This is a genomic window from Tsukamurella hominis, assembly GCF_965137015.1.
GTDB classification, from domain to species: domain Bacteria; phylum Actinomycetota; class Actinomycetes; order Mycobacteriales; family Mycobacteriaceae; genus Tsukamurella; species Tsukamurella hominis.
The window spans coordinates 167,690-223,636 of sequence record NZ_CBCRZG010000001.1 but is presented as its reverse complement, the minus strand read 5'-3'; the positions used below and the strand labels follow the sequence as shown (position 1 = coordinate 223,636).

The window sequence follows — 55,947 nt, the reverse complement described above, 5'->3', positions numbered from 1 at the left end:
GCGGCACCACCGACACGAATGGAGCAGGCCCATGAGCACGACGACCACCACACGCCGCACCCGGATCCTCACCGCCGCGGCGGGCACCGCCGTCGCCGCCGGCGCCGTCCTGGGCGGCCTGGCGATGTCCGGCACCGCCAGCGCCGACCCCGGCGTGAACGTGATCGACCTCAAGAAGTGCACGGAGTTCATCAATCCCGACGGCAGCCCGAAGCCGGACCGCCCGAACGCCTGCCTGCCCGTCGACCCGTTCACCGAGCCCGGGCTGACCCTGGCGCAGCGCAAGGCGCTGGTCAACACCGACCCGGGCACGCGGGCGAGCGGGTCGGCGCAGGCGGATCTCGCGGCGCTCGAGGCGAAGTTCGGCGGGAAGTAGCCCCCGACGACGACCGCCGCCGCGCCCGGTCATCCGGGTGCGGCGGCGGTGACGTACGACGGGCTCAGGCCCGACGGCCCCGTCGGGCGTGGACGGCGGCGCGGGCGGCCTTGAGCCCGAACCGGCGGCCGGTGCGCTCGTCGATGCGCGGCTCGGCGAACTCGGTGCCGGCGAACATCGCCTCCGAGGCCGTCTCCGGGGCGTCGTCCGCGGTGTCGCGGAGGTACTTGTCCGGGAGCGAGAGCTTGGCGATGGTCCGCCAGGACTTGTAGTACTGCACGTGCAGCGGGCCGATCGTGTACGGCAGGTCGTACTTCTCGCACAGCGCCCGGACGCGAACGCCGATCTCCGCCAGCCGGTTCGACGGCAGGTCGGGGAACAGGTGGTGCTCGATCTGGTAGCTCAAGTTGCCGGAGAGGAAGTCGATGACCGGGCCGCCGGAGAGGTTCGCGCTGCCCAGCATCTGGCGCAGGTACCACTCGGCCTGGGTCTCGTTGTCGACGTCCTGCTTGGTGAACTTCTCGGCACCGTCGGGGAAGTGCCCGCAGAAGATGACGGCGTTGGTCCACACGTTCCGGATCACGTTGGCGGTGATCGTCGCAGTGAGTGCTTTGCGCCAGCCGCGCTTGCCGCCGAAGGGCAGACCGACGAGCGGCGCCGCGACGTAGTCCTTGAGCGCCTGGCGGCCGATCTTGCTGCCGACATCCGCGGCGTCGGCCTTGAACTTCTCCTGGTCGTACCAGGGCTTGTTCCACTTCTGCACGGCCCGGCCCAGCTCGAGATGCTGGATCGCGACGCCGTATTCGAACAGCAGCATGAGCAGGGTGTTGTAGACGAGATTGCCCGCATTGAAGGGCGTCCACGGCTGGTCGCGGGTCACGCGCAGGGTCTTGTAGCCCACGTCGTCGTCCATGTCGAGGACGTTGGTGTACTTGTGGTGCACGTAGTTGTGGGTGTGCTTCCACAGTCGTGACGTGCCGGCGTTGTCCCACTCCCACGTCGTGGAGTGCACCTCGGGATCGTTCATCCAATCCCACTGCCCGTGCATGATGTTGTGCCCGAGCTCCATGTTCTCGATGATCTTCGCCAGTCCCAGCGAGACCGCCGAACCCCACCAGAAGCCGCGCTTGTGCGCGCCGAGCAGCATCAGCCGGCCGGCCACCTCGAGTCCGCGCTGGGCGGCGATGGTGCGCCGCAGGTACTGCACGTCCGTCTCGCCGCGGACCGCCTCGATGTCGCGCCGGATCGCGTCCAACTCGGCGCCGAGCGTCTCGACGTCGGCCTCCGTGAGGTGCGCGTACTCGGGGATGTCGGTGATCGCCATGCGCCCGCCCTTCGTGGTCGGTCTCGAATCTCTAACCTACGCAACCGTAAGTTACGGCCTCGTAGGTGTCAATCGGAGACGACCGGACGGGTGAGACGCCGTGGTCAGACGTCGAGGGTGCAGTCCCCCACTGCCACGGAGATACACGTCTGAATGCGCTCGCCCTCGGTGTGCAGGTCGCCGCTGCGCAGGTCGCGGACCTGGCCGTCGGCGAGCTGCACCACGCAGGTCTGACAGATGCCCATCCGGCAGCCGAAGGGCATCTGCACGCCGGCGGCCTCGCCCGCCTCGAGGAGGGTGGTCGCACCGTCGACGTCGGTGGTCTTGCCGGCCTTGAGGAAGGTGACCTCGCCGCCGCTCGCGGAGACGTCGGCGCGCTCGACGGTGAACCGCTCCTGGTGCAGGCGCGACTCGATGCCGCGGTCCTTCCAGGCCTTCCCCATGTCGTTGAGGAAGACGCCCGGCCCGCAGATCCAGGTCTGGCGCTCCTGCCAGTCCGGGACGGCCTCGCCGAGGTTCGCGGGCGTCAGGCGGCCGGCGTCGCGGGTGTAGCGCAGCTGCACGGTGACGTTGTCGTGGTTCGCGTCGAAGGCCTCGAGCTCGTCGCGGAACAGCGCGGAATCGGCGTTCGGGGCGGAATGCACGGCCACGATGTCGGTGGACGCGGGGATGCCGCGCCGCTCGAGCGTGCGGAGCATGGCCATGACGGGCGTGATGCCGCTGCCCGCGGTGAGGAACAGGACCTTGGGCGGCAGGGGGTTCGGGAGCGTGAAGTCGCCCGACGGTGCCTGCAGGCGCACGATGGTGCCCTCCTGCACGCCGGTCACGAGGTGATTCGAGAGGAAGCCCTCGTTCATCGCCTTGACGGTGATCGACACCTCGCGCGGGCCGCGGCCGTGGCCCATGTCCGGGACGGAGGTGAGCGAGTAGGAGCGCCACGTCCACTTGCCGCCGACGAGGACGCCGATGCCCACGTACTGGCCGGCCTCGTACTTGGTGTTGAAGCCCCAGCCGGTCTCGATGGTGAGGGTGACCGACTCGTCGGTCTCCTGCTGCACCTTGACGATCTTGCCGCGCAGCTCGCGCGCCGACCACAGCGGGTTGATCAGGTGGAGGTAGTCGTCGGGCAGCAGCGGCGTGGTGAGCCTCGCGACCGCGCCGCGCACCAGGTTGGTGCGGGGATGCTCGGCGGAGACGTTCTTGGCCGGGGCCTCGAGCCAATCACGGAAAGCGCGGAAGGAGTTGCTCATGGGGGTGAGCCTACGGTGCCGTAGCTTGTTGGGACAATTTCTGTGAGGTTGTCCTATGCGGCGCGGCGCGGCTACCGCTTCACGGGGCCCGCGGCGACGAAGTTCCAGTAGCCCCGCGGACCGTCGGAGATCGTGAGCCGGTTCCCGGTGACCTTCACGGTGCGCGGGCCGTCGAAGGCCTGCCGGAACTGCTCGCCCGCGCCGGCGACGTAGCACATCCGCAGGGTGGAGAAGAGGCCGCTGAACGTGGCGCGGTCGCCCTTCACCTCGGCGGTCATCCCGAAGACGTTGCAGCCGTCGTTCCCGCCGGCCCGCTTGCCGTCGATGCTGAAGTGCGCGGGCGATCCGGTGTACTTCACCGGCGCGGTGCGCGCGAAGCCGCTCGACGCGAAGGCCCACTGCGTGCCCGTCAGGGGCACCGGAGCCGCCGACGCCACGGGCGCGGACGCCGCGACGCCCGCCCCCACGAGGAGGGCCGCCGCCAACCGGGTACCGCGCACCGTCATGGGGCCACCGTAGCCCGGGCCGTCAACGCGGTGCCACCCCCGGCTCGAGCAGCTCGAGCGGGTCGAAATCCATCGCGAACGGCACGTCGGTCCGGAACCGCTGACCGCTGACCGCGCGCTGCCGCGAGACGTACGCGCCGTCGACCAGTTCGTGGAGCTCGACGGCGACGTACGCCCCGTCGATCTCGACGCGCAGGAAGAACGGCACCCCGGCCGCTGCGCAGAGCGCCGGCTTGTCGATCCGGTCGCGGCGGCGACTGCTGCGGGAGACGAGCTCGACCGGCATCAACACCTGTTCCGCCGGCACCCACGTGACCTGCTGGGCGGGAGTCTTCAACACCGCGAGATCGGGCTCGATCCATGTCTGGTCATCGAAACGCATGTTCACGGCGGAATACGCGCCGAATCCGGCGTTCCTCGCCGGCAATCGCAGGATTGCACCCAGCTCGAGCGCCGCCCGGCTGTTGCCGGTTCCCTCCCGTGGACTCATGACCAGTCTCCCCCCGAGACATTCGTACTTCGCAGGCGGCATGTCGTCGAGCGGCAGGAAGCGCTCGGCGAGCTTCGTAGTCCACAGGCCGGCGAGATCGACCAACGGGTCGAACGGTGCATCATCACGCAGCGGCGCTGCCATGGTCCTCACCTCGTCTCGTTACGCGTCAAGTCCAGGCTAGAGCAGTTCCAGGAGGAAGGGCAGTTCCTGCGTGGCGTACCAGGCGAGGTCGTGGTCCTCCGCGTCGCCGACGGCGAGTTCGGCGTCCTCGTCGCCGAGGTCCGCGGCGTCGACCACCTGCGCGGCGCGGGTCACCGCCGCCTCCGCCTCCGAGACGTCGACGTGCACGGCGAGGACGTTCTTCAGCCGGATGGGCTCGGTCACCTTGAGAACGGCGTCGTCGAGGTCGGGGCGTTCCTTCGCGGCCGGGACGTCGGCCGTGATCACCACGCGCCGAACGGGATCCGGCGCGGCGCCGTCTCCCTCGGCCTCGGCACCATCGGCCGGGTCAGGCTCGTCGACGGCGAGCAGCCGCAGCGAGGCGCGCGCCGCCTGGCGCATGGCGGCCTCGGCGAGCTCCTCGTCGTCGCCCGACGTGTACGCCTCGCGCAGCGCCGGCGTCACACCGAAGACGGTGCCGCCCAACGGGAACAGCTCCCCGTCGCGCTGCAGGACCTGCAGCCCCGCCAGAGTGCTGGGCACGTACACGCGGACCGTCATCTACTCCCCCTTCGCGGACGCGGCGAGCTCGTCCAAAGCCTCGTACAGGAACTCCGTCATCGAGATCACGTCCCACATGCCGTCGCGGTCGGCGTTGAGCCCGATGTAGACGGTGCCGTTGTACGACGTGATGCCGATGGACACGACCTGGTTGGCGATGAGCGGCGGTACCGGGAAGACCTCCTGCACCTCGATGCCGGACAGGTACACCGGGGCCTGCGGGCCCGGCGCGTTCGTGACCAGGGTGTTGAAGGAACGGGGCGAGACGCTCATCGCGGTCCGCGCGCCCAGGGCGTGCAGCGTCGGCGGCGTGAAGCCGCCGCTGGCGGCCAGGGCCCGCGCCGCGACCTGCCGGTTCCGGTCCACCTGGGCGGCGGCGCCGTGCGCGATCTGGCGCAGCCGGACCACGGCGTTGCTCTCGGCCACGGGGAGCCGCACGATGTACGCGCGCACCTGCTCGCCGACGCCGAGGCCCACGTCGTCGACGGCGATCGGCTCGAGCACCCGCACCTCGGTGCCGGCGCTGATCGGCTCGCCCCGCGAGATCAGCCAGGTGCGCAGGCCGCCCGCGATCACCGACAGCAGCAGGTCGTTGACGGTGCAGCCGTAGGCCGCGCGCAGCCGGCGGAACTCGTCGAGGTCCATCCGGGCGACGGCGAACCTGCGGCTCCGCGAGATGGGGACGTTCAGCGAGCGCACGGGAGTGACGGCGGTGCGGGCTCGGACCAGGCTGGAGGCGCGCTCGATGACGTTGGCGGCGTCCTCCTGCAGGCCGGTGATCGACTCGGCGACCTCGCCGACCAGGCCCTGGATCATCGACGCCGTCCGCGCGGGGCGCGAGAGCATGTCGATGACGGCGCCCATCACGAGCTCGCCGTCGCTGGGCTCGTGCTGCCCCATCCACAAGTCCTCGGGCGGCTCCGGCGTGTGCGGGGTGTCGGTGAGCAGGAGCTGCATCAGGTCGACGTTGGCGCGGCCGTCGACGAGCGCGAGGTGGGTCTTGGTGAACACCGCGAGCCGGTCGTCGGCCAGGCCCTCGATGAGGTACGCCTCCCACAGCGGCCGCTCGCGGTCCAGCGGCCGGGAGTTGAGGCGCGCGACCAGGTCGTGCAGCTGATCGTCGCTACCCGGTTGCGGCAGCGCGGACACCCGCACGTGGTACGTGATGTCGAAGTCGCGGTCCTCCACCCACACCGGGCGGGCGATGCCGAGCGGCACCGCGCGGACCTTCTGCCGGTATCGGGGCACCTCCGCGAGGCGCTCCTCGATCGTGTCGAGCAGACGCTCGTACTCCAGCCCCTCGTCGGGCCGGCCCAGGATGACGAGCGACCCGACGTGCGTCGGAGTGGTGGAATCCTCCAACGCATAGAACTCCGCGTCGGACTGGCCGAGCCTGCCCTTCACTGCACCTCCCCGGGGACCGATCTTCGGCGCCAGCATACGGGATCGACCGCGGGATGCCGGTTCGAGTAGACGGGATCCGAACGGCCTCCTGATGCGTCTAATCAGTATGGGGGCGATCATTCTCGCGGCCGACGGGGCACGATCCCGCGCGCCGCGCACACCGGAACCGGGCTTCGTCGTGCTGCGCGCGCCGGACGCCGAGCCACCCGCGCGGCCATTGGTGCGCGTCCGGGCCGCGCGGGCCGCGCCGCCGCTGCCGGCGCCGTCGGATCCCGCACCGCCGGAGCCGATCGCGCTGCCCGGCCCCGTGGCGGCGGTGCATCCCGACGCGCACCGCTTCGTGCTCTCGACGCTGCGGCCCGTCTTCGAGGTGCTAGACCGGCGGCGCCCGGCGAAGCACCTGGCGGCGATCGCGACGGGCACCGTGGTCGACGTGCTGCGGACGCTCGCGGAGACGGGTCCGCCGGGCGGCACTATCTCCGGGTGGGGCGACGTGCACGTGGGCACCCCGCGCGCGCTGGCCCAGCGCGCCCGCCGCCCCCGCGGCCCCGAGGTGGGCTCCGAGATCTTCCTGACGTACACCCGCGGGGAGCGGGTGCTCGCCGCGGCGGGCCGGGTCGAGGCCGCGGCCGGACGGTGGCAGTGGGTCGCGTTCACAACAGCCGCGTGACGCGGGTTACTGCTGTGTTTGCGCGAATCACGACCGTCCGACGCGACGGAGCGGTACACAAGGGACATGTCGCTGAGCTCGCTGCGTGCCGCGTTCCGTTACCGGGTGGCCCGCCACCTCCTGATCGGTCCCGCCCTGTGGGCCTGGGGACGCCCCGAATACACGGGGCTGGAGAACATTCCCCGCACCGGCCCCGTGATCCTGGCCGCGAACCACCTCGCGATCTCGGACTCCTTCTACGTGGTGCAGAGCGCGCGCCGGCCCGTCAGCTTCCTCGCGAAGGCGGACTACTTCACCGAGCCCGGGCTCAAGGGCCGGTTCAAGAAGATCTTCTTCTCCGGCATGGGGCAGATCCCGGTGGACCGGCGCGGCGGCTCCGTCTCGGCGCCCGCCCTCGAGGCGGCGACGAAGATCGTCGAGGAGGGCGGCGCCTGGGGCATCCACCCCGAGGGAACCCGCTCCCCCGACGGCCGGCTGTACAAGGGCAAGACCGGCGCGGTACGGGTCGCCCTCGCGACCGGCACCCCGCTGATCCCGATCGCGCTGGGCCGCACCGACAACCGCACCCGGAAGAACTTCTGGAAGAGCCGCGTCACGGTCGACGTGCTGCCGCCGCTGGACCTGAGCGACGCGAGCCTCGACGACCAGGAGTCGATCCGCCGCGCCACCGACCGCCTCATGGACGTCATCGGCGAGCACACCGGCCAGGCCCGCGTGCCCGAGTACGCGAAGAAGGGCGGCAAGTAGCCGCTCGACGACGAACTCGACGACGAACTCGACGACGAAGGAGGGCGGCAGCGCCGCCCTCCTTCGTCGTTCGGTGGCTTACCGGCGGTGCTTGCCCCGCGCGGCGGCGGCCTTCTGGGCCGCCTTGTCGGCCTCGCGCTTGGCGGCGCGACGCTCCGACCGGGAGCCCTGCGGCTCGTCGGCGTTCTGCGAGATCTCGGTGAGCTCGCCCTGCTCGGACGGGCCGGAGAGGGTGATCTTCTCGGGGTCCACATCGGCGACGGGGCTGCTCAACTGGGCCGGCGCGGCGGCCTCCGCGTCGGCGGCCCCGGGCGCGCCCTCCTCGGGCTCCTGCACCTGGACCTTGAACAGCGTGGAGACGGACTCCTCCTTGAGGCCCTCGAGCATGCCGTTGAACATGTCGTAGCCCTCGCGCTGGTACTCGACCACCGGGTCGCGCTGGGCGATCTGGCGCAGGCCGATGCCCTCCTTGAGGTAGTCCATCTCGTAGAGGTGCTCGCGCCACTTCTGGTCGAGGACCGACAGCAGCACGGACCGCTCGACCTGGCGCATCGTGCCCTCGCCCGCGGCCTTCTCGATCGACTCCTGGTGCTTGTCGTACGCCGCGTGGATGTCCTTGAGCAGGACGTCCTTGAGCTCCGCGCTGGTGATCTCGTCGCGGTCGCCGTTCTCGTCCTCGCCGACGACCTGCTTCCAGTCCAGCTCGATCGGGTACAGCGTCTTCAGCGCGGTCCACAGCTCCTCGAGGTCCCAGTCCTCGACGTAGCCGGTGGACGTGGCGGCGTCGACGTACGCGGAGACCACGTCGTCGGTCATGTGGTTGACCTGGTCGAAGAGGTCCTCGCCGCGGAGGATCTTGCGGCGCTCGTCGTAGATGACCTTGCGCTGCTCGTTCTGCACGTCGTCGTACTTCAGGACGTTCTTACGGATCTCGAAGTTCTGCTGCTCGACCTGCGTCTGCGCGCTGCGGATGGCGCGGGAGACGAACTTGTTGTCGATCGGCACGTCGTCGGGCAGGTTGACGCGGTTCATCCACGCCTCGATCTGCGCGCCGTTGAAGCGCCGCATCAGCTCGTCGCCGAGCGAGAGGTAGAAGCGGGACTCGCCCGGGTCGCCCTGACGGCCGGAGCGGCCGCGCAGCTGGTTGTCGATGCGCCGCGACTCGTGCCGCTCGGTGCCGAGCACGTACAGGCCGCCGGCGTCGCGCACGTCGTCGCCCGCCGCCTTCGACTCCTTCTTGACCTGCTCGATGGTCTCGTCCCAGGCCGCCTCGTACTCCTCGGGCGTGGTCACGGGGTCGAGGCCGCGCTCGCGCAGCGCGAGGTCAGCGAGGATGTCGGGGTTGCCGCCGAGCACGACGTCGGTGCCGCGGCCGGCCATGTTGGTGGCGACGGTGACGGCGCCGGGCGTGCCCGCCTTGGCGATGATCGCCGCCTCCTGCTCGTGGAACTTGGCGTTGAGCACCGTGTGCGGGATCTTCTTGCGCTCGAGCTGGCGCGAGAGGTACTCGGACCGCTCGACCGAGGTGGTGCCGATGAGGACCGGCTGGCCGGCCTCGTGGCGCTCGGCGATGTCCTCGACGATGGCGGCGAACTTCGCCTCCTCCGTCTTGTAGATGAGGTCCGTCTGGTCCTTGCGGATCATCGGCTTGTTGGTGGGGATCGGGATGACGCCCAGCTTGTAGATCTGGTGCAGCTCGGCGGCCTCGGTCTCGGCCGTGCCGGTCATGCCGGAGAGCTTGTCGTACAGGCGGAAGTAGTTCTGCAGCGTGATCGTGGCGAGGGTCTGGTTCTCGGCCTGGATCTCGACGTTCTCCTTCGCCTCCAGGGCCTGGTGCATGCCCTCGTTGAAGCGGCGGCCCGCGAGCACGCGGCCGGTGAACTCGTCGACGATGAGGACCTCGCCCGAGCGGACGATGTAGTCCTTGTCGCGCTCGTAGAGCTCCTTGGCCTTGATCGCGTTGTTCAGGTAGCTGACCAGCAGCGAGTTCGTCGCGTCGTAGAGGTTCTCGATGCCCAGCTGGTCCTCGACCAGCTCGACGCCGGCCTCGTTGACGCCGATCGTCTTCTTCCGGATGTCCACCTCGTAGTGGACGTCCTTCTCCATCAGCGGGACGATGCGGGCGAACTCCGTGTACCACTTCGACGAGGCGTCGGCGGGGCCCGAGATGATGAGCGGCGTCCGGGCCTCGTCGATGAGGATCGAGTCCACCTCGTCGACGATGGCGTAGTTGTGGCCGCGCTGCACCAGCTCCTCTTCGCTGTGCGCCATGTTGTCGCGCAGGTAGTCGAAGCCGAACTCGTTGTTGGTGCCGTAGGTGATGTCGGCGCTGTAGGCCTGGCGGCGGCGGTCGGGGTCCTGCCCGGCGAGGATGCAGTCCACCTCGAGCCCGAGGAAGCGGTGCACGCGGCCCATCCAGTCCGCGTCGCGCTTGGCGAGGTAGTCGTTGGTGGTCACCAGGTGCACGCCCTTGCCGGTGAGCGCGTTCGCATAGGCCGCCATCACCGAGGTCAGGGTCTTGCCCTCACCGGTCTTCATCTCGGCGATGTCGCCCTCGTGCAGGGCGCCCGCGCCCATGATCTGCACGTGGTACGGCTTCTGTCCGAGCACGCGCCACGCCGCCTCGCGGGCGGTGGCGAACGCCTCGGGGAGGATCTCGTCGAGGGACTCGCCCTTCTCCAGGCGCTTCTTGAAGAGCTCGGTCTTGGCCTGGAGCTTCTCGTCGGAGAGCGCCTCGTACTCGTCGTTCAGGCTCTCCACGTAGGAGGCCAGGCCGTCGAGCCGCTTGACCATCCGGCCTTCGCCGAACCGCAGCACCTTGGAGAGAACCACTGAGCAACCTCAATCCGTTAACGAGTCAAGTGAGCGCGCGCACACACGAATCCCGGCCGCGTCGTCCGCGACCGGGATCCATGGTAGGCGAAACGTCAGGTCAGGCGGAGAAGGCCGTAGTCGAACGCCTTCCGCCGGTACACGACGGACGGCTTCTCGGTCTCCTTGTCGAAGAACAGGAAGAAGTCGTGGCCGACCAGTTCCATCTGCGACAGTGCGTCGTCCACCGTCATCGGCGTGCCCGGATGGTCCTTGATGCGCACGACCTGACCGGGCAGGTGGTCCTCGACGAGCGCGGCGTACGGATCGTCGTCCGCCTCGCCCGCGGACGGCGCGTCGGGCAGGGCCGACGGTGCCGTCGCCTCCGCCACGGAGACCGGCGTGCGGTTGCCGTAGTGCACCTTCTTCCGGTCCGACGCCTTGCGCAGGCGGCTCTGCAGCCGGGAGAGGGCCGTCTCGAAGGCGGCGTAGAAGTTCTCCGACGCCGCCTCGGCGCGGGCGACGCCGCCCTTGCCGCGGACCGTCAGCTCCAGCCGCTGGCACTGCTTGGACTGCCGCGGGTTGGGTTCGTGGAAGAGGCTGACCTCGAACAGGGTGATGGTGGAGCGGAACTTCTCGAGCCGCGCCAGCTTGTCTCCCAGGTAGACGCGGAAGTGCTCGGGCACCTCCACGTTGCGGCCGTCGATGGCCACGGGGGCGTTGGGAGTGAGGTACTCCTTGTCGCGCTCGTCGGCCACGTGGCCGGGTTCGCGGAAGGGATCGACCTCGACGTTGGGGGTCGCGTGGGCGCGATTCGTGTCGCGCGGGGACAGAAGGGTCATGTGGAACCTTTCATGCAGGCCCGAATCCCTTGCGCTCGTACGGATCACCAGTCCGTCGCTTCGGTCAGCGCGCGTGGGAGCAGGCTCAGATTCGAACGGCGGGCGGACTGCCCGACGCCTGGGAAGGTGTGCCATCACCTCCTCTTTCTCGAACCGGGAAAGGTACCCCCGAAGATAGCCCGGCTTTCCGGATCCCGCCAGGATTTGGCCACCGTGAGTTCACCGACGCGTCACGCCGCAGCGAGGGTGAGCGCGGCGGCGACGGGCACGCCCCGTCGGGCCAGGGCGGCGACGGACTCGGCCAGGGTGGCCCCGGTCGTGACCACGTCGTCCACCAGCACCACGGTGCCGGCCGCGGGCAGTTCCCGCACCCGCACGGTGCCGCGGACGTTGGCGACGCGCGCCGCCGCGCCCAGCCCCACCGACTCCGCGGCGCCCACGGCGCGCAGGACGGGCGAGACCGCCAGGCCGCACACGGGCGACGCGGTGCGGGCGGCGGCGCGACACACCGCGGTCACCACGTCCCCGCCGCGGCGGCGGGCCGCCCACGCCGTGGTGGGCGCGGGCACCAGAACGGGATCGTCACCCAGTTCGCCCCACGCCCGCAGGCGCAACAGCCCGTGCGCGACCGCCCGGCCCAGCGGGACGGCGAGATCGCCCCGCCCGCGCTCCTTGAGCTGCAGCACGGCGCGGCGCCGCGGACCGTCGTAGCGACCCAGCGTCCAGACGGGCACCCCCGGATCGACGGTGGTGCGGATCAGGGCCGGGACGTCGTGCAGGGCCGCCTCGCACCGGGCGCACCAGCGCACGCGCGGGAAACCGCAGCCGCCGCAGGTGCGCGGCACGGCGAGTTCGATCAGGTCGTCGACGCCGCCGGCCACCCCGCGGACGACGCTCCGCACGACGCGCACGGCTCCCCCGCTCCAGGTGCGCTCTACCCCGGCAGCACCGGGTTCGCCCGGCCCCCCGCCAGGCGATCCACCTGGCTCCAGTATTGCTCGTCGGTGTCCGGGCCGATGCCGATCTCCCACACCCCCGACGAGTCCGTCGCGTACACGGCGCTCGTCGACACCGCGACGTTGTAGACGGGCGGCGAGAGGTTGCGGCTCGGCAGCGCGGCGATCTCACCGAAGTCGTACCGCACCGACAGCACCGGCGAGTCCGAGGTGTTGCGCCCGATGAAGATCGTGTCGCCGGTCTGCCAGTCCACCGACGAGGCGCCCAGCTCCCGGTCGGTCACCACGGACGAGAGGTGGGCGAGCTTGGTCTGGCCGTTCGGCTGCGTCTGCACGACGCCGACCAGCACCCGGCCGCCCACGACGAGCGCGACCCGCACGCCGTCGCGCGAGAGCCGCAGCTCCGTGATCGGGCCCGGCGCGGCCGCGGCCACCTCGCTCGCGTCGATGTCGCTGGTCGAGACCTCGCCCGTGGTCTGGTCCTGCCGGACCCGGACCACCCTCGTCCCGTCGAGCACCGTCCAGACCCCGGCGTCGTCGGGCGTCCACGAGGGCCTGGTCATCGAGCCGGCGGTGAGCACCTGCGTGGGCACGCCGCCGTACGGCGCCAGGGCGAGCGCGGTCCCCGGGCCGCCCCGGCCGCCCGCGTCGAGCACCGCCGCCACCTGCCGGCCCGAGCCCGAGAGCCCGACCGAGCGGATCGACGTCGACGCGCCGAGCGGCCCCGCGACGGGGGTGACCTGGCCTCCGCCGCCCTGACCGCCGGTGATCTTGACGAACCTTCCGTCGAGCACGCCGTGCAGCCCGACCGCGAGGTCCGAGGAGGCGTTCGGGCTGATCGACGCGACGTCGTTGGGGTTCCAGCCGGACTGGTGCTTGTCGTCGAGCGGCGATCCGTCGACGGTGATCACGTACGGGTCCTGCACGTCGGCGCCCGCGAGGCTCCACACGATCTGCCCGGCGACCAGCCGCGCCACGTCGGGCTCGACCCGCGGCAGGCCCGTCAGGTCCACCCGCACGCCCGCGAAGCCGACGCCCGGGTCGCGCTGGTTGCCCTGCGCATCCGTGACGGCGCCGCGGATGCCGGCGTTCGTGCCGAACGGGTTGTAGACCGCGCCCTTGAGGGTCTCGCGCGGGCCGCGGACCAGCAGCAACAGCAGGTCCGAGGCGAGCTTGGAGCGCGGCCCGGCGAGCCACCGCGCGTCCGGCACCAGGGTGCGGCCCGTCGGATCCGGGAAGTACAGCAGGTAGCGGCGGTAGACGACGCGGAACTGTTCGGTGTCGATCACCAGCATCGGGGTGTCGCCCACCGAGCTGATCCCCTGCAGCCGCCACTGCCCGTCGACCTGGACCAGCTGGACGTTCTGCGTGATCGACTGCGACGCCGGCTCGAAAGTGCCGTCGGCGCCGAGGAAACCCGTCGCCTGCGCGCGGATCGTCGCCTTCATGAAGTTCGCGCTGCGCTCGGTCGGCAGCACGTCGATGTCCTTGACCACCACGGCCCGCTGCGGCACGTCCCAGTTCGCGTTGGGCATCAGGAACTTGCGGGAGGCCGCGTAGTTCCCGTCCGCGACCGCGTTCGCCTTGAGGAAGTCGCGGACGATGACCTCGGGCTGCGAGTCGCGGCGCGGCGCCGGCCCGCGGTCGGGCGACGCGGTATCGCCGCCCAGGTCGCCGATGACGCGCGGACTCGTCGACTCGGGGATGTTGGCGCACCCGGAGAGCGCGACCAGCGCGGCCAGCAGGACCACGAGGACCTTCCCGGCGGGCGTACGGAGCGTCCTAGGCATCGTCGGCGCCCCCGTCCGTGCCGCGTCGCATCGTCGACTTCAGGGGCAGGGGACTGACGGTGACCCGGCCCCCGCGCGTGCGGGGCAGCGTGAGCCGGAAGCAGGAGCCGCTGCCGGGCTCGCCCCAGGCCTCGAGCCGGCCGCTGTGCAGCCGGGCGTCCTCGATACTGATCGCGAGCCCGAGCCCCGTGCCGCCGGAGCGCCGCACCCGCGACGGGTCGGAGCGCCAGAACCGGTTGAAGACCAGCTTCTCCTCGCCGGGCCGCAGGCCCACGCCGTAGTCGCGGACGGTGATCGCCACCGCGTCGTCGTCGGCGCGCATGGTGAGGATCACGGGCTTGCCCTCGCTGTGGTCGATGGCGTTGGCGAGCAGGTTGCGCAGCACCCGCTCGACCCGCCGGGTGTCGGCCTCGACGATGACCGGGTCGTCCGGCATGTCGAGGATCAGCTCGGTCTCGGACTGCTCCGCGAGGTGCCGGACGGTCGCCATCGCGGAGGCGATCGGCACCTCGATGTCGATCTGCTCGGAGTGCAGCTCCGCGACGCCGGCGTCGTGCCGGGAGATCTCCAGCAGTTCGGCGAGCAGGGTCTCGAAGCGGTCGAGTTCCTTCTGCATCAGCTCGGTGGTGCGGCGCAGGCCGGGGTCCAGCTCGTCGGCGGAGTCGGCGATCATGTCGGCCGCCATCCGCACCGTGGTCAGCGGGGTGCGCAGCTCGTGCGACACATCGGAGGTGAACTGCCGCTGGAGGTTGCCGAACTCCTCCAGCTGCCCGATCTGTTTGGAGAGCGATTCGGCCATGTCGTTGAAGCTCATCGCCAGGCGCGCGATGTCGTCCTCGCCGCGCACCGGCATCCGCTCCTTGAGCCGCCCCTCGGCGAAGCGCACGGCGATCCGCGCCGCCGACCGCACGGGCAGCACCACCTGGCGCGCGACGAGCAGGCTCACCGCCGCGAGCAGGATGAGCAGGACCGCGCCGCCGGTGTACAGCGTGCCCTGCATCAGGTTGAGGGTGTTCTCCTCCTGGGTGAGCGGGAACACCAGGTACAGCTCGAGCCCCGCGATCGCGGACTGCACGGGGGTGCCGATCACCAGCACCTTCCCGTACCGGCCGGTGCTGTCGGTGACCGTCGCGTGCTGGAACGCGGTCTGCCCGCCGCGGACGAAGGTCTGCAGCGACTGCGGGACCTCGCTCTCGCTGCCGATCACGATCGGCGGGCGGCCCGCGCCGTGCGGCACGATCAGCACGGGGTCGTAGTTGCCGGACCGCGCGGCCGTCGGGCCCACGCCGAGGCCCTGACTCACCAGGCTCCCGCGGACGCCGCGCAGCACGGCCTCCACGCCCTCGGTGCGGGTCTCCGCGCGACTGAGCGAGAGCTCCACGCTCTGCTTGACCCGCGCGGTCTCCTCCTTGCCGGCGGTCAGTTTCGCGTCGATGAGCTGGTTCGCGATCTGCGAGGTGAGCACGAACCCCAGGAGCAGCAGCACCGTGAGGCTGAGCACCAGGGTCTGCGTGACCACCCGCAGCTGCAGGGAGCGGCGCCACACCCGGCCCGCGTACGACAGGCCCATCCCGGCCAGTCGCGCACCGTCGCGCAGGGCGATCGTCGGGTCGGCCAGGAAGGTGCGCACGGCCCCGCGCACCCACTCGACCTGCCGGGCCGCCCCGGCCCGGTCGATCACGATCCGATCGGCCCGCTCACGCCGGCCCCGCCTTGTAGCCGACGCCGCGCAGCGTGAGCACGATCTCCGGGTTCTCCGGGTCCTTCTCGATCTTCGCGCGCAGGCGCTGGATGTGGACGTTCACCAGCCGGGTGTCCGCCGGATGCCGGTAGCCCCACACCTGCTCGAGCAGCACGTCGCGGGTGAAGACCTGCCGCGGCTTGCGGGCCATGGTGACGAGCAGGTCGAACTCGGTGGGCGTGAGCGAGACGACCTCGCCGTCGCGGGTCACCTTGTGCGCCGGGACGTCGATGATGACGTTGCCGATCGAGAGCAGCTCGCTCGGCTCCTCGTCGGTGCGGCGCAGCCGCGCCCGCACGCGCGCGACGAGCTCCTTCGGCTTGAAGGGCTTGATCACGTAGTCGTCGGCGCCGGACTCCAGGCCCAGCACCACGTCGACCGTGTCGGCCTTCGCCGTGAGCATCACGATCGGCACCGACGAATCGGCGCGCAGCACGCGGCACACGTCGATGCCGTTCATGCCGGGGAGCATGAGGTCGAGCAGCACGAGGTCGGGGCGGAACTCGCGGGCCGCGCTCAGCGCCTGCGTGCCGTCGCCGACCACCGTCGAGTCGAAGCCCTCGTTGCGCAGGACGATGGTGAGCATCTCCGCCAGGGCGGGATCGTCGTCGATCACCAGGATCCGGGGTTTCATGCTGTCCATATTGTCACTGCTGTCGGCGTTCCTGCTCTTACGACACCTTACGATCCTCTGCATGGGACGACTCGTCGCGATCGAGGGCCTCGACGGGGCCGGCAAGAACACGCTCACCCGGGCCGTCACGGCGCGGCTGCGGGCGTCGGGCCGGACGGTGACCTCGCTCGCCTTCCCCCGCTACGGCACGCAGTTCGCGGACCTCGCCGCCGAGGCGCTGCGCGGCGGCAACGGCGACGTCGCCCAGTCCGTGTACGGCATGGGCCTGCTGTTCGCCTTCGACCGGCAGGCCGCGGCGCCCGACATCCGGGCCGCCCTCGCCGCGCACGACGTGGTGCTGCTGGACCGGTACGCCGCCTCCTCGGCCGCGTACAGCGCGGCCCGCCTGGGCGAGGGCGCCGACGGCGCCGTGGCGACGTGGGTGCGCGAGCTCGAGTTCGGCCGGTTCGGGCTCCCGGTGCCGGACCTGCAGGTGTACCTCGACGTGCCGGTGACCGTCGCCGCCGAGCGCGCGCGCTCCCGCGAGGCGAGCGACGCCGCCCGCGAGCGCGACGCCTACGAGCGGGACGGCGGCCTGCAGACCCGCACCGGCGCGGTCTACACCGGGCTGGCCGCGGCGGACTGGGTCTCGCCGTGGCGCGTGCACGGCGCGGACGACGCCCCGGAGCTGTTGGCCGACGCGATCGCATCCCTTTCCTGAAGAACAGGCCTGTTATTCACTGAAGTCCCACCCGCAACGGTGTTGTGGCGCAGTAACGTGCGCCACGAAACTGACTCGTCAGTAACCGGGAGGGACGACAGTGCGCATCCTCGGGGCCACCGCCGCGGCAGGCGCCGCCGCGCTGCTGCTCGGCGTCGCAGGCGCCGACGCCACCGCGCCCCAGGCCCCCACCGCGCACCGCTCCCCCGGTCCCGAGCTGGTCGCCCAGGCCGCGATCGGCCTCGCCGAGCTGCGCCCGCCGGCACCGTCGGACGCCCCGGCCGCGCCCGCCGCGCGGCACGTGCCGATCCCCCCGCGCCCGGAGGCCGTCAAGGTCGCGCCCGGGCCGCTCGGCATCCCCGGCGCCGCCTACGCCGCCTACCGGGGCGCCGCCGACCGGATGGCCCTCGAGGCGCCCGGGTGCGGGATCGAGTGGAACCTGGTCGCGGCGATCGGCCGGATCGAGTCGGGGCACGCGGACGGCGGCAACGTCGACGCCGCGGGCAACACGCTCACCCCGATCCAGGGGCCCGTGCTCGACGGCTCGCTGGCGGGCAACGCCGTGATCCGCGACGGCGACGGCTTCGCCCGCGCCCTCGGCCCGATGCAGTTCCTCACCACCACGTGGTCGCTGTTCGGCGGCGACAATTCCGGTGACGGGAAGGCCGACGTCAACAACGTCCGCGACGCCGCGTACGGCGCCGCCCGCTACCTCTGCTCGAGCGCGACGGGGCTGCAGGCCGAGGCCGCGCAGCGCGTCGCGGTGTTCGCCTACAACCAGTCAAACTCCTACGTCGACAACGTCGTGGCCTGGTCGAAGGCCTACCGCGACCGGGCGATCCCCGTCGGCGGCATCCCCGACATGACCGCGCCCGTCGCGCCGCCGTCGACGCTGCCCAAGCCGCTGCCGCCCGGCTCGGTGGTCGTCGTCGGGTGCGGGACGCCCGACGGTGNGCCNTCNCGCCCGGCCGGCCCGTCGNGCGCGACGCCGCCGTCGGGATCCGCGAAGCCGTCGGCGGCCGCGTCGTCGGCGGCACGACCATCGGCGGCGCCCGGACCCGCCACGACCACGGCGAAGCCGTCCGGAAAGCCCTCGGCCGCGGCCNCGGCGAGCNCGGCGCGCGGGCCCGACGGCACGCCCGCGCCCACCACCGTGACCGACTGCGCGACCCCACCGCCGAGCGGGCCGAGCGCGNCCGGCGTACCGTCGGGCCCGTCCCGGCCGGTGCCGCCCGGCCCCGTTCCCGCCGGCGAAGCGGGCCCCGGCGGCGCGCTGGCCATCCCACCGGGCGCACCGTCGACCAGCCGCCCGGCGCCGCCGCCCGCGGCCCGCCCCGCGCCGCCGTCGNCGCGCCCGGCACCGTCGAGCAGGCCCGTTCCCTCCTCCTCCCCGACGGTGCCCCGTCCCCCGCGGTAAGGCGGATTTCTCCCGCCCGGGCCTGCGGATACGATGGTGGGCGTTATGAGTGCGGTTACGGAAGACGCGATCCGGTCGGCCCTGGCCACCGTGAACGACCCCGAGATCGGCAAGCCGATCACCGATCTGGGGATGGTGAAGTCGGTCGCGGTGCAGGCCGATTCGTCGGTGGACGTCGAGGTGTACCTCACCACCTCCGCCTGTCCCATGCGCACCCAGATCGTGGACCGCGTGCAGGCCGCCGTCGCCGACGTGCCCGGCACCGGCGCCGTCCGCGTGGAGCTGGACGTGATGAACGACGAGCAGCGCGCGGAGCTGCGCAAGACCGTGCGCGGCGACAAGGCCGAGCCCGTGATCCCGTTCGCCCAGCCCGGCTCGCTGACCCGCGTGTACGCGGTGGCGTCGGGCAAGGGCGGCGTGGGCAAGAGCTCCGTGACCGTGAACCTCGCGGCGTCGCTGGCCGCGCGCGGGCTGTCCGTGGGCGTGCTCGACGCCGACATCTACGGCCACTCCGTGCCGCGCATGATGGGCACGGACGCGCGGCCCACCCAGGTCGACTCGATGATCATGCCGCCGCAGGCGCACGGCGTGAAGGTCATCTCGGTGGCCATGTTCACCACCGGCAACACCCCCGTCGTGTGGCGCGGGCCGATGCTGCACCGCGCGCTGCAGCAGTTCCTCGCCGACGTCTTCTGGGGCGATCTCGACGTGCTGCTCCTCGACCTGCCGCCCGGCACCGGCGACGTCGCGATCTCCATCGCGCAGCTCATCCCGGGCGCGGAGATCCTGGTGGTCACGACCCCGCAGACCGCGGCCGCCGAGGTCGCCGAGCGGGCCGGTGCCATCGCGCTGCAGACGCGCCAGCGCGTGGCCGGCGTCATCGAGAACATGTCCGGGCTGACGCTGCCCGACGGCACCGTTCTCGACGTCTTCGGTTCCGGCGGCGGCGAGCAGGTCGCGGCGCGGCTCACCCGCGCCGTGGGCGCCGACGTGCCCCTGCTCGGCCAGATCCCGCTCGACCCGCAGCTGCGCGAGGCCGGCGACTCCGGGACCCCGGTGGTGCTCTCCGCGCCGGACTCCCCCACCGGATCCGCCCTGCGCGCGATCGCCGACAAGCTCGCCGTCCGCAAACGCGGGCTGGCCGGCATGTCGCTGGGGATCGACACCACCCGCCACCTGTGAGTTTCCGCCTCGTCGACGAGCCCCCACCGATCGCGGACTACGTCCGCTTGCGCGCGGACTCGGGGCTGTCGCCGAAGACCGAGGCGCAGGCCACCGGGGCCCTCGCCAACAGCTGGCGGTGGTGCCACGCCGTGGTCGGCGACGAGGTCGTGGCGATGGGGCGCGTACTCGGCGACGGGGGCTGGTACTTCCACATCGCCGATATGGCCACCCTGCCCGCGCACCAGGGCCGCGGCATCGGGCGGGCGATTCTGGATCGGCTCGTCGCCGAGATCCGGGACGCCGCGCCCGCGAACCCCTACATCACGCTCATGGCCGACGGCCCCGGGCGCCCGCTGTACCGCAAGGTCGGCTTCGTGGAGACCGCGCCCCGCAGTCTCGGCATGTGGCTTCCCGGCTGACTTCTCGCGCTTCCCGCCGCCGCCGACGGTCGCGTGCGGCCCGCGGCATCGACACCGCTGCGTCGACCGGCCCGTGCGACATCCGGTCGGCGAGTTACGTCGCGTCGACGTCGAAGGGCGCGCGCTCCTCGGGGGCCAGCGGCTTCTGCATGCGCGGCATCGTGGGGATCGAGCCCGCGGGGGACTCGGGCAGCGCCTTATCCAGCGAGGAGCCCTTCTCCAGCGAGGCGGCGGGGGCGACCGGCGCGGCGGCGTCGACCGCCTTGCGCAGGTTCATCGCGTCGGCGGTGGACCGCACCTGGTCGCTCATCTCGCGGATCACGGAGTCGTCGCCGTTGAGGAGGTGCTTGGTGACGATGGCGGTCGGCGTCATGCCGCGCAGGTTCTGGATCTGTTGGAGGGGCTCGCGGATCGCATCGAAATCGCCGCCCATCTCGTCCTTGAGCTGCTGGGTCGCGCCGGTGGCGTAGTCGCGCACCTGCCGCAGCGCCGTGAAGAACCAGTTGACCGCGCCCGGGAGTCGCTCCGGCCCCAGGATCACCAGACCCACGACGACCAGCATGAGGATCTCCCCCATGCCGAGATTCGAGAACACCCCGCCATGCTACGGGAAGCTCAGCACCGTGCGCACGCCGCGGCGGCGGGCTCGGCGTCTCAGCTCAGGGGCTCGGGCGTGACCTTGATCGGGACCTGCCGGCCGTCGCGGGCGACGGTCACCGTCGTCTCCTTGCCGACGCCCACCGCGCGGATCGCGACGATCACGTCGGCGGCCTCGGCCACCTCGGTGTCGCCGACCTTGGTGATGACGTCGCCCTCGCGGATGCCGGCCTTCTCGGCGGCGCCGCCCTTCTTCACGTTCTCGACGCGCACGCCGGACGCGGCCTCGTTGCTCACCTCGCGGCCGTTGATGCCGAGGTCGGCATGGACCACCTTCTGGCCGCGGATGATCGACTCGGCGATCGGCCACGCGACGTTCGACGCGATGGCGAAGTTCAGGCCGATCGACCCGGCGCCGCCCGGCGACAGCCCGAGCGTGTTGATGCCGATCTGCCGCCCCTGCAGGTCCAGCAGCGGGCCGCCGGAGTTGCCGGGGTTGATGGCGGCGTCGGTCTGCACGGAGTCGAACGTCGCAGGCGGGTTCGGGCCGCTGGCCGGGCCCTGCACCGGACGGTGCGTCGCGGACACCACGCCGGAGGTGACGGTGCGCCGCAGGCCCAGCGGCGATCCGATGGCGACGACCTGCTGGCCGGCCGCGAGCTCACCGGAGTCGCCGCGGGCGATCTGCTGCAGCCCGTCGACGGAGACCTTGACCACCGCGACGTCGGTGTAGGGGTCGGTCCCGACGAGCTGCGCCGGGGTGCGGGTGCCGTTGAAGAACACGACCTCGATCTTGGCGTCCTTGTTCGTGGACGCGGTCTCGACGACGTGGTTGTTGGTCATGATGTAGCCGCGCTCGGCGTCGATCACGGAACCGGAGCCGGTCTCGCCGGAGGTCTTGGTGCGCACCTCGATGGTGACGACGCTGGCGCCGACCTTGCCGACCATCGACGCGACGGCGCCCGCGTCGGCGGGCGCGCCCTCGGCCGCGGGCAGCGACGCCCGCGAGTCGGTGAGCTTCTCGATCGTGGTGCCGGTGATCCGCCCGATGGCGCCGCCGAGCAGGCCGATGACCAGGGCCAGCACGCCCAGGACCGCGAGTGCGCGGACGGACACGCGCCGCCCGAAGAGCACGTCGCGGACGCCGAGCTGCTCCGGGTCGGGCTGCGGGACCGCCCGCGGAGGCGCTGTGACGCCGGGCTCGCCGATCGCGGCGAGCGAGTCGGTGTCGCGCCACGGATCCTCGGGCTCGGGCTCCGGCTCGGGCACCAGCGGGCCCGCGTACGGGTCGCGCTGCAACGCCTCGGTCGCCCCCGGCGGACGCGAGAAGGCCTCGGTGAGCACCGGATCGGGGGCGGCGGCCTGCGGCTGCGGGCCGCGCGCGGTGGTGGCGCTGCGGACGGACTCGGGCGCGAAGGCACCGTCGACCCCGTCGGGCCTGCCGAAGACGACCTGCTCCCCCTCGGACACCGAGGGACGGTACGTGGGGCGCGGCTCCAGGCGCGGGCGCCGGGTGTCGGGTTCGGAGGTCACGGAGTCGAATCTACCGAGCGTTCCGCCGCCGGCCGCGCTTGTTGCGCTCGTCGCGTCGCGATGCTTCGGGAGTGAAGGTCGGGAAGCCGTCGAAGGGAGGCCGGCCGGTGCGGCACTCGGTGGGGATCTGGGACAGCTGGCCCAGCAGCCGGTGCGGCACGGTGATCTCGCCGGACTCGCGCAGCGCGGTACGGACCTGCCGCTGCGCGTCGACCTCCGCCGCGCACACGGCGCACTGGGAGATGTGGGTGCCGGCGCGCAGGTGCGCGTTCATCCGCAGCTCCCCGTCGACGAAGGCCACGACGGCCTCGTACGCGAGGTGCTCGGTGGACGAGAACTCGCCGGGGCGGCGCGAGAAGGCGCGCTTGAAACTGCCACTGAGGTGCTCCACGCGCTCCCCTCCTCTGCTCGGGCCGATGGCGTACTGCGGGTCTACCGCCACAGTACCTGCACTCCTTCACACAACGAGCCGAGTCGCTCGGGAGTTCCCGACGGTGCCGGGCGCGCGGTCAGTAGGCGAGCGCGGCGCTGCTGGTCAGGCCCTGATTCGCCAGGGCCTCGCGGATCGACTTGCGGCCGCGGTGGATGCGCGAACGGACCGTGCCGAGCTTCACACCCAGGGTCGCCGCGACCTCCTCGTACGAGAGGCCCTCGATGTCGGCGAGGACGACGGCGGCGCGGAACTCCGGCGCCAGCGCGTCGAGCGCGTTCTGCAGCTGCGGGCCGAGGTTGGCGTCCGCGTAGATCTGGCCGGGGTCCGGGTCGGACGACGGTACGCGCTCGTAGTCCTCCGGCAGCGCCTCCATGCGGATGCGGTTGCGGCGGCGGACCATGTCCAGGAACAGGTTCGTCGTGATGCGGTGCAGCCAGCCCTCGAAGGTGCCGGGCTCGTAGTTCTGCAGGCTGCGGAAGACGCGGATGAAGGTCTCCTGCGTGAGGTCCTCGGCGTCCTGCGCGTTGCCGGACAGGCGGTAGGCCAGCCGGTACACGCGGTCGGCGTGCTCGCGGACGAGCTCGTCCCAGGTGGGCATGTCAGCACGGTCGCCCGACGCATCGAATGCGGCGGTACCCGCGGGTTCGGCAGCGCGCTCGTCGTCGAACGTCGCGTACGCAGCCTGGGGCTGCGGCTCCTGCCGGGGTCCGGCCTTGCGGGCCAGGGCCATGCGCTCCTCCTCGTGCCACCGCCGGGCGGCGGGGCGCTCTTACTACTGCAGAACTCCCGGGGCGACCGTTTTGTTCCCACGATCGGCAATTCCAGGTCGGGCGTTCTTCACTGTCCGATACCTTTCCCTGCCGCGGTGTGGGAGCGCTGATTCCTCCCTGAGTGTTGCCTGTGCATGCATCTGCTTTGCTAACGATCGCGTCACGAGCGGGTGACCGGTGGGCGACGGGCTACCATTGCGGCGTGTCCAACTCCGCCGCATCCGCCCTCGTCACGTACGCCGAGAACGCCATCGTCGAGGACGAGGCGATGTCCTCTGCCCGCGAGCGGGCCGCCGACCTGGGCGTCGACGCCGTCTCCCCGTCCGTGGGCGCCCTGCTCTCGGTGCTGGCCGCGGCGGGCGGCGCGAAGTCCGTGGTCGAGGTCGGGACGGGCGCCGGCATCAGCGGCCTGTGGCTGCTCTCCGGCATGCGTCCCGATTCGGTGCTGACCACGATCGACGCGGAGCAGGAGTTCCAGGCCGCCGCGAAGATCGGCTTCCAGCAGGCGGGCGTCGCCGCGAACCGCACGCGCCTCATCAACGGCCACGCCCTCGACGTGCTGCCCCGGCTCGCCGACGCCGCCTACGACCTCATCTTCATCGACGGTGAGCCCGTCGACCACCCGCGCTACGTCGTGGACGCCGTGCGACTGCTCCGCCCCGGCGGGGTCGTGGTGGTGAACCTCGGCGACGCGGGCTACCGCATCCCCGATCCGGAGGCATACGACGACGAGGCCTTCGCGGCCCGCGAGGCCACCCGCATCATCGCCGCGGACGAGAACCTGCTCCCCGTCATCCTGCCCCTGGGCGGCGGCCTCGTCGCCGCCGCGAAGGCCTTCGTCCCCCCGGAGCAGTAGTCCGGTCCCGTTCTCCGGTCCGACGGTCCGCGACGGGCCCCCTCGCCCGTTCCTAGCCCGTGGTCACGATGGCGTAGCCGACGGATCAGGACGGCTCGCCCGCAGCCTCCGGCTCGCCGGCGTCCACCCCGACCGGCCGCAGCAGCGTGGGGTACTTCGGCGGCAGGCCGTCGCCGGTGGAGATGCCGCGGACGCGGCGCGAGATCCACGGGTAGGCGAACTCCCGCCGCCACTTCCGCTTGATCTCGCGGTCCTCTGCGGGGGTGATCACGGGCTCGGGCCCCAGGTCCGGGACCGCCAGGGCGTGCGGGACGCCCAGCACGTCCAGCACCTCGATCGCCATCCGCAGGTGCCCGGGCTGCGACATGTGGATGCGGTCGAACTCCCACATCCGCAGGTCGCGGTACTCCTTCATCCGCCAGTAGTCGAGCAGCAGCAGCCCCCGGTCGGCGGCGATCTCCCGGACCAGCTCGTTGTAGATGGCGAACCGGCCGCGGAGTGCCCCGAAGATGCCGCTGCCGTGGGTGTCCGCGGCCGTCCACACCACGACGGTCGCGCCCGATTCCACGAGCCGAGCGAGCATCGCGTCGTACGCCGCGACCACCGCGTCCACGTCGACCGACGGCCGGATCAGATCGTTGGCCCCGGCGTACACCGTCACCAGATCGGGCGCCAGCTCCAGGCACGGCTCCAGCTGCTCGGCGACGATCTGGTCCATCTTCTTGCCGCGGATCGCCAGGTTCGCGTACCCGAACTCGGGAGAGCGCGCGGCCAGCACCTCGGCGACCCGGTCGGACCAGCCCCGGTACTCGTGGGTCCCCGTCGGGTCGGGGTCGCCGACGCCCTCGGTGAACGAGTCCCCGATCGCCACGTACCGCAGGAAGTCAGTCACCGACCAGCCCCTATACGTCCGTCGAGAACCGCACGCCGCCGTCGGGCAGCTCGACACCGGGCCAGACGCGCGCGCCGTGCAGCAGCTCGCACCGGGCGCCCACGGAGGCGCCGTCGCCGATGACGGCCTCGCGGATGCGGGCCCGCGGCCCGATGTGCGCGCCGAAGCCGATGATCGACCGTTCGACGATCGCGCCGGCCTCGATCCGCACGCCGTCGAAGACGACGGCGCCGTCGAGGCGCGCGCCCGCGCCGATCTCCGCGCCGCGACCGATGACGGACCCGCCGATCACCAGCGCGCCGGGCGCCACCGAGGCGCCGGGGTGGATGAGGCACTCGCCGCGCCCTCCGTCGAGGGCGGCCGACGGGGCGATGCCGCGCACCAGGTCCGAGCTGCCGGCGACGAAGTCCTCGGGCGTGCCCATGTCGCGCCAGTAGCCGTAGTCGACGTGGCCGTAGAGGCGGCTGCCGCCGTTGAGCAGGGCCGGGAAGACCTCGCGCTCGACCGACACCGGCCGGCCGGCGGGGATCTCCTCGATCACCGAGCGCTTGAAGACGTAGCAGCCGGCGTTGATCTGGTCGGTCGGCGGATCCTGCGTCTTCTCGAGGAACGCGGTGACCCGGCCGGTGGCGTCGGTCGGCACGCAACCGAAGGCGCGGGGGTCGGGCACGCGCACGAGGTGCATCGTGACGTCGGCGTCCTTCTCGCGGTGCGTCTGCACGACGGCGCGGATGTCGGAGCCGCCGAGCACGTCGCCGTTGAACACCAGCACCGTGTCGGCCTTGAGGGCGGGCAGCACGTTGCGGATGCCTCCGCCGGTGCCCAGCGGCTCGGTCTCCACCACGTACGAGAGCTCGAGGCCCAGCTCGGTGCCGTCGCCGAAGTACTCCTCGAACACCTCCGCCTTGAACGAGGTGCCCAGCACCACGCGGCGGATGCCCGCGTCACGGATGCGGGAGAGGAGGTGGGTGAGGAAGGGCTTGCCCGCCGTGGGCAGCATCGGCTTGGGCGCCGACAGGGTGAGCGGGCGCAGGCGCGTGCCCTTGCCGCCCACCAGGATCACGGCCTCCACATCGCTGAGGTCCACGCCGGCGTCCTGATCCACCGAGGTCATCATTCCCCTTTTCGTCTCCGCGTCGCCGCGAGAACACTGATCCGCGAGCGCGCGGCCAGCCCCACCTTCATCGCCGCGCGCAGGGGCGCGGCCGCCGGACCGGGATGCCGGTCGGCGAAGAACCGGTACGCGGAGGCGTGGTGCGCGGGGAGCATGAGCTCCGGCACCTTCCCCGCCGCGTGGCCCTTGGCGTGCACGATCTCCGCCGTCGGGACGTAGACGTTGCTCCAGCCGGCGCGGGCGAGCCGGTCCCCGAAGTCCACGTCCTCCATGTACATGAAGTAGCGGTCGTCGAAGCCGCCGATCTCCGCGAAGGCCTCGGGCCGCACCAGCAGGCAGGAGCCCGAGAGCCACCCCGCCTCGCGCTCGGCGACCTCGGCCTGCGACTGCTGGTAGGCCCGGGTCCACGGGTTCGACTTCCAGACGGCGCCGAGCAGCGCGTGCCCGATCCCGAACCGCATGCTGGGCACGTTCCGCGCCGAGGGGTAGACGGTGCCGTCGGGGTCGCGGATCAACGGGCCCAGCGACCCGGCGCGGGGGTACCGCACGGCCGCCTCGATGAGGGCGTCGATCGAGCCGGGGCCGAAGACCACGTCCGGGTTGCTGATGAGCAACCAGTCGAGCGCGCCGAGGTCGAGCCGCGCGACGGCGTAGTTGATCGCGCCGCCGTAGCCGAGGTTGGCGCCGGTGCGCAGCAGCTCGGCCTCGGGATGGGCGGCCTCGGCGGCCTCCGGCGACCCGTCGACGGAGCCGTTGTCGGCCATGAGGACGCGCGGCGCGGCGCCGGAGAAGGCGCCGTCGATGCTGGTCAGGAAGTTCTCGAGGTGTTCACCCGGCGAGTAGGTGACGGTGACCACGGCGAGCGTGGGCAGCGCGTTGTCGGTTCCGGGCACGCGGCCAGGCTACCGGGCGGGGTCCGCGGGTGCGGTCAGCGCCCGGTCCAGTGCGTCGCGCCAGTCCGGCAGGGGCGTGAGCCCCCACGCCGCCCAGGCGGCGGGTGAGAGCACCGAGTAGGCGGGGCGCGGCGCGGGGCGCGGGAAGTCGGCGGTCGTGCACGGCGACACGCGCGCCGGGTCCGCGCCGGCCCGCGCGAAGACGCCGCGGGCCACGTCGAACCACGTGGCGGTCCCGCCGCCGGCGGCGTGCAGCACCGCGCCGGGCCGGTCCGGCTCCGCGCCGAGGAGGACGGCCAGGTCGAGCAGCCCCGCGGCCAGGTCGGGGGCGTACGTGGGCGAGCCGGTCTGGTCGTCGACGACCTTCGGGTCGACGCCGTCGTCGGCGAGCCGCCCCATGGTCCCGACGAAGTCCCGCGCCCAGGCACCGTCGGCGCCGCGCCCCGTGTACACCCAGGCGGTCCGCACCACGACGGTCCGCGGGTCGGCGGCGGCCGCGTTCCGCTCCCCGTCCAGCTTGGTGAGCCCGTACATGCTCCGCGGTGCCGTCGGGTCGTCCGGCTCCCACGGCCGCGGCGGCACCGGCGCGGGGCCGAAGACGTAGTCGGTCGAGACGTGCACCAGCCGCGCGCCGGTGGCGGCGCACCGCTCGGCGAGCAGCCCGGGAGCGACCGCGTTGAGCGCCGTGGCGGCGCCCGGCTCGGTCTCCGCCGCGTCCACCGCGGTGTGCGCCGCGCAGTTGATCAGCACTGTCGACGGGCCCAGCGCGAGCCCGGCCACCGACTGTGGCGAAGTCACATCGAGGTCCCCGCGCCCCAGGGCCCGGGCCGCGATTCCCCGCGCCGCGGCGCCCGCGACCAGCGCCGACCCCACCTGTCCGGCCGCGCCGGTGATCACCAGTTCCACACCGCGAACGGTACGGGACGGCCGCGTCTGCGGAGTCTTCACATGTCGAGTCGGTACCGTTATGGAGATGTGACCATGCGGGCCGAAGCAGCCGGCCCGCTTTCCGACGTTGAGGAGTGGTGGGTGTCCGACAGCCCCAGTCGACGCGGCGCGCGCCATTCCCGGAGCGCCGACGCCAAGCGCGCGGCCGCCGAGCGCGCGGGCGAGCAGGCCGACGGTACGCGCGCGGGAGCGCGGCGCCGGAGCGTCCGCGCCGAGAACGAGGGCGACGGTCCGCAGGCCCAACGAGCTCGGCCGGTCCCCCGCGCCGGGGACCTCTCCGTCGACACCCGCGAGCGGCTGCAGCGCAGCGGCAAGGCTCTGGTCGCGCTCATCACGGCCATCGTGCTCGTGGTGACCGGCGTCGCCTGGTTCTGGTGGTCCCGCTTCGCCGGCGACATCGTCCGCGGCCCCAGCATCGCGGCCAAGCCCGACGGCGCCACCGACATCCTGCTGGTCGGCACCGACTCGCGCACCGACGCGAAGGGCAACCCGCTGACCAAGCAGGAGCTGGCGCGGCTCAACGCGGGCGTCGACGACGGCACCCTCAACACCGACACCATCATCCTCATCCGCATCCCCAACGACGGGAAGTCGGCCACCGCGATCTCGATCCCCCGCGACGCCTACGTGGCGATCCCCGACCAGGGCAAGGGCAAGATCAACTCCGCCTTCGCGGGCGCGGCCAACGTGACCCGGGACAAGGCGATCGCGAACGGCGACGACGAGAAGACCGCCGTGCAGAAGGGCAACGAGGACGGCCGGAAGGCGCTCATCGAGACCGTCGCGAACCTCACCGGCGTCTCCGTCGACCGCTACGCCGAGATCGGCCTCGTCGGCTTCTCCCGCCTGACCAACGCGGTCGGCGGCGTCGACGTGTGCCTGAAGAAGCCCGTCAACGACCCGTACTCGGGCGCGCGCTTCAAGGCCGGTAAGCAGACGCTCAAGGGCCCGCAGGCGCTGAGCTTCGTGCGCCAGCGCCACGGCCTGCCCCGCGGCGATCTCGACCGCGTGACCCGCCAGCAGGTCTTCATGGCGTCGCTGGCCAGCAAGATCCTCTCCACCGGCACGCTGACCAGCCCCAGCAAACTCAGCCAGCTGCAGGACGCGCTGTCGACGTCGGTGACCCTCGACCAGCAGTGGGACGTCATGGGCTTCGCGAAGGAGCTGGCGAACCTCTCGGCGGGCAACGTCCAGTTCTCGACGGTGCCGGTGGTCCGCGACGACGGCTGGAGCGACGACGGCCAGCAGTCCGTCGTGGTCGTCGACCCGAAGCAGGTGCAGGCGTACGTCGCGGGCCTGCTGGGCGAGAAGCCGGGCACCACGAAGCCGAAGGCGACCTCGGCCAGCTCCTCGCCCGCCGTGCCCTCGGTGAACCGCTCCTCCTACACGGTGGACGTCGTGAACGGCGGCACCACGTCGGGCCTCGCGAGCAACGTCTCCACCTTCCTCGGCGGCAAGGGCTTCGCGCAGGGCTCCACTGGCAACGCCTCGTCGACCGAGTCCTCCTCCAGCGCCAAGAGCGCGGTCCTGGCGAGCTCGGCGAACGACCAGGGCGCGAAGGCCGTGGCGGCGCTGCTCGGCGGCCTGCCCGTGGTGGCGAGCGGCGCGGTGCAGTCCGGCCACGTCAAGGTGCTGATCCAGGACGGCTACAGCGGCCCCGGCTCGTCGAGCGACTCCGGCTCGGACTCCGATTCCGCGGCGACGACCACGTCGATCCCGCCGGGCATGACCGAGGCGCTCGATCCCAGCGAGGCGGCGCGCATCAGCTCGCTGCTCAACCGCCCGGGCTTCACCGCCCAGCAGGACGGAGGCGTCCCGTGCGTGGACTGACCGTGACCGACCGGCTGCTCGTGCCGATCGTTCAGGCCGACGGGGCCGCACCCCGGTTCACCTGGTACGACGATGCCTCCGGCGCCCGGATGGGCCTGTCGGCGATCACGCTGGGCAACTGGGCCGCGAAGTGCGGCAACCTGCTGCGCGACCAGTACGGCCTCGGCCCGGGCGACCCGGTCGGGGTGCTGCTCCCGGCGCACTGGCAGACCGCGGGGATCCTGTTCGGCGCGTGGTGGGCCGGCTGCGAGGTCCGCTTCGGCGAATCCGGCGACGTGACCTTCGCCGCCCCCGACCGCGTCGACGAGGCGGAGGGCGACGAGATCCTCGCCGTCGGCCTCGACGCCTTCGGCCTGGCCGTGCCCGACCTGCCGCCGGGCATCGACGACTACACCACCGAGGTGCGCGTGCACCCCGACGCCTTCACGCCGGGCGGCGCGGGCACCGCGCTCGCCGGTGACACGGCGGAGATCGTGCTCGCCCGCTCCACGGCGCTCGCGGCGTCCGCCGGGTACGCCGCGGGCGACCGGGTGCTCTCCACGCGGGAGTGGCGCACCGTCGACGATCTGTACGACGGCCTGCTCGCGCCGTTCGCCGCGCCCGCGTCGGTCATCCACGTGTCGAACCCGGACCCGGTGAAGCTCGCGGACAAGTTCGCGACCGAGAAGGCCACCGCCCGCGTCGCCTGACGCGCGCTACCGCTGCACGTCGACGACGATGCGCCCCGGCCCCGTCAGCGTCGAGTCGGCGTAGCGCTGCGCGTTCCCGGTCAGCTTCAGCGCCACCTGCAGCTGTCCCTCGAACGAGCACGTGATGATCGCGCGGGAGACGGCGTTACCCGGCCCGGCGACCGTGCGCTCGCCGGCGTAGGCCGACTTTCCGGCATCGTCGAAGATCGCCACCGGCTCGGCGCGCACCACGAGGTACTCCCCCGGCCCGCCGAGCACCGCGCCCGATGCGCAGTCCATGACCGGCCCCGCCTCCCGCGTCACCCGGTACGGCGGCACCGCGCCCGTGAACTCGAGCACCACCCGGTCGGCGCCCTCGCGGGCCCCGGTGCGCAGATCCTGCAGCATCGTCGTGCCCGGGGCGGCGGCGCTCGTGCTCGTCGTCGTCCCGGGACTCGTGCTCGTCACCGTGGTCGACGGGCTCGACGGTGCCGCCGTGGTCACCGTCGCCGCCGACGACGGGCGCGCGATGCCCGACGGTGCCGTGACCGGACCGTCCTGACCGCACGCGGTCAGCGCCGCCCCCAGGGCGAGCACCGTCGCCCCCGACAGCGCCCGAATCGTCCTCGAATACACGTCCGCCCCTCTCGTCCGGTCCAGGCTATGGGTGGATCGGGCGGGAGGGGCGGATCGTTATCGAACCGTGGGCGAGCCGGCACCCGGCCCGCGGGCGGGTCAGCGGAGCAGCTGGCGCGACATGACGAGGCGCTGCACCTGGTTGGTGCCCTCGTAGATCTGGGTGATCTTGGCGTCGCGCATCATGCGCTCGACCGGGAAGTCGCGGGTGTAGCCGGCGCCGCCGAGCAGCTGGACGGCGTCGGTGGTGACGTCCATCGCGACGTCGGAGGCGAAGCACTTCGACGCGGAGCTGATGAAGCCGAGGTTCTTCTCGCCGCGCTCGGCGCGGGCGGCGGCGGTGTAGACCATGAGGCGGGCGGCCTCGAGGCGCATCGCCATGTCGGCGACCATGAACTGGACGCCCTGGAACTCGGAGATGGACTTGCCGAACTGCTTGCGGTCCTTGATGTACTCGATCGCGACGTCGAGCGCGCCCTGCGCGATGCCGACGGCCTGCGCGCCGATGGTCGGGCGGGTGTGGTCGAGGGTCTGCAGCGCGGTCTTGAAGCCGGTGCCCTCCTCGCCGATCATGCGCATCGCGGGGATGCGGCACTCCTCGAAGGCCAGCTCGGCGGTGGGGCTGCCCTTGATGCCCAGCTTGTGCTCGTAGCCGGTGACGGAGAAGCCGGGGTCGTCCTTGTGGACGATGAAGGAGCTGATGCCGTTGGCGCCCTTCTCGGGGTCGGTGACGGCCATGACGGTGTACCAGGTGGACTTGCCGCCGTTGGTGATCCAGCACTTGGAGCCGTTGAGGACCCACTCGTCGCCGTCCTTGCGGGCGCGGGTGCGCATCGACGCGGCGTCGGAACCGGCCTCGCGCTCGGAGAGGGCGTAGGAGGCCATGGCCTCGCCGTTGGCGAGCGACGGCAGCACGTGCTGCTTGAGCTCCTCGGAGCCGTTGAGGATCAGGCCCATGGTGCCGAGCTTGTTCACGGCGGGGATCAGCGAGGAGCTGCCGCAGACGCGGGCGACCTCTTCGATGACGATGCAGGTGGCGACCGAGTCCGCGCCCTGGCCCTCGTACTCCTCGGGCACGTGGATGGCGTTGAAGCCGCTGGCGACCAGCGCGTCGAGCGCCTCCTGCGGGAACCGCTCCTTCTCGTCGACGTCCTTGGCGTGCGGCGCGATGTCGCGCTCGGCGAGCGCCCGGATGGCGGCGCGCAGTTCCTCGTGCTCCTCGGGGAGCTGGAACAGGTCGAAGTCGGGGTTGCCAGCCATGAGGCCTCCATCAGCGTCTACGTGTTAGGTCCGCGCTGATTGTATCCATGCCGTATCCGAGGTCAGTTAGTCGCACGTAACCAACATTCGACGGTCCGCTTGTTCCCGGGAACAACCGGTCAGCGCGGCAGGCGGGTGAAGACGCGGTGCACGACGCCCGCGGCGGGGCTCACGGTCGACTCGATCGCGAACCGCTCCTGCAGGCCCTCGAGGCCGTCCCACAGCCGCTCGCCGCGGCCGAGGACGATCGGCACCTCGACGAGGTGCAGGTGATCGACGAGGTCGGCGGCGAGGAAATCGCGCACCGTCGCCACGCCGCCGCCGATGCGGATGTCCTTCTCGCCCGCGATCTCCCGGGCGGCGGCGACGGCCTCGGCGGGCGATCCGTCGAGGAACCGGAACTCCACGCCGTCCTCCGTGGAGAACGACGGCCGCGGACTGCTCGTGAGCACGATGATCGGCGTGGTGAACGGCGTCTGCTCGCCCCACCAGCCGCGCCAGGACTCGTCGGCGAGCACCTCGGGCGTGGGCGCGAACTTGCCGCGCCCCATGATCTCCACGCCGATGCCCTCGTCCCAGGCCTCGGCGAAGGCGTCGTCGACGCCGCGGGCCGCGCTGGTCAGGCCGTGGATCGCGGCGCCCCGGCGAGTGCCGAAGAACCACTCCATGAGCGACCCGCCCGCATGCCCGAAGGGCGCGTCCACGCTCTGGTCCGCGCCGGTGCCGTAGCCGTCGAGAGAGATCGCGAAGTTGTGCACCCGCACCTGACCCGTCATGCGGATCAGGCTAGCCGCGATCAGCCCTCGAGGAGCTTCTTCCGCAGCGCCTCGTCCTTGGCCAGCACCATCTGCTCCAGGTCCGCCTGGAACGCCGCCATCTTCGCGCGCAGGGCCGGGTCGGCGGCGCCGAGGATCCGCACAGCCAGCAGGCCGGCGTTGCGGGCGCCGCCCACGGACACCGTCGCCACGGGGATGCCGGCGGGCATCTGCACGATCGACAGCAGCGAGTCCATGCCGTCGAGGTGCTTGAGCGGCACCGGCACGCCGATCACCGGCAGCGGGGTCGCGGAGGCGACCATGCCGGGCAGGTGCGCGGCGCCGCCGGCGCCGGCGATGATCACCTCGACGCCGCGGTCGGCGGCGCCCTTCGCGTAGTCCAGCATCCGCTGCGGGGTGCGGTGCGCCGAGACCACGCCCACCTCGAACCGGATCCCGAACTCGGCGAGCGCCTCGGCGGCGGCCTCCATCGTCGGCCAGTCCGAGTCGCTGCCCATGATCAATCCGACGCGGGGTCCGTCAGCCATGCTCGCTCCATCCATCGGTCCACTCCGCGGTCGCCATCCAGTGCGCCGCGCGTTCCGCCCGCTCCCGCAGCTCCGCCACGTAGTCGGGATCGTTCCGGTCGCCGTCGAGGTCGCCGACCAGGTTCACGTGCCCCACCTTGCGGTCGGGCCGCCCCTCCTTGCCGTACATGTGCACGTGCGCCTCGGGCATCCGGGCCATGAGGTGGTGCAGCCGCTCGTCGACGCCCATCTCGGGCTCCGACGGTGCGCCGAGCACGTTCGCCATGACCGTCAGCGGCGCGGTCGCGGCGGTGTCGCCGAGGGGGTAGTCGAGCACGGCCCGCAGGTGCTGCTCGAACTGGCTGGTCACGCAGCCGTTCATCGACCAGTGGCCCGAGTTGTGGGGGCGCATCGCGAGCTCGTTGACCAGCATCTCGCCCGACGGGGTCTGGAACAGCTCGACGGCCATCACGCCGACGACGCCCAGCTCGTTCGCGAGGCGCAGCGCGAGCGACTCGGCGAAGGAGGCCTCCTCGTCGGAGAGGTTCGGGGCGGGCGCGAGCACCACCGCGCACTGCCCGTTGCGCTGCACCGTCTCCACGACGGGCCACGTCGCGCCCTGCCCGAAGGGCGAGCGCGCGACCATCGCCGACAGCTCGCGGGCCAGCTCCACCCGCTGCTCGGCGAGCAGCTGCACGCCGGCCGCGAGCTGCTCCTGCGCGACCTCCAGCGCCTCGGCCAGGGTGTCCGGCAGCCACACGCCGCGGCCGTCGTAGCCGCCACGGACGGCCTTGAGCACGACGGCACCGTCGAACCGCGCCCAGAAGGCCTCGACGTCGGCGACCGCGGCGATCTCCGCGAAGCCCGGCACGGGCGCGCCGAGCTCGGCCAGACGGTGCCGCATCGCCAGCTTGTCCTGCGCGTACAGCAGGGCCTGCGGCGGCGGGTTGACCGTGACGCCCTCGGACTGCAGCTGCAGCAGGTGCTCGGTGGGCACGCCCTCGTGGTCGAAGGTCAGGGCGTGCGCGCCGGTCGCGACGCGGCGCAGGTCCTCGATCCGGTCGTGGTCGCCGAGCACGACGTCGGCGCACACCTGGGGCGCGGGCTCGTCGGGGGCGGCGGCCAGGACGCGCAGGGACTGGCCCAGCGCGATGGCGGCCTGATGGGTCATGCGGGCCAGCTGGCCTCCGCCGACCATGGCCACCACGGGCCGCGACCGGCGCGATTGAACGTCACTCACCGGTCCATAATCGCAGGTCCACGCCGCCGTGGGGGCGCCCGGCACGGCCCACGCCCCCGGTACCGACCGCGTCACACTCTCCGCGGTACTATTCACGGTTCCGTTAGAGTGGCGCACGTGGCTTTCATCGAGGCGATTCTGGATCGCACCCCGGCACCGCTTCGCGGTCTCGTCATGCAGCACCACGAGCTGATCAAGTTCGCGATCGTGGGCAGCACGACGGCGGTCTTCGACCTCGCCATCTTCTACGGCCTGGTGCTCACCGTCCTCGACGACAAGCCCACCGTCGCCAAGGTCTTCTCCGGCGTGTGCGCCGTGATCCTCTCCTACATCCTCAACAGCGAGTGGAGCTTCAAGCACCGCGGCGGCCGCGAGAAGCACCACGAGGCGCTGCTGTTCTTCGCCATCTCGGGCATCGGCGTGCTCATCATGGCCGCGCCCATCTTCATCGCGAACAACTTCTTCGACCTGCGCAACGTCGATTCGAAGACCACGCTGATCATCGTCGACTTCGTGCTCAACTACATCGTCGGCAACCTGCTGCAGATGGCCTTCCGCTTCTGGGCCCTGCGCCGCTGGGCCTTCCCCGAGGACATGCGCGACGCACCGGATCAGGAGTCGATCCCCGACGACGAGACCCGCACCTCCGCCGAGCGCTGAGCCTCCGGGCGTGCGGTACCGGATCCTCCGCTCGACCATCGCGGTCGTCGCGGTCACGGGCCTGTTCCTCGGCCTGCCCCTCATGTTCTACACCTGGCGCTGGCTCGACGACACGGCGCGGACCGATCTCCAGCACCGCCTGCAGCGGGCGTCGTCGGCGATCCTGGTCCAGGAGCAGCGCACCGGCGTCACCGACGAACCGCCGGTCGAGGCGCTCCGCCTCCTGGTCCCCTCGGACGGCCGACTGGTCCTGACCTACACCGACCGGACCGGCGCCTCCCGCGAGCTGGCCGTCGGGCGCGGCCCCCTCGAGCACGCGATGGTCGAGGGCACCTCGCTCGGCGACGCCGGAACGCTGCGGATCGAGCAGGACTACGCGGGCGTCCGCGACGACCAGTTCCGGGCGCTGAGCATCGAGCTGATCGTCATGGTGCTGTCGCTGACCGCGGGCGTCGTGGTCGCGGCGGTGACGGCGAGCCGCGTCGCCGACCCGGTGCAGGAGGTGGCCGGCCGCGCGCAACGCCTCGCGAACGGCGATTTCCGGCCCGATCCGCACCGGCACGGCATCGAGGAGCTGGACCGTGTGCTCGACGTGCTCGACACCGCCACCGTGGAGATCGCCGACCGGCTGCAGCGCGAGCGGCAGATCGTCGGCGACGTCTCGCACCAGCTGCGCAGCCGCCTGACCGCGATCCACATCCGCCTCGACGAGCTCACCCTGCACGCCGACCCCGAGGTGGTCACCGAGGCGCGGGCCGCGCTCGACCAGGTCGACCGGCTCACCTCGTCCGTCGGCGACATGGTCACCATGTCGCGGGCCGAGCGATCGCCACAGGGCACCGTCGACGTGCGGGCAGAGCTCCTGCCCCTCCTGGCCGACCTGGCCCCGTCGTTCGCGCGGGCCGGCAGGCGCCTCACGGTGCTCCCGCCCGAGGGTCCGCCGCTCCCCGCCCGGGCCACCGCCACGCGGGTGCGGGAGGCCGCGACGGTGCTCGTCGACAACGCGCTCGAACACGGCAGCGGCGAGGTGACGGTGCGGCTCGGGTCGGTCGGCGCGCACACGGTGCTGGTCACGGTCTCCGACGAGGGCTCCGGCATCTCCGACGGTGACGCCCAGCGCATCTTCCGGCGGGGCTACTCCGTGGGCGACGGGACGGGGGTCGGCCTGGCGCTGGCCCGCGACTTCGTCGAGGGCGACGGGGGCCGCCTCCAACTGCAGAGCCGCAAGCCGACGACCTTCGCGATGTTCCTGCCCGCGGCCGCGCCCGACCCCGCCCCCGCCGCCGACGTCGCGCGCGAGCCCGAGCCCCGCTGACCGAGAACGACTACTCCGCGTCGAACCGGAACCCCACGCCACGGACCGTCACGATCCGCCGCTGCGCACCGGTGTCGTCGCCGATCTTCCGGCGCAGCCACGAGATGTGCATGTCGAGCGTCTTGGAGCCGCGCAGGTCCGAGTCGCCCCACACGTCGGCGAGGATCTCCTCGCGGGAGAGCAATCGCCCCGTGTGCTCCATGAGGAAGCGCAGCAGCTCGAATTCCTTGTTCGCCAGGGCCACGTCGGCGCCGTCGACGGTGACCCGCCGCGCGGTCGAGTCCAGCCGGATGCCGCCCGCCTCCACGACCTCGGGGGCGTCCTGGACGGGGGCGCTGCGGCGCAGGAGGGCGCGGGTGCGGGCCATCAGCTCGAACATGCGGAAGGGTTTGCCCACGTAGTCGTCGGCGCCCGCGTCGAGGCCCACCACGAAGTCCATCTCGTCGGTGCGGGCGGTCAGCATCAGGACGGCCAGCTCGGGGCGCGCGGCCCGCACCTCGCGGCACACCTCGAGCCCGTCCAGCTCGGGCAGCCCGAGGTCGAGGATGAGCAGCGCGTACTCCTCGTCGAGAGCGCGCCGGAGCGCGTCGGTGCCCGTGCCCGCCACGTCCACCTCGTAGCCCTCGCGCGACAGCGCGCGGGCCAGGGGTGAGGCGATGGCCTCGTCGTCCTCGGCCAGGAGCACCCGCGTCGTCATGACCGCCGAGGGTACTCCGCGGAGCCGTCGTCGCGGGCGCGGCGGTCGTCCGCGTCGTCGAGCGCGTCGACGATGAGCGCGTGGGTCGCGGCGATCCGCGGCACGTCCGGGAAGTCGAGCGGGTCCTCTCCGGCGGATTCGACGGTGAGCACGCCGCTGCGCAGCGCGCGGTCGATGAGCCGCTGGTGGTACTGCACCGAGTTGATGCGGCGCAGCGGGATGTCGATGCCGCGGCGGCGCACGATGCCGGACCGGAACATGATCCGCAGGTCGGTCACCACGAGGTGGGTCGCCCGCCAGACCGCCCAGGGACGCGCCGTGAACCAGCCGACGATCAGGACCCACACGACGACGACGGCGAGCAGCAGCCAGTCGGGCAGCGGACCGTCGAGCTTCGCGCGGCTGAGCAGGCCGAGCGCGACGCCCGCGGCGGCGCAGGCCGCGAAGAGCACGAGGACCGGCACGATCATCCGGGTGGCGTGGGGCCGGGTGTGCAGCAGGATCCGCTCGTCGTCGACGAGCGCCTTCGCCGGGAAGCCCACGATCAGGCCGGCCGGAGGTGGGTGACGTCGCCCGCGGAGAGCACGTGCCGCTTCCCGGCCGCGTCCTGCACCACGATGCGGCCCTCGGCGTCGACGTCGACGGCGGTGCCGCGGAGCACCTCGTCGGCGGGGAGCGAGACCGTCACCTCCTGCCCGACGGTGACGCACGCGGCCAGGTACTCGGCGCGGGCGGCGGCGGGATCGTCGGTCCAGGCGGTCAGCCCGGCGTCGAGGTGGCGCAGGTAGGCGATGGCCAGCGCGGTCCGGTCCGGGTCCTCGGCGCCGGCCAGCTGGAGCGACGTGGCCGTCTCCACCGGAACGTCGGCCGCGGCCAGCGTGGTGTTGAGGCCCGTGCCGATGACGGCGACGAGGTTCCCGCCGGGCGCGGTGGCGAGCTCGGAGAGGATGCCGGCGGTCTTGCCGCCGCGCGCTCCGGGCTCGGCCTCGAGCAGCACGTCGTTCGGCCACTTGAGGCCGGCGCTCAGGCCCGTCACCTCGCGCACGGCCGCGACGGCGGCGACGCCGGTGACCAGTGAGAGCCAGCCCGCGCGGGGCGCCGCGGCGGCGGGCACGGCCACCGTCACCGAGATGGAGAGCTGCGTGCCGGAGGGCGCCGACCACGGGCGCTGGTGCCGGCCGCGGCCGGCGGTCTGCACGTCGGCGATGAGCACGCGGCCCGGCTCGTCGCCCGCGCGGACGCCGTCGGCGAGGTCGGCGTTGGTGGAGCCCGTGCTGGGCACCACGGACACCTCGTGCCAGCGCGTGCCGCGCACGGCTGCGGCGATCGCCGCCTGATCGGGGAGCACCACGACGTCCTCCTTCTATGGGCAGTGCGGTTCGGAATCGACTCTATTGGTTAGAGTCGGGTCCATGACGAGTGCCTCCACCACCGACGGCGCCTCCGGCGGCAACACCGCTGACGCCGAGCCCAGCATCCACACCACGGCCGGCAAGCTGGCCGCCTTCCGCAAGAAGGACGCCGAGGCGCTGGCCCCGATGGGCCAGGGCGCCATCGACAAGGTGCACGAGAAGGGCCGGCTGACAGCCCGCGAGCGCGTGCTCGCGCTGCTCGACGAGGGCTCGTTCGTGGAGCTGGACAAGCTGGCGCAGCACCGGTCCACCAACTTCGGCATGGCCGCGCGCCGTCCGATCGGCGACGGCGTGGTGGCCGGCTACGGCACCATCGACGGCCGCGAGGTGTGCGTCTTCAGCCAGGACTCGACCGTCTTCGGCGGCTCCCTCGGCGAGGTCTACGGCGAGAAGATCGTCAAGGTCATGGACCTGGCCACCAAGACCGGCCGCCCGCTGGTCGGCATCATCGACGGTGCCGGCGCGCGCATCCAGGAGGGCGTCGTCTCGCTCGCCCTGTACTCGCAGATCTTCTTCCGCAACACGCAGGCCTCGGGCGTCATCCCGCAGATCTCCGTGGTGATGGGCGCGGCCGCCGGCGGCCACGTCTACTCCCCCGCGCTCACCGACTTCGTGGTGATGGTGGACCACGAGAGCCAGATGTTCATCACCGGCCCGGACGTCATCAAGTCCGTGACCGGCGAGGAGGTCACCAAGGAGGAGCTGGGCGGCGCCCAGACCCACATGACCAAGTCGGGCACCGCCCACTACGTCGCGTCGGGCGAGCAGGACGCCCTGGACTACGTCCGTGAGCTGCTCACCTACCTGCCGTCGAACAACCGCGCCGAGGCCCCGCGCTTCGTGCCGACCGATCCGCTCACGGGCTCGATCGAGGAGTCGGTCAACGACGAGGACCGCGAGCTGGACACGCTGATCCCGGACTCGCCGAACCAGCCGTACGACATGCACGAGGTCATCCGCCGCCTGCTCGACGACGACGAGTTCCTCGAGATCCAGCCGCAGCGCGCGATGAACATCATCGTGGGCTTCGGCCGCATCGACGGCCGCAGCGTCGGCATCGTCGCGAACCAGCCCACCCAGCTGGCCGGCTGCCTCGACATCGACGCCTCGGAGAAGGCCGCCCGCTTCGTGCGCTTCTGCGACGCCTTCAACATCCCCATCGTCACCCTGGTCGACGTGCCCGGCTTCCTGCCCGGCACCGGCCAGGAGTACGACGGCATCATCCGCCGCGGCGCGAAGCTGCTCTACGCCTACGGCGAGGCCACCGTCCCGAAGATCACCGTGGTCACCCGCAAGGCGTACGGCGGCGCGTACTGCGTCATGGGCAGCAAGGACATGGGCGCCGACATCAATCTCGCGTGGCCCACCGCCCAGTTCGCCGTGATGGGCGCGGGCGGCGCCGTCGGCTTCGTCTACCGCAAGGAGCTCGCAGAGGCGGCCGAGAAGGGCGAGGACGTCGAGGCCCTGCGCCTGAAGCTGCAGGAGGAGTACGAGGACACCCTGGTCAACCCGTACGTGGCGGCCGAGCGCGGCTACGTCGACGCGGTGATCCCGCCCTCGCACACCCGCGGCCAGATCGTCACGGCGCTGAACATGCTGGAGCGCAAGGTCGTCGCCACCCTGCCCAAGAAGCACGGGAACATCCCGCTGTGAGCGCCGAGCAGAAGCCGGTCGAGGCCAGCGCCACCGACGTCGAGAAGCTCAAGGCCGCCATCCGGTTCGAGAAGGGCAACCCGTCGGCCGCGGACGTCGCCGCCGTCGTCGCGGTGCTCGCCGCGGCCACCGGCTCGGCGCCGCAGTCCGGCCCGGAGGGCCCGAAGTCGCTGTGGGGCCGGAACCGCGAGCGGATGCGGCCGCAGTACTTCAACGGCCCCAACGCCTTCACCAGCCAGACGCCCACCTTCTGGACCAAGGGGTCCTGATCCCCGCTCCCGTGCGGCTCGTGCTCGCGTCGGCCTCGCCGGCGCGGCTGTCGGTGCTGCGCGCCGCCGGCACATCTCCGCTGGTCTCCGTGTCGCAGGTCGACGAGGACGCGATCCTCGCCGACCTGGGCCCGGACGTCGCACACGAGGACGCCGTCGCCGTGCTCGCGCGAGCCAAGGCGCAGGACGTGGTCGGCCGGATCCTCGCCGAGGAGCCGCTGCCCGGCCGCGCCGTGGTGATCGGCTGCGATTCGATGCTCTCCATCGATGGGGAGCTGGTCGGCAAGCCGCACATCCCCGAGGTCGCGGCGGCGCGCTGGCGCGCGATGCGCGGCCGCACGGGCCGCCTCCTCACGGGGCACTGCGCGATCCTCGTCGACGACGGTGCCGTGGCCGGCGAGGCCGGCGGCACCCGCGCGACGACGCTGCGCTTCGGCGCACCGTCGGACGCGGAGATCGACGCCTACGTCGCGACGGGCGAGCCCCTGCAGGTGGCCGGGGCGTTCACGCTCGACGGCCTCGGCGGCTGGTTCGTCGAGGAGATCGACGGCGACCCGAGCTCCGTCATCGGCATCTCCCTGCCGCTGACCCGGCAGCTGCTGGCCGAGGTGGGCGTGTCCCCGGTCGCCCTGTGGTCGGACCGAGCCTGATCTTCGTCATCACGGACGTGGTGGACCTCACAGGATTCGCGATCCACATTGCGTAAGCATTGCGTTAACTCCCCGCAATCAGCGCGTTTCCGCAGCTGAGAACCACTGTCGAAGGTTCAATCGCTTACACCGTTCGAGCTGCAAGAACACCGAAGCAATCGCCCGCCACAGTGTTCGCCAACCCTGGTCAAGGGTCCGGGGACGTGACGAGCGACACCACTAGTTCGCCTCGCGAAGGGAATGGACGTCGTTTTAGCGTCATCCCATGACCACGACGCTCCGCCCCCTCGCCTCGTCCGAGATCGGCTTCGTGGGCCCGCACCCCACCACGTGCGCCTTCGAGCTGACCGTGCGCGGCCCGCTGGACTCCGACGCACTCACCGACGCCTTCGCCGCGCTGCGCGCGGAACACCCCGCACTCGACGCCGCCGTCGCGCCCGCGGGCGACGGCTTCGCCTTCGTCGCCCCCGCCGCCGGCGCCACCCGCACCGACGGCCCCGGCGCGCCACTCGTCGACCCCGCCGCGGCGCTGGCCCGGCTGCACGTCACCTCGCTCGGCGACCGGCACCGGATCGCGCTCGCCGTCAACCACGCCCTCGCCGACGGCACGCACCTCTACGCGCTGCTGCGCCGGCTCTGGTCGCACTACACCGCGCTCGTGCGCACCGGCGCCACGGACATCGGGGCGCCGCAGCCGTTCCCGGGCTCGGCGCAGCGGGTCCTCGCCGACCTCGACGTCCCCAAGGTCAGCACCGGCCGCGCCCGGCTCGACGGTGCGCGGTGGTACGGCAGCGCGCCCGTCCTCGGCCCGCGCGGCGGCGACGCCGTGCTCCCCGAGACCATCTCGCTGCGCTTCTCCCCCGAGACCACCGCGGGGCTCCTCGCCGCCGCGGAGGGCATCGGCCTGAACGCCCTGCTGTCCGGGATCCTGCTCACCGCGGAGCGGGCCGGCTTCCTCGGCGAGGACCCCGCGGCGCCCGTCCGGGTCGGCGCGATGACCCTCGTCGACCTCCGCCGCCGGGTGCGCCCGCTGCTCGACCCGACCGAGGTGACCAACTTCGTCGGCGCCTCGTACGCGGCGCCCGAGCTCACCTCCGCCTCCGACCCCGTCGCCGTGGGCGACGAGCTCGCGCGCACCGTCCGCCGGGACGTCCGGGGCGGCCGCGCGCTCACGGCCCTCGCCATCGCCGCCGCGGCGGGCGAGGCGCCCGAGCCCCCGGTCGTGCTCAGCAACCTGGGCCCGCTCGACGTGGACCTCCCCGACGGGCTGGTCGCCGAGGACCTGCGCCCGATCCTGTCGATGGACTCCGCCGCCCTCCACGTGCCCGACGGTCCGCGGCGCCCGTCCCCGTCGGCGACGATCCACCAGGTCTCGACCTTCCGCGGCCGCCTCGGGATCGAGGCGATCACCCTGGGCGGCACCGCCTCCGCCGACGCCCGCGCCGCCGTTGCCGACCGGATCGACGCCCTCGTCCACGCCGCTGCCCGCCGGGCACCCGCGGCCTGACGCCCGCACCGCCGCCGCCCGCCGAACCCGCCGTCCAGAACAGGAGCCGCACATGCAGAACCACCGCGCACTCACCTTCTCCGAGGCCTCCTTCGTCCGCCCCACCTCCCGGGAGGTGATCGGCACGTCGTTCGAGCTGCGCGGCACGGTCGACGGCACCGCGCTGCGCTCCGCGTTCACGGCGCTGCTGGAGGAGTACCCGGTGCTCGCGGCCCGCATCGTGGACGTCAAGGGCCGCCCGCACTTCGCCCCGGGCGACGCCGCCGTCGCCGCCGCGATCGGGTTCCGCGACACCACGGCGCCGTGGACCGGCTACGAGCAGACGCCGCCGTGGTTCGTCGGCTCCGAGCAGCTGGCGGCGTTGTCGCTCACCGGGATCGGCGATCGGTACCGGCTCACCCTGTGGGCGAGCCACGCCGCGACGGACGGCTCCGGCATCGTCGCGATCGCCGCCCGGCTCTTCGAGCTGTACACCGCGCTCGCGAGCGGGGCGGCGCCGATCATCCGCCGCGCCACCGACTTCCCCGCCGAGCCGCACCTGGTGATGGCGGCGCGCGGCCACCTCCCCGAGGAGCTGGACTACGAGGAGCGACTGGCGGGCACCGTCTGGCACGGCGCGGTCCCGGCGGAGTTCCCGGACGAGGCGGGCCCCGACGTCGACGACGCGCTCCGGGTCCGGTTCGGGGTGGCCGAGACCGCGGCCCTCGACGCCGCCGCCCGCGCCCACGGCGTCTCCTCGCACGCGCTGGTCAGCGCGCTCATCGCCCGCGCCGAGCTCGCCGAGTGCGCGGAGGACGCCGCGGTCGCCCTGCTCACCCCCGTCGACTTCCGCGCCCGGATCACCCCGCCCATCCCCCTGCGCTCGGTCACGGCGCTGTGCGGCTTCTCCTACGTGGCGGTCGGCGACGCCCCCACCGCCGAGATCGCCCGGACGGTGGCGGACCGGATCCGTTCCGACGTGCGCGACGGCACCGTCCTGCGGACCGCCGTGAGCCCCATGCCCGACCCGCGGACCCGCCGCCACGGCCCGCCCGTCCTCGTCAGCAACCTGGGCGAGGTACCCGCACCGGTCGCCCCCGCGGGGCTCGAGGTGCTCGACTTCCACGCGCAGATCGTCCGCAGCGCCCGCGGGATCCGCGAGTACGCCGCCGGCCACACCGGCGCGGGCGTCCCCGCCGCGCCGATCGGCACCTCCTACCTCGTCTCCACCTTCGGCGGGCGGCTCTCGATCGAACTGCGCGTGCTGCCCGGCACCCTCGACGCCCAGACCTGCCTGCGCCTCCTCGACCGCATCGCGGACGGCGCGCACGCCCTGCTCGAGCTCGGTACCGCGGCATGACGGTCCCCCTCGCCGACACCGAGTCGCCGCCGGCCCCGCCGGTGGCGCTGCTGGTCGACGTCGGCCTGCAGCTGGGCGTGTACTTCGCGCTCCGCTACCTGGTCGGCGTGGGCCAGCTCGTCGCTCTCGTCACCGGCACCACGCTGGTGGCTCTCCGGATCCTGGCCCGGTCGATCGTGCGCCGGGCCGTCGATCCGCTGGAGCTCTTCACGCTCGCGCTGCTCGCCTGCTCGATCACGGCGGCCGCGATCTCGGGCAGTCCCCGCGTGATCCTGCTGGTGGAGACGGCCATCGGAGCGCTGATGGCCGTCGCGATCGCCGCCGGGCTGGTACTGCGGCGGCGGGCCGTCGCGACGCTGATGATGCGGCTCTCGGTGCGCGGTGACGCGGTACGGGCCCAGCAGTGGAACCGCCGCGTCCGCACCGAGCGGCGCTGCGTCCGCGCGATCGGCGCCGTCGATCCGCTCTGGCTCGTTGCGGTCGTCGTCAGCACCACCGCCTCGATCACCGCGGCGCTGGGCCTGCCCATCGACTACGCCGTGGTCGCCTGCCAGCTGATCCCCCTGCTGGTCGCCGTGCCCGTCCTCCCGCTCACGCTGCTCCTCCTGCGCCCCGTCCGGGCCGCGCTCGCCGGCACCGCCGACGACGGCGCCGTCCGGGCGTCTCGAACCGAGCTCCATCCGACCGTCGAAAGGACGAACTGACATGAAGGTCTGCATCCTCGCCATGGGGAGCCGCGGCGACGTCCAGCCGACGATCGCGATCGGGCTCGCGCTCCGCGCCCGCGGGCACGACGTGACCATCGCCGCGATGGGCGATCCGCTGGTGCGGCTGATCCGCTCGGCGGGCCTGGACGCCCACCGGCTCAACGACTTCGTGCCGGACTACGACGACGACTACCGCGACGTGATCCACCGCCCCGTCGAGCGGATGCGGGCCTACGGCCGCTGGCTGGTGCGCAACATCGCCACCATCTCCCGCGAGACCGAGACCGTGTGCCGCGACGCCGACGTGGTGCTGACCCATTCGGACGCCGTCGATTTCGCGCTGCCGATCACCCGCCGCAGCGGCGCGACGATCATCAGCTACCGGTTCTTCCCCGGCACCACCAACAGCGTCTACCCGATGACGCAGTACACGCCCGCGGGCCTGACCAGCGACGTGCTGTCCCGGTCGCCGCGCATGGTCAAGCGCGCGACCTGGGCGCTCGGCGACTCCTTCACCTGGACGCACGTGCGGGCCGCGGTGAACTTCCACCGGATGTCGGTCGGCGAGGCGCCGTACCGCTCGCGGCGCGCGAAGAACCGCGACGCCAACGAGATCGTCGACCTGCAGCTCTACGATCCCGCTCTCACCCCGGACCTGGTCCCAGAGTTCAGCCGGACCCGGCCGATGCTCGGCTTCCTCGAGGTGCCGGCCGACGCCTGGCTGCGCCAGGGCGAGCAGAAGCGCACCGACGCCGATCTCCTGGCCTGGCTCGAGGACGGCGAGGCCCCGATCTACTGGGGCTTCGGCAGCATGCGGATCGCGGACCCGGACGGCATGGCGCGCACCTTCGCCCGCGTCTGCGCCGAGCGCGGCCGCCGCGGCCTCATCGTCGCCGGCTGGAGCGACCTGGTCGGCGCCGACCTCGGCGACCACATCCGGGTCGTCGACGAGGTGGTGCACGCGGAGGTGCTGCCGCACTGCGCCGCCGCCGTCCACCACGGCGGGGCGGGCACGACGGCCGCGTCGCTGCGGGCCGGGCTGCCCACGCTGATCTGCCCGGTGCTCGCGGACCAGCCCTTCTGGGGCGCGCGGGTCACCGACCTCGGCGTCGGCGCCTGCCTGCCGATGCGCAATCTCACCGCGGAGCGCCTGCACGCAGCGTTCGACCTGCTGCTCGCCCCGGCCACCCGTCGTCGCGCGCAGCGCATCTCGTCGCTCATCGACCTCGGCGACATCCCCGCGCGCCGCGCAGCGACGATCATCGAATCGATCGCGGAGGACGACGGCGTGGACGTGCGCACCGTCGCGGCTGTCACGGCGCCCGACACCGTCGACTTCGACGCCGCCGACGTGGTCTCCCTCGCCGGACTGGAGGTGTGAGATGTCCCGACGCGCCCTGACCCCGCTCGAGATCCCCTACGTGCTGACGGGGACCACCTCCAGCGGCAGCTTCACCGTCCGCGGCCCGATCGACGCGGGCCGGCTGGCTCGCGCGTACGCGGCGCTGCGCCGGGAGCACCCCGTGCTCGCGGGCCGGATCGAGCCCCACGCCTTCGGTTTCGACCTCGTCGCGCCCGACGCCGCGCCCGCCGAGGAGTCCGCGCCGATCCAGGTCGAGCTGCGTGCGTTCGCGCCCGGCGACGTGCGGCTCGGCGTCGACGCCGAGCGGGGAATCGCGGCCGTGCAGCTGGTCTCGGACGGCGACCTGCATCGCGTCACGCTCGGTGTGAGCCACGCCGTCGCCGACGGCGCGCACGCCCTGTACCTGAATCTGCGCCTGTGGGAGCTGTACTCGGGCGCCGAGCCCGCGGAGCCCGCCGGGCTCCCCGCCGCTCCGACCGAGCTCGCGGACCGGCTCGCGGCGGGCGACCCGCCCGATCCGTCGGTCGTCGAGGTGGTCCCCTCCGCGACGGTGCCCTCACCGGCCGACGTCGACGCCGGCGACTTCGCCTTCGAGCGGATCCGCCTCGACGGCCCCGCGACGGACGCCCTGCGCCACCGCGCCAAGGAGGCCGGCCTGAGCCTGCACGGCCTCCTCGCCGGGATCATCGTCGCCGCGGAGCGGGCCGAGCTCGACCGCCCCGCCGACGAGGCCGTGCCGCTCGCGGTCTTCAGCCCCGTCGACCTGCGGGCCCGCGCCGAGCCCGCCGTCCCGGCCGCCGCGGTCACCAATTTCGCGGGCTCGTCGACGGTGCCCGTCGCCGTGCGCGGCGACACGACGCCCGAGGAGATCGGCCGCGCGGTCCTGGCGGGACTGCGATCCGACCTCGCCGACGGCACCGTCGCCGTGGCCCTCGCGGGGGCCGCCCCCGTGACCGTGACCGGCGGGGTCCCCGTGCGGCTGAGCAACATCGGCGCGATCCCGGCACCGGCGACCCCGGACGGCGTGACCGCGCTCGACTTCCACACCAGCTCCGAGGTCGACATCGAGCGGGTCCGCGCGCTGGTGCGGCACGCACCGCCGGAGGCGCTGGCGCCCCTGGTCGGCCTGCATCACCACGCGCTCACCTTCGACGGGCGGCTGTCGATCGAGCTGCGGCACGCGCCGGGCACCCTCGCGCCCGACGCCGCCCGCCGCATCCGCGACCGGATCGCCTCCGGCCTGGTCGGCGCGGGAGCCGCCGCATGACGGCCGACCTACTGGCGTTCGTCGACCAGGGCGCGGCCTCGGGCACCCGCGCGACCGGGCGCAACTCGCTCATTCAGGTGACCTGGATCTACGACGACGGCGTCGACCTCGCCGGGCTCGAACGGTTCCGCGCCGCGCTCACCGGCGGGCTGCTGGGCCGCCGGATCGCGCACTCCCCGCTGCCCTTCGGCCGGGACCGCTGGGTGGCGACCACCGCGGCGCCGCGGGTCGCGGTGGAGGCCGCCGCCCGCCCGCGCGAGGCGATCGACGGCTGGCTCGACGAGCGCGCCGCCGCCCCCATCGACCCGTGGTCGGGGCCGGGCTGGCACCTCGGCGTGCTGCCGCTGACCGACGGCGGATCCGCCGTGACCCTGGTGGTCTCGCACGTCCTCGCCGACGGGGTGGGCACCGCGACCGCCGTCGCGGAGGCCGCGCTCGGCGCCACCCGCGACCTGCCCTACCCGCGCGAGGCCGCGTCCCCGCTACGGGCAGCGCGACGCGACGCCGCCCTCGCGGCCCGAGAACTCCCGGCCGCCGTGCGGGCCGCCACGGCCGCGGCCCGCCTGGCGCGGGGCCGCCTCGAGCACACCGGCACCGCGCCGACGGGCCCCGCTCCGGCCCACCCCGTCGGGGCCGATCGCTGGGCCGTCGCGCACCTCGACCGCCCCGCCCTCGCGGCGCGGGCCGCCGACTCCGGGGGCACCGAGTCGACCCTGCTGTTCCGGGCCGCCGCGCGGATCGCCGCCGAGCTCGGTTGGGTCCGGCCCGACGGCCACGCCGTGCTCGGCCTGTCCGTGAACCGGCGCGAGGACGGCGACCTGCGCGGCAACGCGATCGTCGATGCGGAGCTCCTCGTCGATCCGTCCACCGGGCCCGACGGGATCGTCGCCCTGCGGGCGGACGTCAAGGGCGTGCTGGGCGCGCTCCCGGACGCCGGGCGCTACGACGCCTTCGGCCCGCTGCTGACGCTGCTGCCCCGTCGCACACTGGCGGCGCTCATCGACGCGCCCGCCGATCCGGCGCACCCGGTGACGACGTGCGCCGGCGTCGGCGCCCTGCCCGCGCCGGTCCGCGCCCCGGACGGCACCCCGTCGGACCGCGCCTGGTTCCGCCTGGCCTGGTCCGCGCTGCCCGGCCGGATCGCCCCGCCGCGCCCGCCGTACCTCTACGTGGGGTGGACCGGCACGGAGGTGGAGACCTCGCTGTTCGTCGCGAGCAACCTCGCGACCGCCGCCGACCTGCCGGACGTCGTCGCACGGTCCGTGGGCGAGTACGCACACCACTGAGTGCAGGAACACGCCGCCGCCCGGGGGTCGCCGCGGCGCGGCCGGGCGTCCTGGGGGCTAGGCTGGCGGACGTGGCTATCGAGACCGATCCGAGCGCGGAACTGCAGGACTACGCACACCCCGAGCGCCTCGTCACCGCGGACTGGCTGAGCGGGCACCTGGGGGTCCCCGGCCTCAAGGTGATCGAGTCCGACGAGGACGTGCTCCTCTACGACATCGGGCACATCCCGACCGCGCAGAAGGTGGACTGGCACCTGCACCTGAACGATCCGGTGACGCGCGACTACATCACCGGCGAGCAGTTCGCGGAACTCATGCGCGCCAAGGGCATCAGCCGTGACGACACCGTGGTGATCTACGGCGACAAGTCGAACTGGTGGGCCGCGTACGCGCTGTGGGTCTTCACCCTCTTCGGGCACCCGGATGTGCGCCTGCTCGACGGCGGCCGCGACAAGTGGATCAGCGACGCCCGCGACGTCTCGCTGGAGCAGCCGGAGTACCCGCGCAGCGACTACCCCGTCGTGGAGCGCGACGACAGCGTGATCCGCGCGTTCGCCGACCAGGTCCGCGCGGACATCGGCACGCGCGCCCTCGTCGACGTGCGCTCGCCGCAGGAGTACACCGGCGAGCGCACGCACATGCCCGACTACCCGGAGGAGGGCGCCCTGCGCGGCGGCCACATCCCCACCGCGGTATCGATCCCGTGGGCGAAGGCGGCCCGGCAGGACGGCCGGTTCCTCCCCCACGCCGATCTCCTCGAGGTCTACGGCGGCCTCGATCCGCAGGCGCCGGTCACGGCCTACTGCCGCATCGGCGAGCGCTCGAGCCACACCTGGTTCGTGCTCACCCACCTCCTCGGCTTCACGGACGTCAAGAACTACGACGGCTCGTGGACCGAGTGGGGCAACACCGTGCGGGCCCCCATCGTGCGCGGCGAGGAGCCCGGCGCCGCGCCCGGCGCATGACCGCCCTGCCCGCGCCCCTGGCGGAGATCGTCGACGACTTCGCCGGGGTCGGCGAACAGGACCGGCTCGAGCTGCTGCTGGAGTTCTCGCGCGAGCTGCCCGAGCTCCCCGAGCACCTGACCGCAGCGGCGATGGAGCCCGTCCCGGAGTGCCAGTCGCCGCTGTTCCTCGACGTCGACGCCTCGGATCCGGAGGCGGTCCGGCTGTACTTCAGCGCGCCGCCCGAGGCGCCCACCACCCGCGGCTTCGCGTCGATCCTCGCGCAGGGCCTCGACGGGCAGCCGGCCGCGGCGATCGTCGCCGTACCCGACGACTTCCATCACGCCCTCGGCCTCGACGCCGTGGTCAGCCCGCTGCGCCTGCGCGGCATGTCGGCGATGCTCGCCCGCATCAAGCGCCGGCTCGCCGCCTAGCCCGGTCGTCGAGCGAGCCCGCCGTGCAATTCACCGAACTGGACGCGTACCCGCTGCGCCCGGGTGAGCTGCGCAACTGGATCCCCACCACGGGCCCGGCCGCGCGCTGGCGCGACGACCCGCGCGCCACGTCGCACGTGCACGAGGCGCACCTGCGGGGCGCGCAGGCGGTGCTGCAGCGCCGGCACATCGACGGTGGCCGCGAGTCCTGGCTGGGCCTCGGCATCGAGTTCGACGAGCCGCTCTCCATCCCCGGCATGCGGACGGCGCTGCGCGCGTGGATCGACCGGCACGAGGTACTGCGCACCCACGTGTTCCTGGAGGACGACAGGCCGCGCCGCCGGAGCGCGCAGACCGCCACCGTCGACCTGCGGATCAAGGCGATCGGCACCTACCGGTCCACCGGGCCCCTCGCCGAGCAGCTGCTGGGCGAGTTCGACCGGTCGACGGCCCCGCTGACGTGGCCCGCGTACATGTTCTCGACGGTGGCGCGGGAGGATTCCTTCACGCTGTTCTTCGCCGCGGACCACTCCCTGCTCGACGGCTACTCCCTCATCCTCAGCCCGTACGAGCTGCGCGAGTTCTACCGCGAGGCCGTGCACGGCGTGCCGCCGCGACTGCTGCCCACCGGCAGCTACGTCAACTACTCGGACACCGACCGGCAATCGGCGGACCGGGCCGGCGCGAGCCACCCGGCGGCGCGGATGTGGGACGAGTACCTCAGCGAGACCGGCTTCAAGCCCGACCCGTTCCCCATGCCGCTGCTCCCCGTCAGTGCGAAGGTCCTCGCCGACGAGACGCGGGCGGCGCTGAGCCGCGATCCCGACGGGGTGCCCCGGCTGGCGCAGGGCGCGCTGAACTTCCACCTGCTCGACGACGACCGGTCCAACAACTTCACGCGCGTGTGCTCCGAATCGGGCGCCTCGCTGGTGACGGGCGTGCTCGCGTGCATGGCGAAGATCAACACCGACTTGGGCTTCGGCCCCGTCTTCCGGTGCGCGGTCACCCGGCACACCCGCGACGCCGAGCAGTGGATCGCGGCGCTGGGCTGGTTCGTCGGCGTCGCGCCCTTCCGGCTCGACACCACCGGCACCCGCACCTTCGGCGAGCTGGCGCAGCGGGCGCAGTCCGCGTGGAAGCACTCCAAGGCCGGCAGCACCCTGCCCTACCTGCGGATCGGCGAGGTCCTCGCCGACGAGCCCGGGCGCTCCCAGGCGCCCCCACCGCGCTTCGTCGTCTCCTTCATGGACACCCGATCCGCCCCCGGTTCGGACGTCAACGACGCCGGCGGGGCCGGGGCGCTGCGCTCACGGGACTACTCGATCGACGACGTCTACCTGTGGATGCTGCGCACACCGTCCGGACTGCACGTGGCGGCGCGCTTCCCGGGCTTCGACACGGCACGCCGGAGTGTCACCCTGTACCTCGGCGCGCTACGTTCGTTGTTGACCGAAATAGGCGATGCGACGGTTACTCGCGGGTAACCGAACCCGCGAGGGGACTGTCGGGTGCGCCACAAGTGAGTAGGCATACACTCGTCAGGAGTTGCGCCCGGACGGGACATGGAGAGGGCGGCGCGCCGCTGCGCGCCGCAACGGAACGAGGAGACTTGAGTGGCAGCCCACGCTGACAAGAAGATCGAGAAGGTACTCATCGCCAACCGCGGTGAGATCGCGGTCCGCGTCATCCGCGCCGCCCGGGACGCCGGCCTGACCAGCGTCGCCGTGTACGCCGAGCCCGACGCCGACGCCAAGTTCGTGCGGCTCGCCGACGAGGCCTTCGCTCTCGGCGGCCAGACCTCGGCCGAGTCCTACCTCGTCTTCGATAAGATCCTCGACGCCGCGAGCAAGTCCGGCGCCGACGCGATCCACCCCGGCTACGGCTTCCTCTCGGAGAACGCCGACTTCGCACAGGCCGTCATCGACGCGGGTCTGACCTGGATCGGCCCGTCCCCCGCCTCGATCCGCGACCTGGGCGACAAGGTCACCGCGCGGCACATCGCCGAGCGCGCAGAGGCCCCGATGGCGCCCGGCACCAAGGACCCGGTCAAGGACGCCGACGAGGTCGTCGCGTTCGCGAAGGAGTACGGCGTGCCCGTCGCCATCAAGGCGGCGTTCGGCGGCGGCGGCCGCGGTATGAAGGTCGCGTACACCATCGAGGAGATCCCCGAGCTGTTCGAGTCGGCGACCCGCGAGGCCGTCGCCGCCTTCGGCCGCGGCGAGTGCTTCGTCGAGCGCTACCTCGACAAGGCCCGCCACGTCGAGGCCCAGGTCATCGCCGACCAGCACGGCAACGTCGTGGTCGCCGGCACCCGCGACTGCTCGCTGCAGCGCCGCTTCCAGAAGCTGGTCGAGGAGGCGCCCGCGCCGTTCCTCACCGAGGCGCAGCGCACCTCCATCCACGAGTCGGCCAAGCGCATCTGCCGCGAGGCGGGCTACTACGGCGCCGGCACCGTCGAGTTCCTCGTCGCCGCCGACGGCCTGGTCAGCTTCCTCGAGGTCAACACCCGCCTGCAGGTCGAGCATCCGGTCACCGAGGAGACCGCGGGCATCGACCTCGTACGCCAGCAGTTCCGCATCGCCGAGGGCAAGGAGCTGACGATCACGGAGGATCCCACTCCCCGCGGTCACAGCTTCGAGTTCCGCATCAACGGCGAGGACGCCGGCCGCGGCTTCCTGCCCGCTCCCGGCCCGATCAGCGTGTACCGCGAGCCCACCGGCCCCGGCGTGCGCGTCGACTCCGGCGTGGACGCCGGCGACGTCATCGGCGGACAGTTCGACTCGATGCTCGCCAAGCTCATCGTGACCGGTGCGACCCGCCAGGAGGCGCTGGAGCGCTCACGGCGCGCGCTCGCCGAGTTCGAGGTCGAGGGCCTCGCGACGGTCATCCCGTTCCACCGCCACATCGTCTCCAACCCGGCCTTCGTGGGCGACGAGAACGGCTTCGAGGTCTACACCAAGTGGATCGAGACCGACTGGGAGAACCCGATCGAGCCGTACACCGGTGGCCAGGCCATCGAGGAGGACGACTCGCTGCCGCGCCAGAACGTGGTCGTGGTCGTCGACGGCCGTCGCGTCGAGGTCTCGCTGCCCGGCGAGCTGTCGCTCGGCGGTGGCGGCGCGGCCGGCGGCGCCGGCGTGATCCGCCGCAAGCCGAAGCCGCGCACCCGCGACCGCGGCGCCGGCGTGGCCGCCACGGGCGACTCCGTGACCGCTCCGATGCAGGGCACCGTCGTCAAGGTGGCCGTCGAGGACGGCCAGCAGGTCGCCGCCGGCGACCTCGTCGTGGTGCTCGAGGCCATGAAGATGGAGAACCCGGTCGCCGCGCACAAGGACGGCATCGTGACCGGCCTGGCCGTCGAGCCCGGCACCGCCGTCACCCAGGGCACCGTCCTGCTCGAGATCAAGTCCGACGAGGCCTGATTCTTGGACCCGATCGGCCTGAACGTCGGGGCGTGGTACCTCACGGAACTGCGCCCCGACGCCTGGCTGGCCGATGAGGCCTACGCCTGGGCCGTCCGCGTGAACACCACCGGCGACTCGATCGGCGAGGTCACCCTCCTCCCCTCGGGTGAGGTCGTCGTCGCCGGCCCCGACAGCGAGGGCCTGCGCACCGCCCGCGCCGCCGTCGAACGATTCGGCGCGTCTCTCTAGGCCGCCTGGTTCGGCGCGGTGGACCGGTGGTGGTGTCCGCTCGGTGTTCGGGTGTCGACGGTGTGCCGCCCGCTCGCGTCCGGCACCACCCGGCTGCTCCAGCCGGCGGCTTCCTTGGCGTAGTTGCACGCCGCGCACAGCCCCTGCCCGTTCGCGAAGCCGGTGGGACCACCCGCCGCGTGCGGAACGACGTGGTCGGTGTGCGCGATCGGTGCGTCGCAGTACGGGGTCCGGCAGTACCGATCCCTGGCGCGGATCATCTCCGCCAGCCCGTCCGGGAAGCAGCGTTGCCGGGAGTCCATGCCGACGACCGCCCCGGATTCGGGTGCGACGTACAGCCGCTTGATCCAGGCGACGCCGGCGGCGGTGGCCCTGCCGATGAGGTTGCGGGCGATCTCCGCCGGCACCGTCCCACCACCGTCCAGGTGCGCCGTCCCCGGCTCATCGCCGAGGAGGACCGTCGCGGGCATCGTGAGGTTCACCGTCACGGGCTGCCCGTCGGCGGCCTCGCGGCCGGTGAGGCGGGCGAAGGCGGTGTCGGCCATGATCTGCCCGCGGGTGCGCAGGTCCGCGCCGATCCCGATCAGGGTGGCGGCGTGCTGGCGCAGCGCCGCGTACACACCGACACCTTGAGCCACAGGTAGCAGCAACGAGACCCTGGCCATCCCCTCGGGCAGCGGCCGGATCGTGACGGTGCGGTCCTTCTCGGCGGACGCGTTCCGCTCCACCGTCGCCTGCGCGTCCAGCCGGTACGCGAGCTGCTCGACCCGCGCGGCGAGCTGCTTGAGACCCATCCCCGCCAGCGTGCTCGGGTCGGCGCACAACTGCGCATCCGCGCGGTGCCGATCGGAGGCGTCCAGGTGTGCGAGGCCGCCGACGATCACCGGGATCGCCTCCGGGGAGAGGTCACCGTCGCGCAGCCGGGCGCGGGTGCACGGCATCGTCTTCTCCAGCTCCACCGCCCTGCTGACGAACTTCGCGGCGCTGTTGGGTGAGATGTGCAGCGCGACCCCGACTTCCGCCGCCACGCCCTGCTGCCAGCGATCCTGCGGCAACCCCGCCGCCACCCGCTCGCACACGCGCTCGCGCAGCAGCTCCGCCGCCAACCGATACTGCTCGAACACCGTCCGGCACCGCTGCCGCTCCATCGAACGCAACCGATCCGCAACGCCGCCATCGGGCGGCCGATCCTCGTCTACACCACCGTCTTCGTCCATGCCCTGACGCTACGCCGACCAACCGACAAGTTTTCGACATCGCAACACCACATCGAACGACAATCGGTCCCACGAGCCGCGAGAGCGTGCTGACACCACCCCCACCCCGCGGACCAGCTCCGATGCCGAGTAGCGCGTCCGGCGCGAAATCCCACGCCAGGGCACCGTCGCGAGCGATGATCGAGTCATGGCGAGAAAGCCGGAGCCCCCGAAGGCCCCACCCAGCATCAGCGAATCGGTCAACGACCTCGTCGACTCCGTGCGGTCCGCCGCCGGCAAGGCGATGGACAACACCGGCCGCACGGTGACCAGCGTCAGCAAGCTCAGCACCATCCCGCCCGACACCATCGAACTGATCGCCGAGCTGCCCAAGGTGATGCTCGCGATGGCCGACATGATCGAGCGCGCCAACAACGTCATCGACCGGGTCGAGCGGCTCACCGCCGTCGCCGATCCGGCCCTCAACACCCTCGACGCCGTGCTCCCGCCGCTGGTCGACGTGACCAACAAACTCAGCGACGTGCAGCGCGGCGTCGAGCGAGGCGTCGGCAAGCTCCCCGGCGTCAATCAGCTCAAGAAGGTCACCGGCCTCGGCGGCGACTGACCGCTACTCGGGCTCCGCGCGCCCCACATGGTGGGCGCGCTCGCCCTGCGGGCC

56 protein-coding genes (1 of these 56 running past the window's edge) are annotated in these 55,947 nt (G+C 72.5%); 26 read left to right on the top strand and 30 right to left on the bottom strand.

Annotated features, from left to right (window positions below; genetic code table 11):
• Window positions 1–31: 31 nt before the first annotated feature.
• Window positions 32–376, top strand: coding sequence for a hypothetical protein (locus ACM9LD_RS01065; RefSeq protein ID WP_415674959.1), 345 nt, complete (start codon window positions 32–34; stop codon window positions 374–376).
• Between the two features lie 64 nt (window positions 377–440).
• Here the strand turns inward: ACM9LD_RS01065 and ACM9LD_RS01060 are convergent, their stop codons facing one another.
• The 6 genes from ACM9LD_RS01060 to ACM9LD_RS01035 form a co-directional block, all read right to left on the bottom strand.
• A complete protein-coding gene (locus ACM9LD_RS01060) occupies window positions 441–1,700 on the bottom strand; it encodes a fatty acid desaturase family protein (protein ID WP_415674958.1) in 1,260 nt (419 codons plus the stop codon).
• Window positions 1,701–1,804: 104 nt separating this feature from the next.
• On the bottom strand, window positions 1,805–2,950 hold the full coding sequence (locus tag ACM9LD_RS01055; protein ID WP_415674957.1) for a ferredoxin reductase: 1,146 nt from the start codon (window positions 2,948–2,950) through the stop codon (window positions 1,805–1,807).
• Between the two features lie 71 nt (window positions 2,951–3,021).
• Window positions 3,022–3,456, bottom strand: coding sequence for an META domain-containing protein (locus ACM9LD_RS01050; protein WP_415674956.1), 435 nt, complete (start codon window positions 3,454–3,456; stop codon window positions 3,022–3,024).
• A 22-nt stretch (window positions 3,457–3,478) separates the two neighbouring features.
• Window positions 3,479–4,090 (bottom strand): Uma2 family endonuclease, encoded by a 612-nt coding sequence (locus tag ACM9LD_RS01045; protein ID WP_415674955.1) that lies wholly within the window; start codon window positions 4,088–4,090, stop codon window positions 3,479–3,481.
• Window positions 4,091–4,126: 36 nt separating this feature from the next.
• Window positions 4,127–4,669, bottom strand: coding sequence for a DUF6912 family protein (locus ACM9LD_RS01040; protein WP_415674954.1), 543 nt, complete (start codon window positions 4,667–4,669; stop codon window positions 4,127–4,129).
• A complete protein-coding gene (locus ACM9LD_RS01035) occupies window positions 4,670–6,073 on the bottom strand; it encodes a WS/DGAT/MGAT family O-acyltransferase (RefSeq protein ID WP_415674953.1) in 1,404 nt (467 codons plus the stop codon).
• 106 nt (window positions 6,074–6,179) lie between these two features.
• Here ACM9LD_RS01035 and ACM9LD_RS01030 point away from each other — a divergent pair, with 106 nt between their 5' ends.
• A complete protein-coding gene (locus ACM9LD_RS01030) occupies window positions 6,180–6,743 on the top strand; it encodes an Rv3235 family protein (protein ID WP_415674952.1) in 564 nt (187 codons plus the stop codon).
• 66 nt (window positions 6,744–6,809) lie between these two features.
• Window positions 6,810–7,490 (top strand): lysophospholipid acyltransferase family protein, encoded by a 681-nt coding sequence (locus ACM9LD_RS01025; RefSeq protein WP_415674951.1) that lies wholly within the window; start codon window positions 6,810–6,812, stop codon window positions 7,488–7,490.
• A 78-nt stretch (window positions 7,491–7,568) separates the two neighbouring features.
• Here the strand turns inward: ACM9LD_RS01025 and secA are convergent, their stop codons facing one another.
• From secA to mtrA, 6 genes are all read right to left on the bottom strand, one after another.
• Window positions 7,569–10,283 carry a preprotein translocase subunit SecA gene (secA, locus tag ACM9LD_RS01020; protein ID WP_415675227.1) on the bottom strand — a complete coding sequence of 905 codons (2,715 nt, stop codon included), beginning with the start codon at window positions 10,281–10,283 and terminating at the stop codon, window positions 7,569–7,571.
• A 134-nt stretch (window positions 10,284–10,417) separates the two neighbouring features.
• Entirely contained in the window at window positions 10,418–11,143 is a 726-nt protein-coding gene (gene hpf, locus ACM9LD_RS01015) for a ribosome hibernation-promoting factor, HPF/YfiA family (protein WP_415674950.1), read from the bottom strand.
• Between the two features lie 230 nt (window positions 11,144–11,373).
• Window positions 11,374–12,054 (bottom strand): ComF family protein, encoded by a 681-nt coding sequence (locus ACM9LD_RS01010; protein ID WP_415674949.1) that lies wholly within the window; start codon window positions 12,052–12,054, stop codon window positions 11,374–11,376.
• Window positions 12,055–12,077: 23 nt separating this feature from the next.
• Window positions 12,078–13,889, bottom strand: a complete 1,812-nt coding sequence (gene lpqB / locus ACM9LD_RS01005; RefSeq protein WP_415674948.1) for an MtrAB system accessory lipoprotein LpqB — start codon at window positions 13,887–13,889, stop codon at window positions 12,078–12,080.
• On the bottom strand, window positions 13,882–15,492 hold the full coding sequence (gene mtrB / locus ACM9LD_RS01000) for an MtrAB system histidine kinase MtrB (protein ID WP_415675226.1): 1,611 nt from the start codon (window positions 15,490–15,492) through the stop codon (window positions 13,882–13,884). The genes lpqB and mtrB overlap by 8 nt, the downstream gene beginning before the upstream one ends.
• A gap of 94 nt (window positions 15,493–15,586) precedes the next feature.
• On the bottom strand, window positions 15,587–16,273 hold the full coding sequence (mtrA, locus tag ACM9LD_RS00995) for an MtrAB system response regulator MtrA (RefSeq protein ID WP_146487308.1): 687 nt from the start codon (window positions 16,271–16,273) through the stop codon (window positions 15,587–15,589).
• Between the two features lie 52 nt (window positions 16,274–16,325).
• On the opposite strand from mtrA, the gene ACM9LD_RS00990 reads away from it, so the two are divergent.
• The 3 genes from ACM9LD_RS00990 to ACM9LD_RS00980 all read left to right on the top strand — a co-directional run bounded on the left by ACM9LD_RS00990 (window position 16,326) and on the right by ACM9LD_RS00980 (window position 19,964).
• Entirely contained in the window at window positions 16,326–16,964 is a 639-nt protein-coding gene (locus tag ACM9LD_RS00990) for a dTMP kinase (protein WP_415674947.1), read from the top strand.
• 1,462 nt (window positions 16,965–18,426) lie between these two features.
• Window positions 18,427–19,563, top strand: a complete 1,137-nt coding sequence (locus ACM9LD_RS00985) for an Mrp/NBP35 family ATP-binding protein (protein WP_415674946.1) — start codon at window positions 18,427–18,429, stop codon at window positions 19,561–19,563.
• The gene (locus ACM9LD_RS00980; RefSeq protein ID WP_415674945.1) at window positions 19,560–19,964 is read left to right on the top strand and encodes a GNAT family N-acetyltransferase; all 405 of its coding nucleotides are present in this window, start codon (window positions 19,560–19,562) and stop codon (window positions 19,962–19,964) included. Before ACM9LD_RS00985 ends, ACM9LD_RS00980 begins: the two co-directional genes overlap by 4 nt.
• Window positions 19,965–20,058: 94 nt before the next feature.
• Here ACM9LD_RS00980 and tatB read toward each other — a convergent pair whose 3' ends face one another.
• The 4 genes from tatB to sigE all read right to left on the bottom strand — a co-directional run bounded on the left by tatB (window position 20,059) and on the right by sigE (window position 23,257).
• Complete coding sequence (tatB, locus tag ACM9LD_RS00975) at window positions 20,059–20,559, bottom strand: Sec-independent protein translocase protein TatB (protein WP_415674944.1); 501 nt, start codon at window positions 20,557–20,559, stop codon at window positions 20,059–20,061.
• Between the two features lie 59 nt (window positions 20,560–20,618).
• Complete coding sequence (locus ACM9LD_RS00970; RefSeq protein WP_415674943.1) at window positions 20,619–22,094, bottom strand: S1C family serine protease; 1,476 nt, start codon at window positions 22,092–22,094, stop codon at window positions 20,619–20,621.
• A gap of 10 nt (window positions 22,095–22,104) precedes the next feature.
• On the bottom strand, window positions 22,105–22,485 hold the full coding sequence (locus ACM9LD_RS00965; protein ID WP_415674942.1) for a hypothetical protein: 381 nt from the start codon (window positions 22,483–22,485) through the stop codon (window positions 22,105–22,107).
• A gap of 118 nt (window positions 22,486–22,603) precedes the next feature.
• Window positions 22,604–23,257: an RNA polymerase sigma factor SigE gene (gene sigE / locus ACM9LD_RS00960; protein WP_224647201.1), complete on the bottom strand. Its 654-nt coding sequence runs from the start codon at window positions 23,255–23,257 to the stop codon at window positions 22,604–22,606.
• A 242-nt stretch (window positions 23,258–23,499) separates the two neighbouring features.
• Here sigE and ACM9LD_RS00955 point away from each other — a divergent pair, with 242 nt between their 5' ends.
• Entirely contained in the window at window positions 23,500–24,153 is a 654-nt protein-coding gene (locus ACM9LD_RS00955; protein WP_415674941.1) for an O-methyltransferase, read from the top strand.
• An 85-nt stretch (window positions 24,154–24,238) separates the two neighbouring features.
• On the opposite strand, the gene ACM9LD_RS00950 is transcribed toward ACM9LD_RS00955, so the two are convergent.
• Genes ACM9LD_RS00950 through rfbD form a run of 4 tightly spaced genes read right to left on the bottom strand, consistent with a single transcriptional unit; the run spans window position 24,239 to window position 27,958 of the window.
• Window positions 24,239–25,045 carry an SGNH/GDSL hydrolase family protein gene (locus ACM9LD_RS00950; protein WP_415674940.1) on the bottom strand — a complete coding sequence of 269 codons (807 nt, stop codon included), beginning with the start codon at window positions 25,043–25,045 and terminating at the stop codon, window positions 24,239–24,241.
• A 10-nt stretch (window positions 25,046–25,055) separates the two neighbouring features.
• Window positions 25,056–26,159 carry a mannose-1-phosphate guanylyltransferase gene (gene manB, locus ACM9LD_RS00945; RefSeq protein ID WP_415674939.1) on the bottom strand — a complete coding sequence of 368 codons (1,104 nt, stop codon included), beginning with the start codon at window positions 26,157–26,159 and terminating at the stop codon, window positions 25,056–25,058.
• A complete protein-coding gene (locus ACM9LD_RS00940) occupies window positions 26,159–27,052 on the bottom strand; it encodes a glycosyltransferase family 2 protein (protein WP_415674938.1) in 894 nt (297 codons plus the stop codon). The genes manB and ACM9LD_RS00940 overlap by 1 nt, the downstream gene beginning before the upstream one ends.
• A gap of 9 nt (window positions 27,053–27,061) precedes the next feature.
• Complete coding sequence (gene rfbD / locus ACM9LD_RS00935; RefSeq protein ID WP_415674937.1) at window positions 27,062–27,958, bottom strand: dTDP-4-dehydrorhamnose reductase; 897 nt, start codon at window positions 27,956–27,958, stop codon at window positions 27,062–27,064.
• Window positions 27,959–28,081: 123 nt separating this feature from the next.
• Between rfbD and ACM9LD_RS00930 the strand changes: the two genes are divergently transcribed.
• Both ACM9LD_RS00930 and ACM9LD_RS00925 read left to right on the top strand, forming a co-directional pair.
• Window positions 28,082–29,830, top strand: coding sequence for an LCP family protein (locus tag ACM9LD_RS00930; RefSeq protein WP_415674936.1), 1,749 nt, complete (start codon window positions 28,082–28,084; stop codon window positions 29,828–29,830).
• Window positions 29,818–30,519 (top strand): TIGR03089 family protein, encoded by a 702-nt coding sequence (locus tag ACM9LD_RS00925; protein ID WP_415674935.1) that lies wholly within the window; start codon window positions 29,818–29,820, stop codon window positions 30,517–30,519. Before ACM9LD_RS00930 ends, ACM9LD_RS00925 begins: the two co-directional genes overlap by 13 nt.
• Window positions 30,520–30,525: 6 nt before the next feature.
• On the opposite strand, the gene ACM9LD_RS00920 is transcribed toward ACM9LD_RS00925, so the two are convergent.
• The 5 genes from ACM9LD_RS00920 to ACM9LD_RS00900 form a co-directional block, all read right to left on the bottom strand.
• Entirely contained in the window at window positions 30,526–31,134 is a 609-nt protein-coding gene (locus ACM9LD_RS00920) for an AMIN-like domain-containing (lipo)protein (protein ID WP_415674934.1), read from the bottom strand.
• A gap of 99 nt (window positions 31,135–31,233) precedes the next feature.
• Window positions 31,234–32,394 carry an acyl-CoA dehydrogenase gene (locus tag ACM9LD_RS00915; protein ID WP_415674933.1) on the bottom strand — a complete coding sequence of 387 codons (1,161 nt, stop codon included), beginning with the start codon at window positions 32,392–32,394 and terminating at the stop codon, window positions 31,234–31,236.
• A gap of 119 nt (window positions 32,395–32,513) precedes the next feature.
• Window positions 32,514–33,170, bottom strand: a complete 657-nt coding sequence (locus ACM9LD_RS00910) for a dihydrofolate reductase family protein (RefSeq protein ID WP_415674932.1) — start codon at window positions 33,168–33,170, stop codon at window positions 32,514–32,516.
• Between the two features lie 20 nt (window positions 33,171–33,190).
• A complete protein-coding gene (gene purE, locus ACM9LD_RS00905; protein WP_415674931.1) occupies window positions 33,191–33,697 on the bottom strand; it encodes a 5-(carboxyamino)imidazole ribonucleotide mutase in 507 nt (168 codons plus the stop codon).
• Complete coding sequence (locus tag ACM9LD_RS00900; protein WP_415675225.1) at window positions 33,690–34,874, bottom strand: 5-(carboxyamino)imidazole ribonucleotide synthase; 1,185 nt, start codon at window positions 34,872–34,874, stop codon at window positions 33,690–33,692. The genes purE and ACM9LD_RS00900 overlap by 8 nt, the downstream gene beginning before the upstream one ends.
• Before the next feature lie 159 nt (window positions 34,875–35,033).
• Here ACM9LD_RS00900 and ACM9LD_RS00895 point away from each other — a divergent pair, with 159 nt between their 5' ends.
• Window positions 35,034–35,576 carry a GtrA family protein gene (locus ACM9LD_RS00895; protein ID WP_415674930.1) on the top strand — a complete coding sequence of 181 codons (543 nt, stop codon included), beginning with the start codon at window positions 35,034–35,036 and terminating at the stop codon, window positions 35,574–35,576.
• 10 nt (window positions 35,577–35,586) lie between these two features.
• On the top strand, window positions 35,587–36,891 hold the full coding sequence (locus ACM9LD_RS00890; protein WP_415674929.1) for a sensor histidine kinase: 1,305 nt from the start codon (window positions 35,587–35,589) through the stop codon (window positions 36,889–36,891).
• Window positions 36,892–36,901: 10 nt separating this feature from the next.
• Here ACM9LD_RS00890 and ACM9LD_RS00885 read toward each other — a convergent pair whose 3' ends face one another.
• The 3 genes from ACM9LD_RS00885 to ACM9LD_RS00875 are packed head-to-tail and all read right to left on the bottom strand — an operon-like array spanning window position 36,902 to window position 38,939.
• Window positions 36,902–37,588, bottom strand: a complete 687-nt coding sequence (locus tag ACM9LD_RS00885; protein ID WP_415674928.1) for a response regulator transcription factor — start codon at window positions 37,586–37,588, stop codon at window positions 36,902–36,904.
• A complete protein-coding gene (locus tag ACM9LD_RS00880) occupies window positions 37,585–38,130 on the bottom strand; it encodes a PH domain-containing protein (RefSeq protein ID WP_415674927.1) in 546 nt (181 codons plus the stop codon). The genes ACM9LD_RS00885 and ACM9LD_RS00880 overlap by 4 nt, the downstream gene beginning before the upstream one ends.
• A 2-nt stretch (window positions 38,131–38,132) precedes the next feature.
• Entirely contained in the window at window positions 38,133–38,939 is an 807-nt protein-coding gene (locus ACM9LD_RS00875; protein WP_415674926.1) for a biotin--[acetyl-CoA-carboxylase] ligase, read from the bottom strand.
• A 61-nt stretch (window positions 38,940–39,000) separates the two neighbouring features.
• Between ACM9LD_RS00875 and ACM9LD_RS00870 the strand changes: the two genes are divergently transcribed.
• The 14 genes from ACM9LD_RS00870 (at window position 39,001) to ACM9LD_RS00805 (ending at window position 54,072) form a co-directional block, all read left to right on the top strand.
• Window positions 39,001–40,653: an acyl-CoA carboxylase subunit beta gene (locus tag ACM9LD_RS00870; protein WP_415674925.1), complete on the top strand. Its 1,653-nt coding sequence runs from the start codon at window positions 39,001–39,003 to the stop codon at window positions 40,651–40,653.
• Window positions 40,650–40,922 carry an acyl-CoA carboxylase epsilon subunit gene (locus tag ACM9LD_RS00865; RefSeq protein ID WP_415674924.1) on the top strand — a complete coding sequence of 91 codons (273 nt, stop codon included), beginning with the start codon at window positions 40,650–40,652 and terminating at the stop codon, window positions 40,920–40,922. Before ACM9LD_RS00870 ends, ACM9LD_RS00865 begins: the two co-directional genes overlap by 4 nt.
• Window positions 40,923–40,942: 20 nt before the next feature.
• A complete protein-coding gene (locus ACM9LD_RS00860) occupies window positions 40,943–41,572 on the top strand; it encodes a Maf family protein (protein ID WP_415675224.1) in 630 nt (209 codons plus the stop codon).
• 265 nt (window positions 41,573–41,837) lie between these two features.
• The gene (locus ACM9LD_RS00855) at window positions 41,838–43,079 is read left to right on the top strand and encodes a phthiocerol/phthiodiolone dimycocerosyl transferase family protein (protein ID WP_415674923.1); all 1,242 of its coding nucleotides are present in this window, start codon (window positions 41,838–41,840) and stop codon (window positions 43,077–43,079) included.
• A 52-nt stretch (window positions 43,080–43,131) separates the two neighbouring features.
• Window positions 43,132–44,418, top strand: coding sequence for a phthiocerol/phthiodiolone dimycocerosyl transferase family protein (locus ACM9LD_RS00850; RefSeq protein ID WP_415674922.1), 1,287 nt, complete (start codon window positions 43,132–43,134; stop codon window positions 44,416–44,418).
• Window positions 44,415–45,122 (top strand): VC0807 family protein, encoded by a 708-nt coding sequence (locus ACM9LD_RS00845; protein WP_415674921.1) that lies wholly within the window; start codon window positions 44,415–44,417, stop codon window positions 45,120–45,122. The genes ACM9LD_RS00850 and ACM9LD_RS00845 overlap by 4 nt, the downstream gene beginning before the upstream one ends.
• A gap of 1 nt (window position 45,123) precedes the next feature.
• The gene (locus tag ACM9LD_RS00840; protein WP_415674920.1) at window positions 45,124–46,506 is read left to right on the top strand and encodes a glycosyltransferase; all 1,383 of its coding nucleotides are present in this window, start codon (window positions 45,124–45,126) and stop codon (window positions 46,504–46,506) included.
• Between the two features lies 1 nt (window position 46,507).
• Window positions 46,508–47,755 carry a phthiocerol/phthiodiolone dimycocerosyl transferase family protein gene (locus ACM9LD_RS00835; RefSeq protein WP_415674919.1) on the top strand — a complete coding sequence of 416 codons (1,248 nt, stop codon included), beginning with the start codon at window positions 46,508–46,510 and terminating at the stop codon, window positions 47,753–47,755.
• Window positions 47,752–49,041, top strand: coding sequence for a hypothetical protein (locus ACM9LD_RS00830; protein ID WP_415674918.1), 1,290 nt, complete (start codon window positions 47,752–47,754; stop codon window positions 49,039–49,041). The genes ACM9LD_RS00835 and ACM9LD_RS00830 overlap by 4 nt, the downstream gene beginning before the upstream one ends.
• 71 nt (window positions 49,042–49,112) lie before the next feature.
• Window positions 49,113–50,006 carry a sulfurtransferase gene (locus ACM9LD_RS00825; protein ID WP_415674917.1) on the top strand — a complete coding sequence of 298 codons (894 nt, stop codon included), beginning with the start codon at window positions 49,113–49,115 and terminating at the stop codon, window positions 50,004–50,006.
• Entirely contained in the window at window positions 50,003–50,419 is a 417-nt protein-coding gene (locus tag ACM9LD_RS00820; RefSeq protein ID WP_415674916.1) for a SufE family protein, read from the top strand. The genes ACM9LD_RS00825 and ACM9LD_RS00820 overlap by 4 nt, the downstream gene beginning before the upstream one ends.
• A gap of 23 nt (window positions 50,420–50,442) precedes the next feature.
• Window positions 50,443–51,903: a condensation domain-containing protein gene (locus ACM9LD_RS00815; protein ID WP_415674915.1), complete on the top strand. Its 1,461-nt coding sequence runs from the start codon at window positions 50,443–50,445 to the stop codon at window positions 51,901–51,903.
• A 129-nt stretch (window positions 51,904–52,032) separates the two neighbouring features.
• Window positions 52,033–53,841 (top strand): acetyl/propionyl/methylcrotonyl-CoA carboxylase subunit alpha, encoded by a 1,809-nt coding sequence (locus tag ACM9LD_RS00810; protein ID WP_415674914.1) that lies wholly within the window; start codon window positions 52,033–52,035, stop codon window positions 53,839–53,841.
• Between the two features lie 3 nt (window positions 53,842–53,844).
• The gene (locus ACM9LD_RS00805; protein WP_415674913.1) at window positions 53,845–54,072 is read left to right on the top strand and encodes a hypothetical protein; all 228 of its coding nucleotides are present in this window, start codon (window positions 53,845–53,847) and stop codon (window positions 54,070–54,072) included.
• Here the strand turns inward: ACM9LD_RS00805 and ACM9LD_RS00800 are convergent.
• Window positions 54,069–55,289, bottom strand: a complete 1,221-nt coding sequence (locus ACM9LD_RS00800; protein WP_415674912.1) for an HNH endonuclease — start codon at window positions 55,287–55,289, stop codon at window positions 54,069–54,071. The two genes, ACM9LD_RS00805 and ACM9LD_RS00800, sit on opposite strands and share 4 nt — an antisense overlap.
• 187 nt (window positions 55,290–55,476) lie before the next feature.
• Between ACM9LD_RS00800 and ACM9LD_RS00795 the strand changes: the two genes are divergently transcribed.
• Entirely contained in the window at window positions 55,477–55,893 is a 417-nt protein-coding gene (locus tag ACM9LD_RS00795; RefSeq protein WP_224647255.1) for a hypothetical protein, read from the top strand.
• Between the two features lie 3 nt (window positions 55,894–55,896).
• Here the strand turns inward: ACM9LD_RS00795 and ACM9LD_RS00790 are convergent, their stop codons facing one another.
• A protein-coding gene (locus ACM9LD_RS00790) for a helix-turn-helix domain-containing protein (protein WP_415674911.1) crosses the window boundary here: on the bottom strand, window positions 55,897–55,947 show its 3' end. The gene runs 528 nt beyond the window's last position; only the last 51 of its 579 coding nucleotides appear in the window; the start codon falls outside the window, past its right edge — the gene reads right to left on this strand; it ends in the stop codon at window positions 55,897–55,899.

Excerpts from the sequence above, each read along its gene's own strand:
- ACM9LD_RS01065 (WP_415674959.1), top strand. The coding sequence starts at position 32 with ATGAGCACGACGACCACCACACGCCGCACCCGGATCCTCACCGCCGCG.
- ACM9LD_RS01060 (WP_415674958.1), bottom strand. The coding sequence starts at position 1,700 with ATGGCGATCACCGACATCCCCGAGTACGCGCACCTCACGGAGGCCGAC.
- ACM9LD_RS01055 (WP_415674957.1), bottom strand. The coding sequence starts at position 2,950 with ATGAGCAACTCCTTCCGCGCTTTCCGTGATTGGCTCGAGGCCCCGGCC.
- ACM9LD_RS01050 (WP_415674956.1), bottom strand. The coding sequence starts at position 3,456 with ATGACGGTGCGCGGTACCCGGTTGGCGGCGGCCCTCCTCGTGGGGGCG.
- ACM9LD_RS01045 (WP_415674955.1), bottom strand. The coding sequence starts at position 4,090 with ATGGCAGCGCCGCTGCGTGATGATGCACCGTTCGACCCGTTGGTCGAT.
- ACM9LD_RS01040 (WP_415674954.1), bottom strand. The coding sequence starts at position 4,669 with ATGACGGTCCGCGTGTACGTGCCCAGCACTCTGGCGGGGCTGCAGGTC.
- ACM9LD_RS01030 (WP_415674952.1), top strand. The coding sequence starts at position 6,180 with ATGGGGGCGATCATTCTCGCGGCCGACGGGGCACGATCCCGCGCGCCG.
- ACM9LD_RS01025 (WP_415674951.1), top strand. The coding sequence starts at position 6,810 with ATGTCGCTGAGCTCGCTGCGTGCCGCGTTCCGTTACCGGGTGGCCCGC.
- secA (WP_415675227.1), bottom strand. The coding sequence starts at position 10,283 with ATGGTCAAGCGGCTCGACGGCCTGGCCTCCTACGTGGAGAGCCTGAAC.
- hpf (WP_415674950.1), bottom strand. The coding sequence starts at position 11,143 with ATGACCCTTCTGTCCCCGCGCGACACGAATCGCGCCCACGCGACCCCC.
- lpqB (WP_415674948.1), bottom strand. The coding sequence starts at position 13,889 with ATGCCTAGGACGCTCCGTACGCCCGCCGGGAAGGTCCTCGTGGTCCTG.
- mtrA (WP_146487308.1), bottom strand. The coding sequence starts at position 16,273 with ATGGACAGCATGAAACCCCGGATCCTGGTGATCGACGACGATCCCGCC.
- ACM9LD_RS00990 (WP_415674947.1), top strand. The coding sequence starts at position 16,326 with ATGGGACGACTCGTCGCGATCGAGGGCCTCGACGGGGCCGGCAAGAAC.
- ACM9LD_RS00985 (WP_415674946.1), top strand. The coding sequence starts at position 18,427 with ATGAGTGCGGTTACGGAAGACGCGATCCGGTCGGCCCTGGCCACCGTG.
- sigE (WP_224647201.1), bottom strand. The coding sequence starts at position 23,257 with ATGGCCCTGGCCCGCAAGGCCGGACCCCGGCAGGAGCCGCAGCCCCAG.
- manB (WP_415674939.1), bottom strand. The coding sequence starts at position 26,159 with ATGACCTCGGTGGATCAGGACGCCGGCGTGGACCTCAGCGATGTGGAG.
- ACM9LD_RS00915 (WP_415674933.1), bottom strand. The coding sequence starts at position 32,394 with ATGGCTGGCAACCCCGACTTCGACCTGTTCCAGCTCCCCGAGGAGCAC.
- ACM9LD_RS00910 (WP_415674932.1), bottom strand. The coding sequence starts at position 33,170 with ATGACGGGTCAGGTGCGGGTGCACAACTTCGCGATCTCTCTCGACGGC.
- purE (WP_415674931.1), bottom strand. The coding sequence starts at position 33,697 with ATGGCTGACGGACCCCGCGTCGGATTGATCATGGGCAGCGACTCGGAC.
- ACM9LD_RS00900 (WP_415675225.1), bottom strand. The coding sequence starts at position 34,874 with ATGGTCGGCGGAGGCCAGCTGGCCCGCATGACCCATCAGGCCGCCATC.
- ACM9LD_RS00885 (WP_415674928.1), bottom strand. The coding sequence starts at position 37,588 with ATGACGACGCGGGTGCTCCTGGCCGAGGACGACGAGGCCATCGCCTCA.
- ACM9LD_RS00870 (WP_415674925.1), top strand. The coding sequence starts at position 39,001 with ATGACGAGTGCCTCCACCACCGACGGCGCCTCCGGCGGCAACACCGCT.
- ACM9LD_RS00855 (WP_415674923.1), top strand. The coding sequence starts at position 41,838 with ATGACCACGACGCTCCGCCCCCTCGCCTCGTCCGAGATCGGCTTCGTG.
- ACM9LD_RS00850 (WP_415674922.1), top strand. The coding sequence starts at position 43,132 with ATGCAGAACCACCGCGCACTCACCTTCTCCGAGGCCTCCTTCGTCCGC.
- ACM9LD_RS00845 (WP_415674921.1), top strand. The coding sequence starts at position 44,415 with ATGACGGTCCCCCTCGCCGACACCGAGTCGCCGCCGGCCCCGCCGGTG.
- ACM9LD_RS00840 (WP_415674920.1), top strand. The coding sequence starts at position 45,124 with ATGAAGGTCTGCATCCTCGCCATGGGGAGCCGCGGCGACGTCCAGCCG.
- ACM9LD_RS00835 (WP_415674919.1), top strand. The coding sequence starts at position 46,508 with ATGTCCCGACGCGCCCTGACCCCGCTCGAGATCCCCTACGTGCTGACG.
- ACM9LD_RS00830 (WP_415674918.1), top strand. The coding sequence starts at position 47,752 with ATGACGGCCGACCTACTGGCGTTCGTCGACCAGGGCGCGGCCTCGGGC.
- ACM9LD_RS00820 (WP_415674916.1), top strand. The coding sequence starts at position 50,003 with ATGACCGCCCTGCCCGCGCCCCTGGCGGAGATCGTCGACGACTTCGCC.
- ACM9LD_RS00800 (WP_415674912.1), bottom strand. The coding sequence starts at position 55,289 with ATGGACGAAGACGGTGGTGTAGACGAGGATCGGCCGCCCGATGGCGGC.
- ACM9LD_RS00795 (WP_224647255.1), top strand. The coding sequence starts at position 55,477 with ATGGCGAGAAAGCCGGAGCCCCCGAAGGCCCCACCCAGCATCAGCGAA.